Here is a 56115-nt window from a genome sequence, read left to right on the forward strand (position 1 = left end):
CTTCACCCCGTTGGCCTTCGCGAACGCCTTGCGGATCGGGTCGAGCAGCCCCGTGTAGGTCGCCGGGTTGCTGCGCCGCGAACCGCGGATCGCATTCTGGTCGACCAGCACCGCTCCGGCCTCGGCGGGCATCGACCCGTGCACGAGCGAGCTCTTGCCCGAGCCGGCCACCCCTGTGACGGCGACGAGCACCCCCAGCGGGATGTCGACGTCGACGCCGCGCAGATTGTGAGCGTCGGCTCCGCGGATCCGCAGGACGCCGGTGGGCGTGCGCACCTTCTCCTTCAGCGGCGTCCGGTCCTGGAGGTGGCGGCCGGTGAGGGTGCCCGACGAGCGCAGTCCCTCAGGGGTGCCCTCGTAGCAGACCCTGCCCCCCGCCGTTCCGGCTCCGGGCCCCAGGTCCACGACGTGGTCGGCGATGGCGATCGTCTCCGGCTCGTGCTCCACCACCAGTACCGTGTTGCCCTTGTCGCGCAGCCGCAGCAGCAGATCGTTCATCTTCTGCACGTCGTGGGGGTGCAGGCCGACAGTGGGCTCGTCGAAGACGTAGGTGACATCGGTGAGCGCCGAACCCAGGTGGCGCACCATCTTGGTGCGCTGGGCCTCACCTCCCGAGAGGGTGCCCGAGGACCGGTCGAGGCTGAGGTATCCCAGCCCGATCTCCACGAACGAGTCCAGGGTCTCCCCCAGCGCCTCCAGCAGCGGGGCCACCGACGGCTCGTCCAGGGCGCGCACCCACACGGCCAGGTCCCTGACCTCCATCGCGCAGGCGTCGGCGATGGAGATCCCCCCGATCTTGGCGGACCGGGCCCTCTCGCTGAGCCGGGTGCCATCGCACTCCGGGCAGTCGGTGAACGTCACCGCGCGCTCCACGAACGCCCGGATGTGCGGCTGCATCGCCTCCTTGTCCTTGGACAGGAACGACTTGCGGATCTTCGGAAGCAACCCCTCGTAGGTGAGGTTGACGCCTTCAACCTTCACCTTGGTGGGTTCGCGGTGCAGGAAGTCCTCCATCTCCTGCTCCGTGTACTCACGGATCGGCTTGTGCGGGTCCAGAAAACCCGACTCCGCGTAGACCCGCACCGTCCAGAAGTTGTCCGACTTCCAGCCGGGAATCGTGAACGCACCCTCGGCGATCGACAGGGAGTCGTCGTAGAGCTGGGACAGATCGATGTCGGACACCGATCCCCGCCCCTCGCAGTGCACACACATCCCGCCCACGCGCTGGAAGGTCTGCTTCACCGCCTTGCGGGCACCGCGCTCGACCTTGATCGCACCGCTGGCCCGCACCGAGGCGGTGTTGAACGAGAACGCGCTCGGCGGACCCGCGTACGGACGCCCCAGGCGGCTGAAGAGAATGCGCAGCAGCGCGTGGGCGTCGGTGACCGTACCCACGGTGGAACGCGGATCGGCACCCAGCCGCTGCTGGTCGACGATGATCGCGTTCGTCAACCCCTGGAGCACGTCGACGTCGGGGCGCGCCACGTTCGGCATGAAACCCTGCACGAACGCGCTGTAGGTCTCGTTGATCATCCGCTGCGACTCAGCGGCGATCGTGTCGAACACCAGCGAGCTCTTGCCCGAGCCGGACACGCCGGTGAACACCGTCAGCCGCCGCTTGGGAATCTCGACGTCGACGCTCCGGAGATTGTTCTCCCGGGCACCGTGTACGCGGATCATGTCGTGGCCGTCAGCGGGGTGCATGCTCTCTCCCATGGTCCTACCCATCGACTCCTCCTCCGCCGACGGCGCCAACGGCTCCGCCGGACCTCTCCTGGACCGCGACACCCGGCCCTTCAGCGCCGCTCCTGGATCCGGACCAGGTTGCCCGCTGGATCGCGAAAGGCGCAGTCGCGGACACCGTAGGGCTGATCGGTCGGCTCCTGGACGACCTCCGCACCGGCGGCCTGCACCCGGTCGAAGACACCCTCCAGATCGGAGGTGGCCGGCAGGACCGCGGCACAGGTGCCCTTGGCCATCATCTCGGTGATGACCCGGCGCTCCTCCTCGGTGACACCGGGGTCGGCGGCCGGCGGCGACAGGACCAGGGACATGCCGGGCTCGCCGACCGGACCGACCGTGATCCAGCGCATCCCCCCGTATCCCACGTCCTTGCGGACCTCGAAACCGAGGATGTCGCGATAGAAGGCCAGGGCCGCATCCGGGTCGTCGTGCGGCAGGAAACTCGCTTCAACGGTGATGTCCATGGCACTCACGCCAACTGCGGCTCGCGGGCCGCCGCTTCTCGATTCCTGACCGGTCGTGTCACCTGCTTGGCCACGCATGCCGGCATCCCCGCCGCCTCCTGCGCCGCCAGGCGCCGGTAGAGGCTGGGCGCCATGCCGACCAGCTCCGTGAAACGGGTGCTGAAGGTACCCAGGGACGAGCAGCCGACGGCGAAGCAGACCTCGGTGACCCCCAGGTCGCCGCGGCGCAGCAGCGCCATCGCGCGCTCGATGCGCCGCGTCATCAGGAAGGAGTAGGGCGACTCGCCGTAGGCCAGGCGGAACCGGCGGCTCAGGTGCCCGGCCGACATGTTGACACCCCGGGCCAGCTCCTCCACGTCCAGGGGCCGCGCGTACTCCCGGTCGATCCGGTCGCGGACGCGGCGCAGCAGCGCCAGGTCGCGCAGGCGCTGCGCCTCAGCGGTTCTGTTGCTCACCTCCACGATCGTGCCAGGCGCCGCCGACATTTCCCGGCTCCGCACCCGGCACGGAGTGGCCCGGCCCCTCCCCGGCAGGGGAGGGGCCGGGCCACCGACTCGGACGAGCACGCCCGCCGGTCACCGGCCCGAGAGGACACCTCCGTCCGCGGTCCGCTCCCGGGTCCGGTGCGCCGCCACGGCCCGGCGGACCTCCTCGGCCACCAGGTCCGCGTTGATCCCGGCGGCCGCCGCGGCACCCGCAGCAGCGGCCGCCCCCACCTGCATCAGAGGATCGGCGACGTTGCCCGCCACCCACACCCCCGCCGCGCCGCTGCGGCCCGCGGTATCGGAGGGAAGGTGCTCGCCGACCCCCGACGGATGCTCCACCGCACCGAGCCCGAGTCCGGCGAGGAAGCCGGCACGTACCCGCGCCCGCGGAGCCACCGCCACCACCTGGCGCTCCACCACCGACCCGTCGGCCGTCCTCACCCCCGCGAGGCGCTCCCCCTCGGTCTCCAGCGCCACCACCTCTCCGGGAACCACGCCGATGCCTGTGGCGGCCAGCTGCTCGGCCTCCTCCGCCGACAGCTCCGCGGTGTGGGAGAAGAGCACCACATCGCGGCTCCACTGGCGGAACAGCAGTGCCTGGTGCACCGACATCGGCCCCGTGGCGAGCACACCCACGGCCCGGTCGCGCACCTCCCACCCGTGGCAGTAGGGGCAGTGCACCACCTCCCGCCCCCACCGCTCCCGCAGCCCCTCGACCTCGGGGAGCTCGTCGACCAGACCGGTGGCCACCAGCAGGCGGCGCCCGCGTACCCGCCGACCCTCCGACAGTGCCACCGCGAACGCTTCGCCGTCCCGGACCACGGCGTCGACCTCACCGGACACCACCTGCCCGCCGTGGCTGCGCACCTCCGCCCGGCCGCGCTCCACCAGCTCGGCCGGAGAGATCCCCTCCCGGCCCAGCAGCCCGTGCACACCCTCGGCCGGGGCGTTGCGCGGCCGACCCGCGTCGACCACCAGCACCGACCTCCGCGCCCGGGCCAGCGTCAGGGCCCCGCTCAGCCCGGCGGCGCCACCGCCGACCACCACCACGTCGTATTCCTGCATCACGCCGTCTTCCTGTTCCAGCTGCGCGGTCATCACGACCGCCTCCACGAACACCCTCCAACCCCGCCCACCAGACCCGCAAACTTCTTTGCCGACATGGCAAAATCCACGGTATGGAAGACGATCTCGACCGCACACTGGGCACGGTCGGCCCGCGCCTGCGCGCACTGCGCCGACAGAACGAAACCACCCTGGCCGAACTGTCCGCGGCGACCGGCATCTCGGTGAGCACCCTGTCCCGACTGGAGTCCGGAACCCGACGGCCCACCCTCGAACTGCTGCTCCCCCTGGCCCGCGCCCACGGCGTCACCCTCGACGAACTCGTCGACGCCCCGCCCACCGGCGACCCGCGCATCCACCTGCGCCCCGTCACCCGCCACGGCATGACCATGCTGCCCCTGACCCGCCGCCCCGGCGGCATCCAGGCCTACAAACTCGTCATCCCGCCCGAGAACCCCCCGGCAGAACCCGTACTGCAGACCCACGAGGGCTACGAATGGGCCTACGTCCTCAACGGACGCCTGCGCGTCCTCCTGGGGGAACACGACCTGGTCCTGTCCCCCGGCGAAGCAGCCGAGTTCGACACCCGCCTGCCCCACTGGTTCGGCCCCGCCGACGACGAACCCGTCGAGATCCTCAGCCTCTTCGGAAAACAAGGCGAACGGGCCCACCTGCGCGCCCGCCCCCGCCCCGGCGGCGCACCGGCCGGCCCCTGACCTCCCGGGCGGGGCCCGCGGAGGCGGCCCCCGCCCTTGACAGCCTCCGCCCCCTTCCTGGAAGCTGCGCACACCTCCCCCACGCCCACCAGCCAAGGAAGGCGCCGGCCATGCCCTCGCCCCTGAGCCACGCCGCCGACCTGGCGCGCCACCTCGCCCACCGCCGCGCCCGCGACCGCGACAACGCCCAGGCCCTGACCGAACTGCTCCACCGCCCCCTGCCCCTGGCACCCGGCCTGGACCTGCAATGGCTGGGCACCGCCGGCTACCGCCTCACCCACCAGGGCCACACCCTGCTCATCGACCCCTACTGGAGCCGCGCCCCGCTCTCCTCACTGCTCCTGCGCACCCCCGCCCTGCCCGACCCCTCCCTCATCGACCGCTACCTGCCCGACCCCGGCACCGTGGTCGGCGTCCTGGTCGGCCACGGCCACTTCGACCACGCCCTGGACGCCCCCGCCCTGGCCCGCCGCTTCGGCTGCCCCGTCCACGGCTCCACCTCCGTGGCCCGCCTCATGGCCCTGCACGGCCTGGCCCACAGAGCCGTCACCGTCCAACCCCACCACCCCTACGAACTCGGACCCTTCACCGTCACCTTCGTCCCCAGCCGCCACTCACGCATCCCGCTGGGCACCAAGGTCCCCTGGCCCGGCGACACCGACTGCACCCGCCTGGGCCAACTCGCCCCCCAGCGCTACGGCTGCGGCCAGACCTGGGGCATCCACATCGACATCGACGGCTACACCCTCTACCACCAGGGCAGCGCCGACCTCGTCGACGACCAGATCCGCCACCGCGACGTCGACCTCTTCCTCGCCGGCATCGCAGGCCGCTCGGTCACCCCCCGCTACTGGCAGCGCATCCTGCCCCTCCTGCGCCCCAAAGCCCTCGTCCCCTGCCACTACGACGACTTCCTGCGCCCCCTCCACGCCCCCCTGCGCTTCACCGTCGACGTACGCCTGTCCGACCTCCAGGACGAGATCGCCGCCGTCGACCCCGACATCGCCCTGGCCGCCCTGCCCGCCCCGAAAGGCACCCCATGAGCCCCTCCCCCGGCGACTACCAGCTCGAGATCTACCTCAACGGCCTCACCGGCACCGTCCCCGACCTGCCCATGGCCTTCGACGAACTCGCCGAACGCGCCCGCCAGGCCATGCCGCCCTGGTTGTGGTCCTACGTCGCCGGCGGCGCGGGAGACGAACACACCCAGGACGCCAACACCCGCGCCTTCCGGCGCTGGGGCCTGTACCCGCGCATGTTCGTCGGCGCCACCCAGCGCGACCTGTCCGTCGACCTGTGCGGCATCCACCTGCCCACACCCCTGCTCATGGCCCCCGTCGGTGTCATCGGCCTGTGCTCCCAGGACCGGCACGGCGACATCGCCACCGCCCGCGCCGCAGCCGCCACCGGCGTCCCCATGATCGCCTCCACCCTCTCCCAGGACCCCCTCGAAGACGTCATCTCCCACACCGGCGACACCCCCGCCCTCTTCCAGCTCTACACACCCACCGACCGCGACCTGGCCGCCAGCCTCCTCCACCGCGCCGAACAAGCCGGATGCAAGGCCGTCGTCGTCACCCTCGACACCTGGATCACCGGCTGGCGCCCACGCGACCTGTCCACCGCCAACTTCCCCCAGCTGCGCGGACACTGCCTGGCCAACTACACCCACGACCCCGTCTTCCGCAGGATCGTCGGCCCCGACCCCTCCCCCGACCAGATCGTCGCCCACTGGGCAGGCCTCTTCGGCAACCCCCTGACCTGGGACGACCTTCCCTGGCTGCGCTCACTGACCTCGCTGCCGCTCATCGTCAAGGGCATCTGCCACCCCGACGACGCCCGCCGTGCCGCCGACCACGGCGTCGACGCGATCTACGTCTCCAACCACGGCGGACGCCAGGCCAACGGCGGCCTGCCCGCCCTGGACTGCCTGCCCGACATCGCCGCCGCCACCGACCTGCCCACCGTCTTCGACTCGGGCGTGCGCTCGGGCGCCGACATCGTCAAGGCCCTCGCTCTGGGCGCCGACGCCGTCGCCGTGGGCCGCCCCTACGCCTACGGGCTCTCCCTGGGCGGCACCGCCGGCGTCGTCCACGTCCTGCGCTCCCTGCTGGCCGAGGCCGACCTGCTGATGGCCGTCAACGGCTACCCCTCCCTGTCCGACCTGACCCCCCAGGCCCTCAAGGAGTGCGGCCCCTGGCACTGAACATGGCAGGATGCCACCCATGTCGGTACGCGAACTCGTCGCCCTGGGCACCTCCAGTGCCGTCCCCACCGCCAGACGCAACCACAACGGCTACTTCCTGCGCTGGGACGACCACGGCATCCTGTTCGACCCCGGCGAGGGCACCCAGCGCCAGATGCGCCTGGCCGGCCTGTCCGCCACCGACATCACCCGCATCTGCATCACCCACTTCCACGGCGACCACAGCCTGGGCCTGCCCGGGACCCTCCAGCGCATCGCCCGCGACAAGGTCCCCCACACGGTGCGCGCCGCCTACCCCGTCCAGGGCCAGAAGTACTGGCAGCGGCTGCGCCACGCCACCTCCTTCGTCGACACCGACGTCGTCGCACCCCAACCCGTGGGCGGACTGGGCTCGTGCCTGCTGGGCGAGGCGGACCTGCGCATCACCGCCCTGCCGCTGCGCCACTCCATCCCCTGCTACGGCTACCGCATCGCCGAACCCGACGGCTGGCGGATGCTGCCCGACCGGCTCGCCGCCCACGGCATCACCGGCCCCCTCGTCGGCCGCCTGCACAAGGAAGGCGAGGTCACCGCACCCGACGGCACCAGGGTGCACCTGTCCCAGTGCGCCCTGCCCCGCCCCGGCCAGGTGGTGGCACTGGTCATGGACACCGCCCCCTGCCCCGAGGCGGTCGAACTGGCGCGCGGCGCCGACCTGCTCGTGATCGAGTCCACCTACCTCGACGAGCACGCACACCTGGCCGACGCCTACGGCCACCTGACCGCCCGCCAGGCCGGACAGATCGCCGCCCGCGCCGGAGTACGCACCCTGGTGCTGACCCACATCTCCGAACGCTACGACGCCGCCGACGACGCCCGCTTCACCGCCCAGGCCGCCCAGGCCTTCGACGGCACCGTCGTACTGGCCCAGGACCTGGACCGCATCCCCGTGCCCCGCCGCAGGAGATAGGGCCGGCCCCGCACCCTCGCCCGAACGGTGCCGCCTCCGGCGACACCGCGAACACCCGAGCCACCGACCCCGGCACCGCGCAGATGCGCGACGGCGACCGGCTCACCCGGAAGAGCAGTGCCCTGGCTCCTCAGCGGCACCGGACGTGCCCAGACCGCCGGCCTCCTCGCCCGTGTCCTGGCTCCTCCGAACCACACCCGAAAAACCACCACGGCCCGCCATCGCCCGTGGCAGCATGACCCCCATAGACCCCCGCCGCCGCGCCCGAAGCACAGCCGCCGCCCCTCCCAGGATCCGGTCCGCACCGACCAGAGGCTGACCGTCCGCCCTGCCCTCGGTACAACTCCACACCCGCCATCGCCGAGCACCACCTCACCCGCGCCCCGGCCACCACCCGAACCGCAAGGACGCCGTGAAAAACATCCACCACCTGTGGCACATCGACACCACTTACCTCAACACCGCCTCCTACGGCATTCCGCCCATCCCCACCCGCCAAGCCCTGATCCGCACCACCAGCGACTGGAGCAGCGGCACCGCCGACCCCGCCGACTGGGAAGAGATCGTCGAACGCGCCCGCACCCGCATGGCCACCCTCGTCGACGCCCCCACCCACGACACCGCCCTGGGCACCGCCACCTCCCAGATCGTGGGCACCATCGCCGCCTCCCTGCCCGACCGCACCCGCGTCCTGGCACCCGAAGGCGAATACACCTCCCTGACCTTCCCCTGGCACGTCCAGGCCGACCGCGGCATCACCGTCACCACCGCACCCCTGAACCGGCTCGCCGACGCCGTCGGCCCCCGCACCGACGTCGTCGTCTTCAGCCCCGTGCAATCGGCCACCGGCGAACTCGCCCCCACCGCCGACATCGTCACCGCCGCCCGCACCCACGGCGCACTCGTGATCGCCGACGCCACCCAGGCCGCCGGATGGCTCCCCCTCCAGGCCACCGACTTCGACGCCCTCGTCGCCTCCGCCTACAAATGGATCATGGCCCCGCGCGGCCTGGCCTTCGCCTACCTGGCCCCCGCCCTGCGCGAACGCCTGCGCCCCGTACTCGCGGGCCCCGCAGCCACCGCCGACCCCGCCACCGCCTTCTACGCCGACGCCTTCACCCCTGCCTCCGACGCCCGCGCCTTCGACACCTCACCCAACTGGTCGGCCGCCACCGCGGCCTCCATCTCCACCGGAGTGCTCCTGGGAGTGGGCATCCAGACCGTCCACGCCCACAACACCGCCCTGGCCGACCACTTCCGCGCCCTGCTCCACCTGGAACCGGCCCACTCTGCCATCACCACCGTCGACATCCCCGACGCCCACCAGCGCCTGGCCCGCGCCGGCATCACCGCATCCCAGCGCGCAGGCCGCACCCGCCTGGCCTTCCACCTGTACAACACCGCCGCCGACGCCGAACTCGCCGCCAAGGCCCTGCGCTGAGGTCGTGCGCAAACCGTTCCCCCCAGGGCCGGTGCGCACCGGGACACCGGCACGGCCGACCCTCAGGACCGGCCGAGGCCGCCCTGCTCCGAGGTGCGGCCGGGCCGGCCCACGTTGCCCATGACCCGGGTGACGGCGATCTCCACGACCACCCGGTCCGGATTGGGCCGGGGCTCTCGGTAGCGCTGCGCGTAGCGGCGCACCGCCTCGGCCACCCTCTCGGGATCGTCGCTGACGGTCGCCGTACCCTCCACGGTCGACCAGCGCCCGCCCTCGACCTGGGACACCGACACCCGCACACCCGGATGCGCGGCGATGTTGCGGGCCTTGTAGCTGGAGGAGAAGGTGATGACACGCACCAGGCCGTGCTCTGCGTCATAGGTGGCGCCCACCGGAACCTGGTGGATGCTGCCGTCGGGCCGCGGCGAGGCCAGCATGCAGATCCGGTACTCGCTCCAGAAGTCGAGGAAGTCGTCGCTGTCCACCGCTGCCCCTTCCGGCTCGTCGCAACCGCACCAGTATCCCCGATCCCCTCCGCCCCGGACACGCGACCAGGGCGGGCGAGCATCCCGTAGTATGCTGCCGCCAAAAGTTACTGGCCAGTAAACAACGGTCCGCACACCCCGAGGAGACCCATGCCCACCCTCGACCGCCACGACGACGTCTTCGTTCTCGACCTCGGCAACGACGAGAACCGTTTCCACCCCACCTGGCTCACCACCGTCAACACCCTCCTGGACGAGGTCGAGGCGGCCCCCGGCGCCAAGGCCCTCGTCACCACCGCCACCGGCAAGTTCTTCTCCAACGGCCTGGACCTGGAATGGCTCATGGCCAACCCCGACCGGCGCACCGACTACGCCGCCGACGTCCACCGCCTCCTGGCCCGCACCCTGGCCCTGCCCCTGCCCACCGTCGCCGCCGTCCAGGGCCACGCCTTCGCCGCCGGCGCCATGCTCACCCTCGCCCACGACTTCCGCGTCATGCGCGCCGACCGCGGCTTCTGGTGCCTGCCTGAGGTCGACATCAACATCCCCTTCACCCCCGGCATGAGCGCCCTCATCCAGGCCCGCCTCACCCCCCAGACCGCCCACGAGGCCATGACCACCGGCCGCCGCTACGGCGGCACCGACGCCCACAGCGCCGGCATCGTCGACCGCGCCGTCCCCGAGGAGCAGGTGCGCCCCGCCGCCCTGGAGATCGCCCAGGCCCTCACCGCCAAGGCCGGCCCCACCCTGGGCGCCATCAAGACCCGCATGTACACCCCCGCCCTGGACACCCTCGCCGACAAGGACATCCCCTTCCTCTGACGGCCCGCACCGGCGGGGACGCGCACACACCCGCGCATCCCCGCCCCACGGGCACGACAGGCCCGCCACCATCGGAAGACCCAGGACGAAACCGGCCGCCTCCGCGGTCGCCCGCGGTCGGCCCCACCTCCGTGGGAGCGCTCCCGAGCTGCGTAGGATCACCCGCATGGAAACACGCGTACTCGGCCGCACCAACACAGACGTCAGCGCCATCGGCTTCGGCGCCTGGCAGATCGGCGCAGACTGGGGCCAGGTCGACCAGGACGACGCCCTGGCCGCCCTCCACGCCGCAGTCGAGGCCGGCACCACCTTCTTCGACACCGCCGACGTCTACGGCGACGGCCGCAGCGAACAACTCGTGGGCCAACTCCTGAAGGACCACCCCCACATCACCGTGGCCACCAAGATGGGCCGCCGCCTGGACCAGGACCCCGCCAACTACAACCCCGACAACTTCCGCGCCTGGAACGACCGCTCCCGCACCAACCTGGGCGTGGACACCCTCGACCTCGTCCAGCTCCACTGCCCGCCCAGCCAGGTCATCGCCGCCGACACCGTCTTCGACGACCTCGACCGCATGGTCGAGGAAGGCAGGATGCGCGCCTACGGAGTCTCGGTCGAAACCTGCGACCAGGCCCTGGCCGCCATCGCCCGCCCCGGCGTGGCCACCGTCCAGATCATCCTCAACGCCTTCCGCCACAAACCCCTCGAACGCGTCCTGCCCGCCGCCAAGGCCGCCGGAGTCGGCATCATCGCCCGCGTCCCCCTGGCCAGCGGCCTGCTCTCGGGCAAGTTCACCGCCCGCACCGCCTTTGCCGACGACGACCACCGCGCCTTCAACCGCACCGGCCAGGCCTTCGACCGCGGCGAGACCTTCTCCGGCCTGGACTACGACACCGGACTGGCCGCCGTCGAACGCCTGCGCCCCCTCGTCCCCCAAGGCACCACCATGGCCCAGTTCGCCCTGCGCTGGATCCTGGACCAGGACGGCGTCAGCACCGTGATCCCCGGCGCCCGCAACGCCGACCAGGCCCGCGCCAACGCCACCGCGGCCTCCCTGCCGCCGCTCCCCGCAACCGCACACACCGGGATCCGGGACGTCTACGACGAACTCGTCCGCCCCCACGTCCACCACCTCTGGTGAACCCCGCCGACCGGGGACAGGAGAGGGGCGGCGCCGCAGCGCCGCCCCTCTCCCGTCCCCGCACACAGGGGCACCGTCCGCCGCAGGTGCCCTACCTGCCTCCGGCCCAGTGCAGATACTGGCCGTGCGGACCGGCGAAACCCACCACACGCCCGTCCAACGACACCGTGAAGTCACCGTCGTCCCGAGGGCGGGCCCCCTCCTGATCGGGAAAGACCCGCCAACCCTCGTTGGAGATCCAGTGCCCCGGCAGCGCCCGCACCGCCCGGACGAACTCGTCACGCCCGGCCGCACCCACATAGGCCAGAGCGGCACTGTGGAACACCACCAGCGTGGCCCCCTCCGGCGCGCGCGCCGCCACCTGCTCCAGGCACTCCACCAGATCACCCGCCACCATGTGCGCCGGCTCGGCGGCGGCCACCCGCGCGGCCCTTCGCAACCGCTCGCGCCGCTCATCCTCGTGCGGCCCCGGCCAGATCAGCGACTCCAGCCACCGTACGTCCCGCTCGTCGCCCGCATCCAGCGGATGGAGATCCACCCCCGCCCGCCACACCACCTGCGGCACCCGCTCGGGCAGCGGCGCCCCGCCCGAGGTCGCACACTCCAGCACCACCGGCGAATCGGCGGGCCCCACCTCGTGGCGCCCGTCGAACACGTACCGGTAGCGGTCCGGGTACAGGCACAGTCCCGCCGATGCGCCCACCTCCAGCAACGCCAGCGGCCCCTCCACCATCCCCAGAACCGGCAGCAGCGTCGCACACCGGCGCACCTCGTTGGTCTGGGTCCAACGCTCCAGCACCACCGCGCGCACCCGCTTCCAATTCCCCAGCACGAACTCCCGGAAAGCCGGCCACTCCTGCACCGGCCCATCCAGGAACCGCACCGCACCCAACACAAGGTTGGGTTGGCGCTTGTTGCCCGCAGGCAGCTCCATCATCCGCGCCAGCACCTGGCCGTCCTCCGCCAGCGCCCGCGCGATACGCGCATAAGCAGGCGCATCCCCCTGCGCGTACTGGTCGGCGAAACGCCGCCACCACCGCGCCACCTCGTCCACACCGGCGCCGTCCTCGGCCACATGCTCCACCGCACAACCTCGTCTCACCCGAAGGGACGGGGCCGCAGCGACCCCTCCGAGATCTACCCCCTCCCTCTTCCCGACACCGTGAGACAACGGTCACCGCCCACGCGGGAGCGCCCGCCGCAGCCGGCGTTCCCGCGCCCCCGACCGCCATGTCCGCAGGGCCGTACACCCCACCCTTACGGCCATCCACCAGGACACGAGAAGACAATGAGAACTCTCACGCGACTACAGCAATCACAGGCTCCAGACCACCCACCACACGAACGGGACACCCGTGAGGCTCTCCAACCGCCATCAACTGCACACCACCCGCACCACCGGACCCGCCCACACCCCCCTCCTCGAACTCCGCGACATCTGCCTCACGCGCGCCCGCACCCCACTGCTCACCCACCTCGACCTCACCGTCCACGCCGGAGAACACATCACCCTCCTCACCCTCGAACCCGCCGCCGCCACCGCACTGACCGACCTCATCGCCGGGCGCACCACCCCCACCCACGGTCACATCACCACCCACACCACACCCCACATCCACACCCCCCGCACCGGCCCCACCCTCGCCCACGCCGTCACCGGCCGGTCTCACCCCGATCCCCACGACCCCCACCTGCAGGCGGCTCTGGACCACGCCCGCCTGCCGGCCCCCCACACCCCGCTCACCGACCTCATCCCCGCCCACACCCGCCGCCTCCACAGCGCCCGCACCCACCACGCCCACCACACCGACGCCCGCCTGCTCGTCCTGTCCCACCCCTCCGCAGACGAACACCTCACCACCACCCCCACCACCGGTCTGCTCCACCTCGACAGCCGCCCCACCCACACCCGCGACGCCGACCGCATCCTCCTGCTCCACCAAGGACGCATCACCGAGACCGGCACCCACCGCCAACTCCTCGTCCGCGGCGGCGCCTACGCCCGTCTCTACGCCCTCCACGGCGCCCACCGCACCCGCCCCTGACCCGCCCCGGCCGCCCTACAATGAAGCCCGTGCCGTCCACCGCCAAGGAACTCACCGTCGGCCAGGTCGCCCAACGCGCCGGCGTCTCGGTCTCGGCCCTGCACTTCTACGAGCGCCAAGGCCTCATACACAGCCGCCGTACCGCCGGCAACCAGCGCCGCTACCGCCGCGACACCCTGCGCAGGGTCTCCTTCATCCGCATCTCCCAGCGCGTGGGGATCCCCCTGGCCCGCATCCGCCAGGCCCTGGACCAGCTCCCCGACAACCGCACCCCCACCCGCGCGGACTGGAACGCGCTCTCCCGCCGCTGGCGCGACGAACTCGACGCCCGCATCGCCCAGCTCACCCGCCTGCGCGACGACCTCACCGGCTGCATCGGCTGCGGTTGCCTGTCCATGGACACCTGCGTGCTCTCCAACCCCGGGGACGAACTCGCCGCCACCGGCACCGGCCCCCGCCGCCTCATCGTGGAGACCCCGGCCCACGACGCCGCTCTCTGACCGGATCCGCACGCGCGCGAGGGGCGGCCGCCTGTGGCGACCGCCCCTCGCGCGTCCTTCTTCCCTACAGGCCCGCGGCCTCGTCCCGCCCCCGCCGGGCCAGTTCGTCGGCCCGCTCGTTGCCCTCGTCCCCGCTGTGGCCGCGTACCCACCGCCACTCCACGTCCAACCGCGAGGCCGCTTCCTCCAACCGCTGCCACAGGTCCACGTTCTTCACCGGCTTCTTGTCGGCGGTACGCCACCCTCGGCGCTTCCAGCCCGCCACCCACGACGTGATCCCGTTGCGCACATAGGAGGAGTCGGTGTGCACCAGTACCGGTACCGGCCGCGTCAGGCTCTCCAGCGCCCGGATCGCCGCCATCAGTTCCATCCGGTTGTTGGTGGTCTGCGCCTCACTCCCGTACAGCTCCTTCTCGTGCACTCCGTAGCGCAGCCACACACCCCACCCTCCCGGGCCCGGGTTACCGCTGCACGCCCCATCGGTGTAGACAACCACCCTCTGCTCCGGCACCGCGCCGGTCCCATCCCCGCTCATGCGGGGAAATCTACCGCCACCGGGGGTCACGAAAAGACCACACCGGCTCGATCCAGTGCCACAAGTAGAGCCACTGCACCCCACTGGAACCTCAAACCCTGCTAAAACGGACCCTCGGTCCCAGGAAAGGCCCCTTGCTCCCGTACCGGACCAACCACTCTTCCCCTGCTGCTCCCGACCACTCCGCCCCCGGTACAGTGGGGCGCCCCGACAACGGAAAGCAGCGCATGCCCCCCACCCTGGAACTGCACACCATCACCTTCGACTGCCACGACGCCCTGGCCCTGGGCACCTTCTGGTCCCGCGTCCTGGGCCACCCCCTCGCCGAGGACTCCGCAGAGGAAGCAGCCCTGCTCCGCCTTCCCCACCGCCCCTCCCTGCTCTTCCTGCGTGTCCCCGAGGGCAAGACCAGGAAGAACCGCCTCCACCTCGACCTGGCCGCACCTCCCGGATCCAACCGCGAGGCCGAGACCCGGCGAGTCCTGGCCCTGGGCGCACGCCTCCTGCAGGATCTGCGCAACCCCGACGGCACGGGCTGGGCCGTCCTGGCCGACCCCGAGGGCAACGAGTTCTGCGTCGTCCTGGCCGACCACGAACGCTGAGGGCACAAAAAAGGGGGGCCGGCCAACGGCCGGCCCCCTGCACCCGTCCTCAGGGCGCCAACTCCCGCTCCAGCTCCTGCGCCCGCACCTGCCGGCGCGCCAGGACGTTGTCGGCCATCTCGTTCATCTTCTTCAGCACCCGCTTGCGCTCGCGCGCCGAAAGACGGTCCACGTACAGCTTGCCCAACGTGTGGTCGGTCTCGTGCTGCAGGCACCGCGCGAAGTAGCCCGACCCGGTCAGCACCACCTCGTTGCCGTCCCGGTCCAGCCCCCGCACCGTCGCCGTCTCGGCCCGGCCCAGCTCCGCGTGCGGACCGGGCACCGACAGGCACCCCTCGCTCTCCACAGCCAGGGCCGTCTCGGGGTCACGCTCGTCCAGCACCGGGTTGACCACGTGCCCCACGTGCCGCACACCCTCGTCGTCGAGGCAGTCGTAGACGAACAGGCGGAGGTCCACCCCGACCTGGTTGCCCGCCAGCCCCACGCCCTCGGCCGCGTACATCGTCACGAACATGTCGTCGATCAGCCGGTGCAGCTCCTCGCCGCCCAGCATCTGCGCGGGCACGTCCTTGTTGCGCCGGTGCAGGACATCCTCGCCGCGCACGGTGATCCGCCGCACCGACCCCCGCGCCGCCTCCGGGGCGAACTCGGGAAAGTCCGCGACCTCACGGCCCTGGACGAGAACGGCTACCTGGGACTGCTCGGACATGGTCCTACTCTCAACGTGCTCGGGGAGAACAAGCGGCACCAACACCGCAACACCCGAAAAATAGCACGAAAAGGCAGGTCAACCACGCACAGTCAACGAAACCACGCATTGCCCTGAATCAGGCACCTGGCCAGATAGTCGCGCAACGACACCACCACCAGCCGCCGCCGGTCCGTCTCATGGTCCCACACCACGATCCCCGGACCGTAATCCGTGTGCACGTAGGCGAACTGCGGCCCCATGTCCGAATCCCCGAAGAAGATCATCTCGTCGAAAGGCGCATACAACTCCAGGTAATCCGGCTCGGCCCGCATCGCCAGATTGTCCTCGACCAGACGCCGCGCGTCCCACACCACCGCATCGCCGTACTCGTTGGTCACCCCGTCCGTCTCCAACAGCAGTGAAGCCAACTCGAAAGGCAGCGGAAGCATCAGATGCTTCTCCACCTCGGCAAGGACCACCTCGTCCACCGGATCGTTCAGCTCGGCCTCGGGATACATCTCCAGGATCAGTTCACGCCACACACCCCCGATCATCACAGGTCGTGGCAAGACACGGAAAATCGTCAGCGGCGAGTTGCGACAAAAACCCGAACGCCGCCCCGCCCGCAACCAGACACACCCCCATCACCCCACCAATCAACACGCAAAGCAACAAAAAAACTACACAAAGCAACAAAACCGGGGTGGCGCCATAATGGAAGGCCCACATCCACCCGCAGGAGACAGCCATGGCCACCGCACCCCACCACCGCACCGGCCGCCCCACCCCCACCACCCTGGCCTACCTCTTCCTGCTGCTCTCCCAGAACATCGCCGCCCTCCTCCTGCTCCCCCTCGTCATCGCCTCCGCCCTGCTCACCCTCGTCTGGATCGGCCTCCCCTTCGTCATCCTCACCGGCACCCTCCTGCGCACCCTCGCCAACAGCCAGCGCCGCACCCTCCCCCACCTGCCCCCCAGAACCCCCGTCCCCGCCGCCTACCGCCCCCTGCCCCCCACCGGCATCAACCGCCGCGCCCTCACGATCATCACCGACCCCGCCACCTGGAAAGACCTCCTCTGGCTCATCAGCGGAGCCCTCAACCTCCTCGTCGCCGCCATCCCCGCAGCCCTCCTCGCCCACGGCACCTACCAGGCCCTCTACGCCCTCGCCCTCATCCCCGACCCCTCCTTCTACGGCACCTACCAACCCACCGGACCAGCCGAACGCCTCATCCTCCTCGCCCCCGCAGCCCTGCTCATCCTCCTCGCCTACCTCCTCACCATCCCAGCCATCACCCTCTACACCACCTTCAACCGATTCCTCCTCCAGCCCACCGAAAAATCCCGCCTCACCGCACGCGTCGCCCACCTCGCCACCAGCCGCGCCAACACCATCGACACCCAGGCCTCCGAGATCCGCCGCATCGAACGCGACCTCCACGACGGCGCCCAAGCCCGCCTCGTCGCCCTCGGCATGAACCTGGGCATGGCCGAACAACTCATCGACCACGACCCCGACACCGCCCGCACCATGCTCGCCGAGGCCCGCGAGACCACCCGCCGCGCCCTCACCGAACTCCGCGACCTCGTCCGCGGCATCCACCCGCCCGTCCTCGTCGAACGCGGGCTCCACGGCGCGGTCCAGGCCCTCGCACTCACCCACCACCTCCCCATCACCGTCACCAGCACCCTCCCCGGCCGCCCTCCCGACCCTGTGGAATCGGCTGCCTACTTCGCCATCGCCGAACTCCTCACCAACACCGCCAAACACTCCGAGGCCACCCAGGCCTGGATCCGCATCAACCACGGACAGGAACGCCTCGTCATCACCGTCGCCGACAACGGCCGCGGCGGCGCCGACGCCGCTCCCGGCAGCGGCCTCACCGGCATCCGCAAACGCCTCGACACCTTCGATGGGACGATGAACATCACCAGCCCCACGAGCGGACCCACCATCGTCACACTGGAGATCCCATGCGCGTTGTCATCGCCGAAGACCTCGCCCTCCTCCGAGAAGGCCTGATTCGCCTGCTCCAGGCGCACGACTTCACCGTTGTCGCCGCACTCGACAACGGACCCGACCTCCAAACCGCCCTCACCCACCACAAACCCGACGTTGCCGTCGTGGACGTCCGCCTCCCGCCCACCTTCACCGACGAAGGCCTCCAAGCCGCCATCGCCGCCCGCACACAGATCCCCGGCCTGCCCATCCTCGTCCTGTCCCAGCACGTCGAACAGCTCTACGCCCGCGAGCTCCTCTCCGACGACACCGGCGGCGTCGGCTACCTCCTCAAGGACCGCGTCTTCGACATCGGCCAGTTCATCGAAGCCGTCCGCCGCGTCGCCGCCGGCGGAACCGCCATGGACCCCGCCGTCATCTCCCAGCTCCTCGCCCGCCAGGACCGGAGCGGCCCCCTCGCCCAACTCACCCCCCGCGAACGCGAGGTCCTCGCCGAGATGGCCGAGGGCCGCTCCAACTCCGCCATCGCCGGTCGCCTCTACATCACCGAAAAAGCCGTCAGCAAGCACATCAACAACATCTTCACCAAACTCAACCTCCCGCCCTCCTCCGACGACAGCCGCCGCGTTCTCGCCGTCCTGGCCTACCTCAACGGCAGCCAATAACCCCCGCAACAGAAAACCCGGGCCCGGCGCCTGCGCCGAACCCGGGAAAGCCCGCCCCAGGGCGGGTGTCCGCACGCCCCCTAGAAGGAGCTGCGCGACTCGTCGTCGTGCGGCGCATCCCGCCGCACCCGGTACAACCCGTCGATCTCCTCCGAGAAAGCCCTCAACACCGCCTCACGCCGCAACTCACCCGAAGGCATCACCAAGCCCGACTGCACCGTGAACTCCTCCGCCAGCACATGGAACGACCGCACCGCCAGATGACGCGGAACACCACGGTTGGCCTCGTACACCAACCCCTGCACCTCACGCAGAAGATCCCGGTCCCCCGCGATCTCTTCCGGCGCCATCGACAGCGGACGACCGTTCACCAAACGCCAGTACTCCAACTGGTCACGCACCAACGTGATCAACGCACTCGCGAACGGCCGGCCCTCCATGATCACCAGAACCTGGCTGATCAGCGGATGCGCACGCAGCCGCGACTCGAAACCTGCCACCAGCTCCATGTCCGAGAGCTCGACAGGTTCCTCCACGGCCTCCACGGTCTCCTCGACCTCCACCGGAGCCACCACCGCCAACTCCCCCGTGGACACTCCGGACCCGTCGGCAACCGGAGCAGGCCCCGCCGCCACAGGCACCGATTCCACCGCAGCGGGAACGAACCGCCCCGGCACCTCCACCACCGACGCCTGAGGACGCAACCGCCTCCTCAACCGCACCACACCGCCGCCGTCGACATCCAACGCGAAACCCGTCGCCAGCCAGCCCTCGCGAAACGCCCCCTGCGACGCCTCCCCATCACCCCAGTAACCCGAGAAGACACCACCACCGCGCACATGTGCCTCGCCCTCACGCGAGACCCACACCTCACGGCCCTCCAGCACCCGGCCCACCGAACCGGCCACCCGGTCCCCCACCGCGTTGGCGGTGAACACACCCGCGGCCTCCGCCGTGCCGAACACCTGCATCACCGGAACACCCACCCCCGAGAAGAAGGCGTCCAACCGCTCCGGCAACCCACCGCCCCAGCACACCGCCAGATGCACCCGGCCGCCCAGCAGCTCACGCACCTTCGCGAACTGCCGGTCGTACATCGACCGCGACAACCGCCGCCACGCACCCTTCCGCGGCGCCTGGTCGAACTCCACCGCGACGTCCACCGCCGAGTTGAACGTCCCCGTCGACTGGGCACTGCCCCGCTCACCCTCGAACACCCGCTCCAGCAGACCGGACGAGCACACCAGCACCGTCGGTTTGAAGCCCTCCACCAGGCGCAGCAGCCGACCCGGCTCGGCGACACCCACCCGAACCCGGCCCACCACGCACGCCACCAGCGCGGCCAACCCCTGGATCTGCGACAGCGGCAGGTCCAGCAGGCAACTCGCCGTCCCCGGAGCCAGCTCCGACAACCGCGGCCACATCCGGTCCACCACATCCGCAGCCGACGCCAGCAGAGCCCCGTGCGAGAGCACCACACCCCGCATCCGCCGCGACACCGTACTCATCGGATACAGCACCACCGCCGCATCCTCCGGCCGCGTCGCATCACGCCGGAAGCGCACGGACGACGCATCCATGTACTCGCCCAGCCGCGTGATCTCCGCCAGTCCATCGTCCAGGCGCCACACACGACCCAGATCCGGCAACTCGCGCTGCATCCCGGCCACGGCCCGCCACAGGCGCTCACCTTGGACCACAGCCGCGGCAGGGCGCGTCTCCCTCACCGCATGCACCACCCGATCGACCGACGCGGCAGCAGGCAGCGGTACCAGAACACCCCGCACCGACCACACGGCGAACGCGATCCGCACCCACTCCTGATGGTTGGACGCCACCACCAGGACGCGGTCGCCCTCGCCCACACCGGCAGCCACCAGACCCTTGGCCGCAGCCGTCACCTCGGTGGCAAAGGCCCCCGCAGCCACCCGGGTCCACGACGCCCGCTCCATCACCGAGAACACCTCGGCATGGGCGTCATCGCTCGCCATCCCGTAGACCAGGTCACCCAACCCCGACAACCGCCGCGCCCACCCACCGGGGCTGACACTCGCCTCGCCCATGACCACTCATCCTCAAACCGCATCGAAGACGGACCCGACGGACCCGCATGGAACAATCCCACACCAAAGAGGTAACAGTGCCCCTACAATGCCGAAGTTAGCCACATGCGGCAACATAGGCCAAACAGTAGTCATCCTCTAAAACCGCAGGAAACCCCGCGTAACCCACATCTCCGGGAGACACCCCGGCTCCGGACCGGGAAGAAGCCCGGCCTTCCGCACAGCGGGGCCGAAGACAGCCCACCCCATGGCGGCGACACCCGCCCTCACCAGAACCGCCGGGCAGCGATCAGCGATGCCGGCCACCGGCGGCGAAGAAGCCACCCACACCGGCACGAGCAACCGGACGACAGGAACCGAGCGCACCCGCCAAAACAGCGCACACCGGGACCTCCACCACAAAGCGGACACCCCCGTGCGCCTGAGGCCCCCGGCCCTGCCGTCACAACCACCCCTGACGCCCGAGCAACGCACATCAGGCCCCGCCGACAAGGCCGAAGGCCCAACACCCCTCAAAAATCAACCACGAGCACGCACGGACCACACGAACGACGCCAACGACAGCACAGCCGCCCCCGACATCACCACGGCCATACTCACCAGCGACGCCTCGCCCGACACCGTCAACCCCGCCAGAGCAGCCACACCACCCCCCAGGGCGAACTGCACCGCACCCATCAGCGCCGACGCGGTACCGGCCACCGACACCGGCTGCCGATCCAATGCCACCACCGTCGCGTTCGGCATGATCAGGCCCGTGCTGAACATCATCACCGCCAGCAGCGCCACCACCAGCCACAAGACAGCTCCACCGCTGAGTGCCAGCGCCAACAGCACCGACACCGTGCCCAGAGCCAGGCCCAGTCCCAGCCCCAGCCGCCGCTGCGCCTCCACCCGGCCCACCAGAAGACCGTTGACCTGCGTACCCGCCATCATCCCCAGCGAGTTCACCGCGAACAGCCACGCATACGTCTGCGCGGACACCCCCAGCTCCTCCTGGGCCACGAACGAGAACGCCGACACGTACGTGAACAGCATGCCGAAGCTCAGGCCCAGCGTCAGCACCGGACCGACGAAGTGGCGCTGACGCACCAGCGACCACACCACCGATCCCAGCGCACGCGGCCCCTGCCTCCGCCTCTTGTCCACCGGCAGGCTCTCCGGCAGCCACAGCAGAACCAGCACGAAACTCAGTGCCGACATCCCCGCCAGCACCCAGAAACTCAGCTGCCAAGGCCCCACCAGCAGCAGCTGCGCACCCGCCAGCGGAGCCAGCATCGGCGCCAGCATCATCACCAGGGCCAGACGCGAGAAGAACCGCACCGCGTCATCGCCCCCGAACAGGTCCCGCACCACCGCACGCGAGATCACCGCGCCCGCCGCGCCGGCCATTCCCTGCAGAAACCGCAGGGCCACGAACACCGTCACGTTCGGCACGAACACGCACAGCACCGACGTCACCGTGAACACGGCGACACCCACCAGCAGCGGACCGCGCCGCCCCCAGGCATCGCTCATCGGGCCGATCACCAGCTGGCCCACCGCCAGCCCCAGCATGATCGCCGTCAACGTCAGCTGGATCTGCGATTCCGACGCCTCCAGATCGGACGTGATCTGGGGAAACGCCGGAAGGTACATGTCCGTCGCCAGCGGGCCGGTCGCAGCCAGCACACCGAGTACCAGCACCAGCAGCGCCACGGGCCTGCGCGGAGGGGACTGGGCCGTCGCGGGGTCGGAGGCCGCAGCGGCGGCAGAGGGCTTCGGGGATTGCACAAGCAACTCCACTTCACAAAAGACTCAGGGGCAGGGGAAAAGGGGGATGGGGGAAGGCACCGTCCCCGGTGCCCGGGGCGGCCCTGGACCGTGCCGCCGAAGACGGCGGTGTCTTCGGCGGCATCCGCGCACCACGGTCCGAAAGCCGCCACTCCATACCAACGCCGGAGCGGTCCTGGTACTCCTGCTCCGATCCCGGAATGCCTGTGATGTCCCTTACGGAGCGGGCAGTTATCTTACGAGCCGGTCCAGCAACCGCTCCGCCTCGGCGTCCGGGTCCTCCGTCAGCCCTCCGTGGACCGGTCCCGGCTGCACGATCGTGCTGCGCGGAGCGGTCAGCCACCGGAACCGCTGCCCCGGCTTCTCACGCCCTGCGGCACCGGCCCGCGCTCCCCCGTCGCACATCGCCTCCACCGCCTCCAGGGCACGCCGCACCCCGGACGCGTCCGCCTGCGGGTCCAGGGCCAGCAACCGCTCCTCGTCCAGGAAGGTCCGGGCCTTGAGGAACGCCCGCTCCTGGCAGTAGACGATCACCCCGGCGTTCACGCACTCCCCGCGCTCCAGCCGCGGCACCACCCGCAGCAGCGCGTACTCGAACACCGCACGGTCCCGTTCCTCGCCCACCCGGCCGAGGGTCACCGCCTCGCTGTACCTGCGCACCCTGCTCACCGATCCACCTCCGGCAGCCAGGAGCGGTCGGCGGCGCGGGCCACCAGATGTTCCACGTACGCCTCCCGGACGTCCTCGGGCGAGCCGAAACCGGGCTCGTCCTCGAGCCATACATCGGGTACCAGGGAGACCACCCCGCGCACCAGTTCCTCGTCCACCAGGGGCGCCAGCTCGGCGTCGGCCGCAGCCAGGTCCGGGGAACTGCCCGCGAGCACGTGGTCGCGGGCGTTGTAGGCCCGGCTGACGAAGCGGTCGGCGTTGGCCCAGCTGTGGTGGAAGATCAGCGTCGCCCCGTGGTCGATCAGATAGGGCCTGCCGTGCCACACCACCATGTTCGGGTTGCGCCAGGACCTGTCCACGTTGCCGGTGAGAGCGTCGAACCACAGCACCCGGCCAGCGAAGCGGCTGTCGACCTCGAAGGCCAGCGGGTCGAAGCCCAGCGAACCCGGCAGGAAGTCCATGCCCAGGTTGAGGCCCCCGCTGGCACGGAGCAGCTCCTGCACCTCCTCGTCGGGCTCACCGCGGGCGATGACGGCATCGAACTCCACCAGCGCCAACTCGGGAACCGGCAGACCCAGGGCCCGGCCCAGTTCACCGGCGATGACCTCGGCCACGAGCGTCTTGCGCCCCTGCCCGGCCCCGATGAACTTGACCACGTACATCCCCAGGTCATCGGCCTCGACCAGACCTGGGAGCGAACCTCCTTCGCGCAGCGGTAGTACGTACCGCGTCGCGATCACCTTTTTCAGCACGCCAAGCAGCCTAGGGTGTCTCGGGAGGGATCTGTCCGGGTTCTTTCCACGGTGATCTTGTACGTGGGAGCAAGATCACCGGGTAGATCTTCTCCTGTCCTGAAATGATCTTGCTCCCACGTACAAGATCACGGGACAGAAGGCTCTCTTTTGAGAGAGGTGCGGCGTAGCCGCTCCTTCTCTTTTTTGTTTTGATAGTAAAGAACGCCCACCTTTACGGTGTAGATTTACCAGAGGGAAGCAGAGCACCCTGCGGCCGGCCGCGCGCCTTCTCAGAGGTTGTCCTCGGGTTCGTCCTGCCATTCCCCGTCGCCCTCCCCCGGCGAGGGCAGCACCGGCGTGGACGGAGTGTCCCCCTCGCCGTCACCCTCGGCCGGTTCGGACTCCTCCCCCGTCCCCTCGCTCTGCTCCCCCTGCGGAGGGGGCTCCCCCGGCGAGGGCATCTGCTCCGGGGGCGGAAACTGGAGCATCAGCCAGTACAGGGCCGACACCAGCAGCAGGAGCAGCGCCAGCACCAGGCCCAGACCGCCGATCAGCCACCAGTTGCCCCTCCCCTCGGCCACCGCGCTGTCGCGGCGCCCGGCCCACGGGGCCCACCGCACCATGGGGCCGGTGCGCTCACCCGCCCAGTAGGGCGCCACGACCGGCGCTCCGGCCGCCGCCCGGCCCGAGCGCCCCGCCCGTTCCAGGAACTCCTGCGCGGCCGCCCCCGAGTCGTCACCGCCCACCGCCACCCACAGGACGGAGCGCCCGTGGGTGCGCGCCGCCAGCACACCGGGACCGGAGCGCACCGCCTCCGCGAAGCACCGGCGGGCCTGCTCGTCCGCGGTCGCGCCCGCGTTGAGCACCGCGATCCCGACCGGTTTCCCCGAGCGGTCCCGTCCCAGGTAGACCACACCGAGCGCCGACTCGCGCAGCCGTCCCTCCAGCCGGAAACCACCCAGCCGGCGCGGGTCCGCCTCGCTCAGCTCCACGGCGGGAACCGCCATGTCACGCTCCTTCCCGGGTCCGCTCCGTCCGCTTCAGCGCGTTGTGCACCGACCTGGCAGCCGAGGAGCAGGTAGTGTCGCCCACAAGGCGAGTGGTCCACAAGCTACCCGGCGCCCGTCGGGTGTCCGGCCAGGAAGGCGGAACATGGCAGAGACCTCACCCGGGAACGGCGCCACCCCCTCTCGGGCCCCCGAGAGCGCCCCGGGCGAGCCCACCCGGCTGCTGCGTGCCGCCCTGCACGAGGTGTCCACGGTCATCGTCGGCCAGGAACGCATGGTGGAACGCTCCCTGATCGCCCTGGTGGCCCGCGGCCACTGCCTCATCGAGGGCGTGCCGGGCATCGCCAAGACTCTCGCCGTCTCCACCCTGGCCAAGGTCGCCGGCGGCTCGTTCTCCCGCATCCAGTTCACCCCCGACCTGGTTCCCTCCGACATCATCGGTACCCGTATCTACCGCCCCTCCACCGAGGGGTTCGACGTGGAGCTCGGGCCGGTCTTCGCCAACTTCGTCCTCGCCGACGAGATCAACCGCGCCCCCGCGAAGGTGCAGTCGGCACTACTGGAGGTGATGGCCGAGCGCCAGGTCTCCCTCGGCGGCACCACCCACCCCCTCCCCTCCCCGTTCATCGTCCTGGCCACACAGAACCCCGTCGAGTCCGAGGGGGTCTACCCCCTGCCCGAGGCCCAGCGCGACCGGTTCCTGATGAAGGTCGACGTGCGTCACCCCCGCGCGCACGAGGAGATGGAGATCCTGCGCAGGATGTCCACCGACCCGCCCGTCGCCCATCAGATCCTGGACCCGGTCACCCTGAGCGAGCTCCAGGCCGACGCCGAACGCGTGCACGTCCACCAGCTCATCGCCGACTACGTCGTGCGGCTGGTCATGGCCACCCGGGAGCCCGAGAACTACCAGATGCCGGATCTGGGCAACGTGCTGGAGGTGGGCGCCAGCCCGCGCGCCTCCCTCGGCCTGGTCGCCGCGGCGCGGGCGCTGGCGCTCCTGCGCGGGCGCGACTACGTCCTGCCCGACGACGTGCGCGTCCTGGCCCACGACGTCATCGCCCACCGCCTGGTACTGACCTTCGACGCGCTGGCCGACGGTGTCACCGCGCACCAGGTGGTCGACCGCATCCTGTCGACGGTGCTGGCCCCCCGGGTGATCTGGGACGAGCCGCCCAGTGGCGAGACCGCCTCCTTCGCGTCCCGGAGGTGAGGGCTTGACCACGCCTCCCGTCGGTACCGATCCCCGGCTGCGGGCCGCGCTGCGCCGCCTGGACCTGCGTATCGTGCACAGGCTGGAGGGGCTGCTGCACGGTGAGCACCTGGGGCTGCGGCTGGGGCCGGGATCGGAGATCTCCGAGGCCCGCCTGTACCAGCCCGGTGAGGACGACGTGCGCCACATGGACTGGGCCGTCACGGCCCGCACCACCGTCCCCCACGTGCGCGACCTGGTCTCCGACCGGGAACTGGAGAGCTGGACCCTGCTCGACCTGTCCCCCAGCATGGACTTCGGCACGGGTCTGCACTCCAAGCGCGAGATCGCGGTGGGAGCCATGGTGGCCGCCAATCTGCTCACCCAGCGCATCGGCGACAGGTTCGGAGCTCACTTCCTGCACCGGGGCACGGTCCGGCGCTGGCCGGCCCGGTCGGGCAAGGAGGCGTTGCTGGCGCTGCTGGCGACGGTGGCGGCCGCGCCCCGGGTCGACGAGTACGAGCCCTCCCCGCACCGTGCCACCCTGGCCGACGCCGTCGAGGACCTGGTGCGCACGCGCAGGCGCCGCGGCCTGCGGGTGGTGATCTCCGACTTCCTGGACACCCCGGCCTTCGGCGGGGAGGTCGCCTGGGAGAGGCCGATGCGCCTGCTGGCCTCCCGCCATCAGGTGCTCGTGGTGGAGGTGATCGACCCGCGCGAGCTGGACGTGCCGGAGGTCGGCGACGTGGCACTGCGTGATCCGCGCAGCGGTCTGGTGCGCGACGTGCGTCTGACCCGCACGGTGCGCGAACGCTACCGCAGGGCCGCACTCGCCCAGCGTGAGGCGGTCCGCGGGGCCCTGCGCCGGTCGGGGGTGCACCACCTGGTGCTCAGGACCGACCGAGACTGGGTACTGGACACGGCACGGTTCGTCCTCGAACAGAGGCGTACCGCGCACCGGCTGGCCCGCCACACCCCGGGGGCGCCCCGGTGAGACCGGACAGACAGGGCGGGGACGTACCCGTCGCCGAAGCACGGGAGACCGAGCGATGACCTTCCTGGAACCCGGGCGGCTGTGGTGGCTGCTCCTCCTCGTGCCGCTCGTGGTCGCGTACGTGCTCGCGCAGCGCCAGCGGCGCGCGTTCACGCTGCGCTTCACCAACCTGGCGCTGCTGGACCAGGTGGCGCCGCGCCGGCCCGACGTGCGCAGGCACGTGCCCGCCGTGCTGTTCGCTCTGACCGCAGGGGTGCTGATCGCCTCGATGGCGCTGCCTGCGATGCCGGTGGAGCAGCCGCGGGAGCGGGCCACGATCATGGTGGCGGTGGACGTGTCTCTGTCGATGGCGGCCACCGACATCGAGCCGGACCGGCTGCGCGCGGCCAAGGAGTCGGCGCAGGGGTTCGTCTCGATGCTGCCGGACCGGTTCAACGTGGGGCTGGTGGCCTTCTCCTCGACGGCGACGGTGGTGTCCTCGCCCACACACGACCACCAAGCGGTGATCGGGTCGATCGAGAACCTGCGGCTGGGGCCGGGAACGGCGATCGGCGAGGGTGTGTTCGCGTCACTGGAGGCGGTCCGCAGTTTCGACGAGGACTCCGAGGAGGACCCGCCGCCGGCGGCCATCGTGCTGCTCTCGGACGGGGAGAACACCAGCGGCCGGGAGATCGACCAGGCCTCGGCGGTGGCCGACGAGCACGGTGTTCCGGTGTCGACGATCGCCTTCGGCACGGGGGCGGCGATGATCGAGATCGACGGCTACCAGGTCCCGGCCGATATCGACAAGGAGGCACTGCTCGCGCTGGCGCAGGACACGGGAGGCCTCTTCTACGAGGCCGAGAGCGAGAACGAGCTGGACGAGGTCTACGAGGACATCGGTTCGTCGCTGGGCACGGAGCTGGTGCACGAGGAGGTCGTCACGCGGTTCGTGGCGGTGGCGATCGTGCTGATGCTGGCCACGGCGCTGACGTCCCTGCTGTGGTTCCAGAGGCTCCCTTGAACCGTCCGAGTCAGCGCAAACCTTCGAAACTCTTCGAAAGTTGTGGCTTTGGTCACAATCATTTCGGTAGGTTTTACACCTTTTACTATGTCTTTACAGGCTAGCGTTGACATGCTCAGACATGTCCACCCGCTTGAGGAACGATGCCGAACACACCCGCTACCCCCATCGCCCTGTGCTTCGACCTGGACGACACCCTCATCGACGACGAGGCCGCGTCGAACGCGGGTCTGCGCGCAGTCATGGACCGGCTCGGCCACCCCGACTTCGGTGCCGCCCGCGCCCTGTGGGACGTGCAGACCGAGATCTCGTTCGGCGCCTACCTCCGCGGCACACTGAGCATGGAGCAGCAGCGCCGCGAGCGCATTCGCGCCCTGGCCGTGCAGGCAGGCCACTCCGGTATCGCCGACCAGCACTGCGACGACCTCTACCGCCTCTACCTGGACGCCCACCGCTCCGCCTGGCAGCTCTTCCCCGACACCCTCCCCGCCCTCGGCGCCCTGGCCTCGGCGGGCTACCGCCTCGCCGTGGTCACCAACGGAACGGAGTCCCTGCAGCACGCCAAGATACAGGCGCTGGAGCTGTCCCCCTATTTCCACACCGTCGTGTGCTCCGACACGGCCGGGGCGGGCAAGCCCGACCCCCGCATCTACCAGGCAGCGGCCCAGCGCCTGGGCGTGGACCCCGCCTCCTGCTGGCACGTGGGCGACCAGATCCACTCCGACGCGGTGGGCGCCGTCGCCGCGCACATGCACCCGGTGGTCCTCGATCGCACGCGCCACCAGCGCTACGAGGGCGTCACCGTGATCCACGGGCTCGAGGAGCTGCTGCGGTTGGTGGGCCTGCCCTCGGCCGCCCCCGTCGCGGGGGCTCTGTGACCTCTCCGGGTCCCCTGGCACGCCGCGTCACCGCGCACCTGGTCACGACCGGGCCCTCCGGCATGTCCGTACCCGGTGCGCGGGTGCTCTACGGCCAGGACCCCGCGGACGTGGCCCGCGCTCTGGCGGACCTGCCGCCGGACGCGCCCCTGGTCTGCCTGGACGTGCTCACCGAGGTGGTACGCACCCCCGGCGGAACGCCCGTGCACCTGGACCGGGTGGTCTTCGCCCTTCCCGAGGCGGCTGCGGCCTGGCCCCGCGCCGCGGGGGCGGCGCTGCTGTCCCCCTCCCCCGCCGACCTGGTGGACGAAGAGCCGCCGCAGCCCGTGGACCGGCCCCGGTTGCGCCGCTTCGCCTCCTACGGGATCGTCACCGACCCGTCCGGACGCGTCCTGCTCAGCCGCATCGCCGAGGGCTATCCCGGAGCAGGGACCTGGCATCTGCCCGGCGGCGGGGTGGACGACGGCGAGGACGTGCGTTCGGCACTGCGCCGCGAGGTGGCCGAGGAGACCGCCCAGGAGGGCGACGTGGGACGCCTGATCACCGTCTCCAGCCACCACCGGGTCCCGCCGGTCGGCCACGAGGTCTACGCGGTGTGGGCCTTCTTCCACGTGCACGTGCCGCGCCCCTCCCCGGCCAGGGTGCTGGAGAGGAACGGGTCCACCGCGGACTGCGGCTGGTTCCCCGCCGGCGAACTGGCCTCGCTGCGCCTCTCCACCACCGCGCGGCGGGGACTGGAGTTCCTCGTCCGCCTCTGACACCCCACCGGCCTCAGTCCCGGGAGGGCAGCCGCCCCGCCAGCCACCACAGGCCGCTGCCCAGGGCCAGGACCACCGTGCCCGCGCCGACCACGGGCAGGGGCAGACTGCACGCCAGGACGACACAGCCCACCAGCCCGCCCAGCGGTACCAGGAGCGGGGGCCGGGTCTCGTCCGGCCCCAGCCGCAGCGCCGAGGCGTTGGTGACGGTGTAGTGGACCAGGATCCCGAAGGACGCGAACGACACGGCCGCGGCGAGGTCCAGGGTCAGCACCAGGGCGATCACCACGGCGGCCACCAGGACCTGGGCCCGCAGGGCGACGGCATGGCGGCCTCTGCGCAGCGCCAGCGGACGCGGCAGGTGTCCTCGGGAGGCCATCACCGCGGTGGCTCGGGAGACGTCCGAGAGCAGGGTCAGCAGAGCGCCCAGGCAGGCCACGGCGGCACCGGCCGCCACCACCGGAACCAGCCAGGGGAACCCCGCCACGAGCACGGCGTCGGTCATGGGGGCGCCGCTGGTGATGAGCCTCTCGCGGCCCAGGACGATGAGCAGCCCGGTGCCCACGACCAGGTAGAGCAGCAGGACACCGCCGATCGACAGCGTGACGGCGCGCTGGACCGTCGTGCGGGGATCGCGCACCGATCCGCCCAGCGAGGCCACCCGGGCGTATCCGCTGAAGGCGAAGAAGACCATTCCCGCCGCGCCCAGCACGCCGAAGGAACCCGGCCAGGGCCCCATCCCGTCGACCTCGGCGACGGCCGCCAGGCGGCCGCTGAGGAGCATGGCGGCCACCACGGCCGCCAACGTCGCCAGGACCACCGCGAGCAGGCTCCACACCGCGACCGGGGGCCTGCGCACCCCGCGATGTCCGACCACGGTGAGCACGATCACCGCGGCGGCAGCCAGCGGCCTCTCCCACCCCGGGAGCAGGTAGGCGGCGAAGGTGAGCGCCATCACCGCACATGAGGCGGTCTTGCCCACGACGAAGGCCCAGCCGGCCAGGTGGCCCCACAGGTCGCCCAGCCGCTCGCGCCCGTACACGTAGGCGCCTCCCGACTCGGGGTGGCGGGCGGCCAGCCGAGCGGAGGAGACCGCGTTGCAGTAGGCGAGGACGCCCGCGATGAGGATGGCCACCGGCAGCCAGGCGCCGGCACCCTCGGCAGCGGGAGCGAAGACGGAGAACACCCCGGCACCCAGCATCGCGGCCGCCCCGACGGCGACCGCGTCGGCGGTGCCGAGGGACCGCACGGGCCCGGACCGCGGTGATGAGGTGTTCATCGGGTCTCCTCGCGTGTGTGCTCCCGGCCCGCACCGGCCGGCCGGGCGCTCCTTCCCGGGCTCCCCGGCGGGGCGCTGCCGTGTCCGTCTCGAGTGTGCCCGATGCCGGTGACCGACGGGTGCCTTTCCCCCTGCCGAAGGTCCCGCGAGGGGCCCGGACGGCGGCGCCCGGGCATGCGCGAGGCCCCCGCGCCGCCTGGCGTGCGGGGGCCTCGGCCCTCTCCTGGGTGGGACGCTCCTGTCAGGTGGGACGCCACGGGATCCCGGTGTTGTCACCGATGTCCTCGGCGGCGACCTGGCGCAGCTGCCGGGAGAGGTCGGACAGCGCCCGCGAGACCGCGAGTTCCTCCCCGATCTCGGGCGCGTCGCTGTCCATCGGGTGCTTGCGCGCCATCCCGTGGCCGTGCAGCTCGGTGCCGTCGTCGGCAACCAGGCCCACCTCGGCCCGGGTGCATGCGCTGTCGCCGTCGCTCTCCCCGTCGACCAGGACGTCGACGTTCCAGCGCTTGGTGGTGTGCATGGGCGCCTCCTGCCGGACGGTTCGCCTGTGCCGCGGGAGCGGCCCCGCAGGCGTCGGACACCTCCATCTTGGACGCGACCGGACCCGGAGTGGCGGGGTTTGGCGCGTCGTTTCCCCCGGTATGCGCGATCTTTGCCACCGGCAGGTGTCCGCGTGCGTGCTGGTAGCGTCACGGCGTGGCCCAGCACTACTTCGACTCCGCCCCGGACGCCGCGAGCCGTCCCTCCACCGCCGACCTGGTCCTGCCCGACCTGCACCTGAGGCTGCACACCGACCGTGGTGTGTTCTCTCCCGACAAGGTCGACCTGGGCACCCGGGTCCTGCTCGAGTCCGTTCCCGAACCGCCTCGGGACGGACGCCTGCTCGACCTGGGCTGCGGATACGGGCCGATCGCGCTGACGATGGCGCACCGCGCCCCCGGCGCCCGGGTCCTGGGGGTGGACGTCAACGCGCGGGCGGTGGGCCTGGCCCGGCGCAATGCCGAGGAGCACGGGTTCGGCAACGCCGGGTTCGCACTGGTCACGGCCGAGGGCGAGCCCGCGCACGAGCCCGGCGGGCCCGTTCAGGGGGCGCCGACGGCACAGGACCTGTCGGGGCCCTTCGACGCCGTGTGGTCCAATCCGCCGATCCGGGTGGGCAAGGGCGTGCTGCACACGATGCTGCGGACCTGGCTGGGCAGGCTGACGCCCGAGGGCACCGCCCACCTGGTGGTGCAGAAGCACCTGGGCGCCGACTCGCTGCACAGGTGGCTCGACGCCCAGGGCCTGCCCGCCGAGCGGGTGGCCTCCCGGGCGGGGTTCCGGGTGCTGGCGGTGCGCCGGGCCCCGGAGGGGTGAGGGCCGTCCCGGGCAGGCGTGCGCGAGAGCATCCCGCCCGGTAACCTGGTGCGAAAAGCGGGGCCTCCGGCCCCCTCCCAGAACCGCCGAGGAACACACCGCAGTTGAGCACGCAGTTGCGCCCCACCGACGTCAAACGCCTGAACCGCCAGTGGCGCAGGCGCACCGAGGGGCGCCTGTCCCTGATCGTCGAGTCCGTCACCCAGCCCTTCAACCTGGGGTCGATCCTGCGCACCTGCGCGACCTTCGGTGTGGAGACGCTGTGGCTGGCGGGCAACAGCGCCGATCCCGGCGACCCCAAGGTGGGCAAGACCGCTCTGGGGACGGCCGCGAAGGTCGACCACGTGAGGGTGCCCTCGGCCGCCGAGGCCCTGGCCGCAGCGCGCGCGGCCGGCTTCACGGTGGTCGCGCTCGAACTGGCCGACGGTGCCCTTCCGCTGCACGCCGCCCCGCTGGACACCGACGTGTGCCTGGCCGTGGGCGCTGAGGACCACGGCTGCTCCCCCGCCCTGCTGGCGGGCGCGGACGCCGTCACCTACATTCCCCAGATCGGGCGGGTGGGATCGCTGAACGTCGCCGTGGCCACCGCGATCGCGCTCGCCGAGGCCCGCCGCCGGGAGTGGGCCTCCTTCGGCGGTGAGGCCGACGCTCCCGTCGGCGGCTGAGCGGGCCGGGAACTTTTTCCCACCTCTCAGCGTACTCACAGAGGCAGGTTTCACATCTGCCACACATCACCCAACGCGCCACCGGCGCAGAGAGAGGAACAGTGGACCCGTCCCGAAGTACCAGCAGCGTCCTCGACGGATGCTGCGACACTGATCTCGACGAGCCCCATTCTCCGAGGGGCACGCGCCTCGGCAACAGCCTCGCTCCCTGCGGGAACAGCCCCCAGGCGGTGCGTGCCCGATGACGAGCACTCTTCTGAGCATCGCTCTGGGGGCTCTGGTGGTCTTCCTGATCACCGTCCTGACGGGCTACTTCGTCGCCCAGGAATTCGGTTACATGGCCGTCGACCGCTCGCGTCTGCGCGCGCGGGCCGCGGCCGGTGACGTCGGCGCCAAACGCGCGCTGGCCATCACCAACCGCACCTCGTTCATGCTCTCCGGCGCCCAGCTGGGCATCACCGTCACCGCTCTGCTCGTCGGCTATGTCGCCGAGCCGATGATCGGTGAGGGGATCGGCGAGCTGCTCGGCGTGGCGGGGGTGCCCGCGGGCACCGGTGTCGCCGTCGGAACCGTGCTCGCCCTGCTGTTCTCGACCGTCGTGCAGATGGTCTTCGGCGAGCTGTTCCCCAAGAACCTGGCCATCGCCCGGCCCGAGCCCGTGGCCCGCCGCCTGGCGCTGTCCACGGGGATCTACATGAAGGTCTTCGGCCCGGTGATCTGGCTGTTCGACCAGGCCGCGATCCTGTTGCTCAAGGCCGTGCGGATCGAGCCGGTGGAGGACGTCCAGCACGCGGCGACCCCGCGCGACCTGGAGAGCATCATCGCCGAGTCCAAGGAGAGCGGCGACCTTCCCGCGGAGCTGTCCACCCTGTTGGACCGGACCCTGGACTTCCACGAGCGCACCGCCGGGCACGCGATGATCCCGCGCCCCGAGGTGACCACCGTGGAGGAGGGGGACCCGGTCAGCCGGGTCGTGGAGCTGATGGCCTCCGGCCACTCCCGCTTCCCCGTCCTGGGCGGGGGCGTGGACGACATCGTGGGCGTCATCTGCCTGCGCGACGTGCTCGCGCTGGGCGACCGCGACCTGTCGGACACCAGGGTCAGCGAGGTGGCGCGTGAGACCGTGATGGTTCCCGTATCGCTGCCGTTGCCGGTGGTGCTGGACCACTTGCGCGAGGCGAACGAGGAGTTCGCGTGCGTGGTGGACGAGTACGGCGGCCTGGCCGGCGTCATCACCACCGAGGACCTGGCCGAGGAGCTGGTCGGCGAGATCGCCGACGAGCACACCCCGGAGGAGGAGAGCCCCGTGCAGATGGGCGGTGAGGCCTCCTACTACCTGGTGCCGGGTGCCCTGCACATCGACGAGGTCGAGCGCCTGATCGACCACGACCTGCCCCAGGGTGACTACGAGACCCTGGGCGGGCTGGTGATCCACGAGCTGCACCGCCTGCCCGAGGTGGGTGACCGCGTGGACGTGGCCCTGCCGCGTCCGGCCAGTGCCCACGACAGCGACCCCGACATGGCCCTGACGCTGGTCGTCGGCTCCGTCCAGCGGCACGTGCCGCACACCGTGGAGCTGCGGCTGCGTGAACTGGCCGGGGAAGAGGCACGGGAGGTGCGCGCATGAGTGACATGAACATCTGGTTGGCGCTGGTGCTGACCGCGGTCATCATCGCGCTGAGCGCGTTCTTCGTGGCCGTCGAGTTCGCGCTGGTGGCGGCCCGCCGCTACCGGCTGGAGGAGGCTGCCGAGAGCAGCGCCTCCGCACGGGCCGCGGTGCGCAGCGCCCGTGACCTGTCGCTGCTGCTGGCCGGCTCGCAGCTGGGCATCACGCTGTGCGCCCTGGCGCTGGGCGCGATCTCCAAACCGGCCGTGCACCATCTGCTGGAGCCCCTCTTCGGGGGGCTGCCGGGCGCCGTGGCGTCGGTGCTCTCGTTCGTGCTGTCGCTGGTGGTCGTGACCTTCCTGCACCTGGTCGTCGGTGAGATGGCGCCCAAGTCGTGGGCCATCTCGCACCCGGAGAAGTCGGCGATCATGCTGGCGATCCCGATGCGGGTGTTCATGTGGTTCACCCGTCCTCTGCTGGTGGCCCTCAACGGGATGGCCAACTGGTGCCTGCACCGCATGGGCGTCGAGGCGGTGGACGAGATGTCCTCCGGGCACAATCCGGAGGACGTCCGCGAGCTGGTCGAGCACTCGGCCAAGGCCGGCGCCCTGGACGCCGAGCGCCGCGACCAGCTGGCCACGGCGCTGGAGGTCAACTCCCGTCCGCTGAGCGAGACCGTCACCGCACGCGAGGACATCGCCTGGGTGGCGCCCGACGCGGGTGTGGAGGAGATCAAGCGGGTGTCGCGCGAGTCCACGCACCTGCGCCTGGTCGTGCTGGAGAAGGTGGCCGGCAAGAGCGAACCGGTGGGTGTGCTGCACGTGCGCGAGGCTCTGACCAGCCCGGCGGGCACCACTGCCGCGGACCTCATGCGTCCGGTGCTGACCCTGCAGTCGGACACACCGATGTACGCGGCGATGAGCATCATGCGCGAGAGCCGCAGCCACCTGTCCCTGGTGGAGGAGGACGGCGAGGTGATCGGCCTGGTCACCCTCCAGGACATCCTGGACCGCCTGCTGCTGCTGGACACCGCCGCCTGATCGGACGGGAACAGGGAAAGGGGGAGGGCGCCCGGGCGCCCTCCCCCTTTCTGCGTCTCCCCCTGCGGGGCGGGTCAGCCCGCCTTGGCGGTCAGGGTGACGTCGATGTTGCCGCGGGTGGCGCGGGAGTAGGGGCACACCTGGTGGGCGGCGTTCACGAGTTCCTCGGCCTTGGCCTGCTCCACACCCGGGATCGTGACGGCGAGTTCGACGGCGAGCCTGAGGCCGTCCTCGTCCTTGCCGAGGCTGACCTGGGAGTCGATGCTGGAGCCCTCGACCGAGGTGCCGTCCTGGCGGGCGACCATCTTCAGGGCGCCGTGGAAGCAGGCGGCGTAGCCGACGGCGAAGAGCTGCTCGGGGTTGGTGCCCGGGCCGTCGTCGCCGCCCATGCCCTTGGGGACCGACAGCTCGACCTCGAGGCGGCCGTCGTCGGTCTTGCCGGTGCCCTTGCGGCCCTCGCCGGTGACTGCGGCGTTGGCGGTGTACATGACGTCGTATGCCATCTCTCTCCTCGTGTTCACGGCTCCGGAGAGGAGCCTTGTGGGTTCGGGGTGGTCGGGTGGGCGCCGGTGCAGGGCCGCCGGTCGGCCGCGGCCTCCACCGAGGCGGTGAGTTCACCGAGGGCCTGCCTGAGGTCGGCCAGCCGCTCGGGGTCCAGTCCTGCTGCCCGCACGACCCTGCCGGGCAGGTCCAGGGCGCGCTCGCGCAGGTCGGCGCCGCGCCGGGTGGGGGCGATCTCGACCACTCGTTCGTCGGTGGCGCTGCGCGTGCGCGTGAGCAGGCCCGAGGCCTCCAGGCGTCGCAGCAGGGGGGAGAGGGTGCCCGAGTCCAGGCGCAGGATGCGGCTGAGGCCCTTGACGGTGAGGGTGCCGTGCTCCCACAGGGCGAGCATGACCAGGTACTGGGGGTAGGTCAGCCCCAGATCCCCCAAGAACTCGCGGTAGAGCCCGGTCAGGGCGCGGGAGGCGGCGTAGAGCGCGAAGCACAGCTGCCGCTCCAGCGCCAGGGGGTCGTCCTCGCGAAGCTCCACGGGCGTCTCCTCCCCTCCTCCCGGTACCGGTGTTCACCGTAGCAGAGAAGAGTTGTACACCAAAGGATTGCGCACAATCTTTTTATCGGGCTCTGCGTGCGGGACCGCCCGGACGGCGGCCCCGCCACATCCCTACAGGAAGCGCACGCCCTGGGCCAAGGGCAACTCGCCGCCGTAGTTCACCGTGTTGGTGGCGCGGCGCATGTAGGCCTTCCACGAGTCCGATCCGGACTCGCGGCCGCCACCGGTGTCCTTCTCACCGCCGAAGGCCCCGCCGATCTCCGCGCCCGAGGTGCCGATGTTGACGTTGACGATCCCGCAGTCGGATCCGGCCGAGGACAGGAACCGCTCGGCCTCGGCCTGGTCACGGGTGAAGATCGACGAGGACAGTCCCTGGGGGACCCCGTTGTGCAGTTCCACCGCCTCGTCCAGGTCCCGGTAGGTGAGCAGGTACAGGATCGGGGCGAAGGTCTCCTCGCGTACCACCTCCGTCTGGGCCGGCATGCGCACCACGGCGGGCTCGACGTAGTAGGCCTCCTTCGCCTCCTCCGCCAGGCGCCGGGCGCCGCCGGCCAGGACCTCGCCGCCGTCGGCGCGGGCCCGGTCCAGGGCCGAGGCCATGGCGGCAAAGGCGCGCTCGCCGATCAGCGGTCCCACGAGGTTGTCCTCGTCGAAGGGGTCGCCCACGCGCTCGCGCAGCTGCCCGTAGGCCGCGGTGACGCGCTCGGCGACCCGCTCGGCCACGTCCTCGTGGACGATCAGGCGGCGCAGCGTGGTGCAGCGCTGTCCCGCGGTACCCGCCGCGGCGAACACGCAGGCGCGTACCACCAGGTCCAGGTCGGCGGAGGGGGTGACCACGGCCGCGTTGTTGCCTCCCAGTTCCAGCAGGCAGCGGCCCATGCGCTCGGCCACCCGAGGCGCGACCGCGCGGCCCATGGCGGTGGAGCCGGTCGCCGACAGCAGGGCCACCCGCGGATCCTCCACCAGCACCCCGCCGACCTCGCTTCCGCCCAGGACCAGCCGGTGGACGTCGGCGGGCGCGCCGGTGTCGGCAGCTGCCCGCATGAGCAGGCCGTGGCAGGCCAGTGCGGTGAGGGAGGTCAGCTCGGAGGGTTTCCACACCACGGTGTCACCGCACACCAGGGCGATACAGGTGTTCCAGGACCACACGGCCACCGGGAAGTTGAAGGCGGTGATGACGCCGACCACGCCCAGCGGGTGCCAGGTCTCCATGAGCCGGTGGCCGGGCCGCTCGGAGGGCATGGTGCGCCCGTACAGCTGCCGGGACAGGCCCACCGCGAACTCGCAGACGTCGATCATCTCCTGGACCTCACCCAGGGCCTCGGAGCGGATCTTGCCCGCCTCGACGGTGACCAGCTCGGCCAGGTCCTCCTTGTGTTCGCGCAGGAGCTCCCCCAGACGCCGTACCAGCGTGCCGCGCACGGGAGCGGGGGTGTCGCGCCAGACCGCGGTGAAGGCGTCGTGCGCCGAAGCGACGGCCCGCTCCGCGGAGGCGGGTGTGTCGAAGCCGATCGGAAAGAGATCCTGGCCGGTCAGCGGGGTCCTCGCGGCCCCGGCCCCATCCGAGGGCTCGGGGATCCGGTCGACACCGCACCGGTCCAGGGCGGCCCTCGCGCGTGCGGCGAGGTCCCCGGTGGCGGGGAGGGCGGAAGTGTGCATGTGATTCTCTCTTCGTCGAGAGGAGGCAGCGAACACCCATCACCCTGCCAAGGCCGGACCCTCCGGTCCAGCCCGCCGCAGGCGCCCCGGAGAGGCCGGGGCGCCGCGACGTCAGTACATACCGCCGCTGTAGGTGGCGAAGAGGGCGGCGCCGTAGAAGATCCAGTAGGCGATGCCGGTGATGACGCCCACACCGAAGAGGACCCACGCGATGAGCGTGCACATCCTGGCGGCCTTGGGGTTGCCGGCGGCCGTCGCCAGGCCGATGATCGCCAGAATCAGGCCGGGGATCGCCAGGACCCAGCACAGGCACAGGGCGATGACGTTGCAGATCAGGGCCGCGATCGCCGATCCCTGGCTCGCCGGGGGCTCCTGGTTGCCGTAGCCGCCCGTGGGGGGCGGGAAACCGCCGCCGGGCGGAGGCGGATATCCTCCTCCGCCGCCGGGCGGGGGCGGATATCCGCCGCTGCCTCCGTGGGGCGGAGGGAAATATCCGCCGGTGTTGCCCCCGGGCGGGGTACCGGGTCCTGGTCCGTATGTCATGGTGCCTTCCCAGAAGTCGCGGCGAGGGTACCGCGTTGAGGTGGGACGCGCCCGGCACCACAGAGGTTCTGCGACTTCCCGGAAACAGGCAATCAATCACATGGAGTAGTCAATTGGTTGCCGTCTGATTTCCCCCGGGGGTCCGGCTCCGCTATCGTCCCCCTCGTGGCTGACACCTCTCTTTGCCGAAACCTCTCCGCCGCCGCTGCCGCAGGACTCCTGCTGGTCCCCGGATGCCATGCCGTGGAGGAGGCCCTGCCCTACGCCGAGGCCGTACGCATCCCGCTGGAGGAGCTGCCCGGGCTGGCGGTGGGGACCCGCTCGGTGTCCACGGAGCACAGCGCCGTCGGCTACCGCTATCCGCTGCTCGGGCCCGACCATCCGCTGACGACGGAGGTCCGCACCGCGATGGCCGAGCGCCAGACCCGGTTCCTGGAGGAGCTGCCCGCGGGGGGCACACCGGAACTGCGGCAGGACGCCACCATCCTGGCGGCCTCGGAGGGGGTCGTGGGGGTGCGCCTCACCGAGACGGTCTCGGCGGGGGTCAGCGACACCTTCACCGCCCGGACCCTGTGGTACGACGCGGAGAGCGGGCAGGTACTGCCCTGGACGTCGCTGTTTCGCGACGAGGCCGCCATCGAGGCGGCGCACATGTCCGTCGCGGGAGTGCTGGAGTCGGGCTACGGCATGCCGCTCGAGCAGCTTCCCGGGGTGGTCGGCGAGGTCGCCGCGCGTGCCCGGGCCCAGGAGGAGCCGGAGGAGGCGGTGGCGGAGTCCTCCCCGCCGGAGGAGGGCGCGGACCTGTCCGACCCCGAGCAGGCCCGCCGGGTCGCGCAGGAGTGGGAGGACTCCCCTCTGGCGGATCTGGCCTTCAGCACCGCGGGCGGCCTGGCCGTGCGGATGGAGCCCTCCGACGTCCCCAGCGCGGGCCGGGTGAGCGAGGTGGTGCTGCCGGTGGAGCCCGAGGATGCCGAGGCCCTGCTGTCGGAGATGGGCTACCGGGCGCGCGAGGCCGCGCTGGCCGGCGGCGGGGAGGACTTCCCCCCGGACGGCGTGCTCACCGACGAGGCGGGCACGCTGGACTGCTCACGCGTCAAATGCGTGGCGCTGACCTTCGACGACGGCCCCGGCGAGCACACCGAGGAGCTGCTGGACATCCTGGCCGAGTACGACGCCCGCGCCACCTTCTACGTACTCGGCACCCTGGTCGAGGAGTTCCCCGAGATCGTGGAGCGCACCCATGCCGCAGGCCACGAGATGGGCAACCACAGCTGGGACCACGACGACCTGGCGAACAAGTCGGGCAGAGCCGTGCGGGAGGACGTCGACGCCACGAACGCGGCCGTGCGCGAGGTGACCGGACAGGATCCGCTGACCCTCCGCCCGCCCTACGGCTCGTTGAACGGAACAGTGCGCGAGGCCGTGGACCAGCCCCTGATCCTGTGGGACGTGGACACCCTGGACTGGCAGAGCCGCGACGCCGGGAAGGTCGCCGACCACGCCCTGACGCACACCGTGCCCGGGAGCGTGGTGCTGTTCCACGACATCCACAAGTCGTCGGTCGACGCGATCCCCGACGTGCTGGAGGGCCTGCACGAGGAGGGGTACCACTTCGTGACGGTCACCGACATCTTCGGCATGGAGAACCTGGAGCCGGGCCAGGTCTACACCGACGCCGCCGACTCCTGAACCGCCGGGTGCGGAGGAAGGGGGCGGGGCCGGTGCGGTTCGCACCGGCCCCGCCCCCTTCTCTCCGTGCCGGTCGGCCCGGGCCGGTCAGCCCAGGGGGGCCGGGCGCGCGGTCTCCGGGTCGGTTCCGCCCGCGGCGTGCGGATGGTGCAGGTCGAAGGCCGGCCTCTCGGAGCGGATCCTCGGCAGCGACGTGAAGTTGTGCCGCGGCGGCGGGCAGGAGGTCGCCCACTCCAGCGAGCAGCCGTAGCCCCACGGGTCGTCGACCTCGACCTTGGGTGCCTTCCTCGCGGTGATGTAGATGTTCCAGAAGAAGATGAGGGTCGAGGCGGCCAGGACGAACGAGGACACCGAGGAGATCTGGTTGAGCTCGGTGAAGCCGTCGCTGGGCAGGTAGTCGGCGTAGCGGCGCGGGAAGCCCGCCGCGCCCAGCCAGTGCTGCACGAGGAAGGTGCCGTGGAAGCCGAAGAAGAGCAGGACGAACTGGATCTTGCCCAGCCTCTCGTTGAGCATCGTCCCGGTGAACTTGGGCCACCAGAAGTAGAAGCCCGCAAACATCGCGAACACCACGGTGCCGAACACGACGTAGTGGAAGTGGGCCACCACGAAGTAGGAGTCGGTGACGTGGAAGTCGATGGGCGGGGAGGCCAGGAGCACACCGGTCAGTCCGCCGAAAAGGAAGGTGGCGAGAAAGCCCAGTGAGTACAGCATCGGGGTCTCGAAGGTGATCTGGCCCCGCCAGATCGTGCCGGTCCAGTTGAAGAACTTCACCCCGGTCGGGACCGCGATGAGGAAGGACATGAACGAGAAGAACGGCAGCAGGACCGCGCCGGTCGGGTACATGTGGTGGGCCCACACGGTGACCGACAGCCCGGTGATGGCGATCGTCGCGCCCACGAGGCCCTTGTAGCCGAAGATCGGCTTGCGGCTGAAGACCGGCAGGATCTCGGTGACCACCCCGAAGAAGGGCAGCGCCAGGATGTAGACCTCGGGGTGGCCGAAGAACCAGAACAGGTGCTGCCACAGGATGGCGCCGCCGTGTTCGGCGTCGTAGACGTGGGTGCCGACGATGCGGTCCGAGGCCAGGGCGATCAGGGCCGCGGTCAGGACCGGGAACGCCACGAGGATGAGGATGCTGGTGAGCACCGTGTTCCAGGTGAAGAGCGGCATGCGGAACATCGTCATGCCGGGCGCGCGCATGCACAGGATCGTGGTGATGAAGTTGACCCCGCCCAGGATCGTGCTCAGACCCGACACCAGCAGGCCCATGATCCACAGAGTGCCGCCCAGACCCGGAGAGTAGACCTCCTGCGACAGCGGGGTGTAGGCGAACCAACCGAAGGCCGCGGCACCGCCCGGGGTGAGGAACCCGCCGAGCACGGTGAGCCCTCCGAAGAGGAACAGGTAGTAGCCGAACTGGTTCATCCTCGGGAACGCCACGTCGGGCGCGCCGATCTGCAGCGGTACCACGACGTTGGCGAACCCGACGAAGAGCGGGGTCGCGAACAGCAGCAGCATGATGGTGCCGTGCATGGTGAACATCTGGTTGAACTGGTGGTTGCTCAAGATCTGCGTGCCGGGCTGGAAGAGCTCGGCCCTGATCAGGAGCGCGAAGATCCCGCCGATGATGAAGAACAGGAAGGAGGTGATCAGGTACATGTACCCGATGACCTTGTGGTCGGTCGACGTCAGCCAGTTGACGACGATCGACCCCTTTCTGCCCAGGTGGTGCGCCTCCAGGTGCCCTTCGGCCCTGGTCTCCACTGTCGACACCGGCCAGCCCTCCTATTGAAAGGAATTGTTATAGATTGACTCGAAAGGACGCCGTATCCGATTTGCCGTTTCTTTGCACAACCGGTTTCCGGAGCCCCGAATTCAACCTAGACCAGTGTCGGCCGCATGCGCTGAATTTACGCCCAAGTACCGTGCGATCAAAGGTCCGTTCTGCCTCTTGTGCCGTGTGAGCATGTGTTTTGCACCTGCTCCGCGACACGCGAAGCGCCCGGCCCCGAAGGGTCCGGGCGCTCGGCACGCGGTTCTCAGAGGAATCTGCGCAGCATCTTCTCCTTGAACCCGGTGACGGGTGCATAGGCGAGCCGCATCGTGTCCGGGCGCAGCGGCTTGTCGAGCACGGACTTGGTGTGGGAGAAGGTGTCGATCGAGGCCACCGAGTGGTAGGCGCCCATACCGCTCTCGCCCACACCGCCGAAGGGCAGACCCGGCACGGCCAGGTGCGCCACCGGCAGGCCGAAGCCCACACCGCCCGAGGAGGTCTCCGTGAGCAGGCGGCGCTTGGTGTGCTCGGAGCCGGTGAAGGCGTAGAGGGCCAGCGGCTTGTCGCGCTCGTTGACGAAGGCGATGGCGGCGTCGAGGTCGGGCACGCGGACGACGGGCAGGATCGGCCCGAAGACCTCCTCGGCCATCACCGCCGAGTCCGCGGAGACGTCGCCCAGGACCGTCGGGGCGATGTAGAGGTCCTCCCTGCTGTGGCCTCCCCCCGTCACGACGGTGCCGCTGTCCAGCAGGGCGGTGAGGCGGTCGAAGTGGCGCTCGTTGACGATGCGCCCGTAGTCGCCGCTGGCGGCGGGGTCCTCGCCGAACATCTCGGTGACGGCCGCGGCGAGTTCGCGCTGGAGGGTGTCGGCGGTGTCCCCGATCGCCAGGACGTAGTCGGGGGCCACGCAGGTCTGGCCGGCGTTGGTGAACTTGCCCCAGGCCAGGCGGCGGGCGGTGGCAGCCAGGTCGACGCCCGGTTCGACGACGGCAGGGCTCTTGCCGCCCAGCTCCAGGGTGAGGGGTGTCAAATGCTTGACCGCGGCCGCCATGACCACGCGCGCCACCTGGGCGTTACCGGTGTAGAAGATGTGGTCGAAGTGCTGCTCCAGCAGAGCGGTGCTCTCGGGGACGCCGCCCTCCACCACGGCGACCGCCTCGGGGTCGAGGTGGCGCGGGAGCAGTTCGGCCAGGACCGCCGCGGTCGCCGGTGCCAGTTCGCTGGGCTTGAGCACCGCCGCGTTGCCGGCCGCCAGGGCGCCGACGAGAGGGGCCAGGGACAGGTTGACCGGGTAGTTCCAGGGGGAGATGATCAGCACGGTGCCCAGCGGTTCGCGCACGGTGCGCGCCCTGGCAGGCGCCAGGGACAGCGGCACCGGCACCCTCCGGGGGCGCAGCCAGGAGGACAGGTGCCTCAGGGTGTGCTCGATCTCGTTGGCCACGAAACCGATCTCGGTGGTGTGCGCCTCCACGGGGCTCTTGCCCAGGTCGGCCAGCAGGGCCTTCTCCAGCGCGGGGCGCTCGTCGACGAGCATGCGCTGCAGTTGGCGCAGCTGGGCGCGGCGCCAGCCGATCGGCTTGGTGCGCCCGGCGGCGAAGGCACCGCGCAGGCGGGTGACGGTGGCGGCGATCTCGGCGGCGGCGGTGCCTTCGAGCGGCTGGGGGACCGCGCTCTGGACCGTGGCCTGCTGGACGGGTCGGGCGGGGGCACCGTCGGTGGCGGCGGAGGGGTGCGGGTTCGTCATGCACGAATGCTAAACGAAACAGTTTCGTTTAGAAAAGGGGTGCTGCCCTAGGATTGGGCCCATGACCACCGACCATCTGCCGGAGGCGACCCGCACCCCGCAGCGGGGCAGGCCCCGGGACGCCTCCCGGGACCGCGCGCTGATGGACGCCACCCTCGCCGAGCTCCAGCTCCACGGCTACAGCGGCCTGAGGACCGCGGCCGTCGCCAAGCGGGCAGGGGTGTCGACAGCCACCCTCTACCGCCGCTGGCGCTCCAAGGAGCAGCTCGTCGTCGACGCGGCCCGCCTCTGGGCCGAGGACCTGGGACCGGACCGGGACACAGGGAACCTGCGCTCGGACCTGGCACTGCTGCTGCACGACAAGGCGACCGCCCTGGACGGCCCCTCGGGCCGCACGCTGCGCGCCGTCCTGGGCGAGGCCGCGCACAACCAGGCCCTCGCCGACCTGCTGCTGCGCGAGTACGTGACACCGCTGCACGAGCGTGTTCAGGCCCTGCTCGCACGGGCCGCCGAACGCGGCGAGATCCCGCCGGTGGCCGACCCGGTCGTGGTCGGCGAGATGGTCATCGGACCGATGGTCACCCACACCTTCCTGATCCCCCACACTCCCGGCTCCCGGCCCGGCGCCGACATCGCCGAACGCCTGCTGCCCTACCTCCTGCGCGCACTGGGCGCCCGGGAGTAGGGCCTTCCCCGCGGGGCCGGAGCCAGGAGGCACCGGAGGCGGCGCCGGCGGCGCCGCCTCCCCCGCTCAGCGGGCCGGCAGGATGCGCCCGCTCACCTCGCCGAGGTGGACGGTCGCTCCGTCCGGGCCCGGGGCGGTGGCGCGGATGACCACCTCGTCGCCGTCCTCCAGGAAGGTGCGCTCGGTGCCGTCGGCCAGGACCAGTGGCTCCCTGCCGCCCCAGGTCAGCTCCAGGAAGCAGCCGCGCTGCTCCTTGTCGGGGCCGCTCACGGTACCCGAGGCGTACACGTCGCCGGTGCGCAGCGACGCGCCGTTGACCGTCATGTGGGCCAGCTGCTGGGCCGCCGTCCAGTACATCCCCGCGAAGGGCGGACGCGAGACCCGGTTCCCGTTGAGGTACACCTCCAGGCGCAGGTCCAGCCCCCACGGCTCGCTGCCGCGCAGGTAGGGCAGCGGTTCGGGGTCCTGGGCGGGCTGCTCCACCCGGGCCGCCTCCAGGGCGGCCAGCGGCACGACCCACGGGGAGACCGACGTGGCGAACGACTTGCCCAGGAACGGCCCCAGCGGCACGTACTCCCAGGCCTGCAGGTCGCGCGAGGACCAGTCGTTGAGCAGGAACACGCCGAACACGTGGTCGGCGAAGGAGTCCACGGGCACCCGCTCCCCCATCGGGCTGGGGGTCCCCACGACGAAACCGACCTCGGCCTCGATGTCCAGGCGGGTGGAGGGGCCGAACACCGGTGCCTGCTCCCCCGGCGGTCGGCGCTGCCCGGTGGGTCGGACGACGTCGGTGCCCGAGACCACGACGGTCCCCGCGCGGCCGTGGTAGCCGATCGGCAGGTGTTTCCAGTTGGGGGTGAGCGGCTCCTGCTCGGGCCGGAAGATGCGGCCCACGTTGTGCGCGTGGTGCTCGGAGGAGTAGAAGTCCACGTAGTCGGCGACGGTGAACGGCAGGTGCAGGCGCACCGAGGCGCGGTCGGCCAGGTGGGGCCGGATCCGGTCCTCGAAGGCGGGGTCGGTGAACCAGGCGGTGAGCGCGGCGCGCACTCCGTCCCACACCGGCCGCCCCGCGGCCAGCAGGGTGTCCAGGTTCGGCGCGGCGACGGCATCGGCGAAGGGCGCGCCCACCGCGCGGGCCGCGGCGCCCAGGTCCAGGACGTGGGCACCGACGGCCACGCCGATGCGGGTGGCGGGGTCGGCGTCGGTGCTGAACACACCGTAGGGCAGGGTGGCCAGGCCGAACTCGGTGTCGGGTGCCAGGTCGAGCCAGCTGTCGGGCATGGATCGTGCTTTCTGTCAGTGGTGGGCGGGCAGCAGGCCGAGCGCGGCCAGGTCCTCGAGCGGCTCGGTGACGCTGCAGGTGCCGAAGGAGCGGAAGACGGCGCGGACCCGGGCGGCTTCACCGTGGGCGAGGGCGGCGGCCCGGGCGGCCAGGCCGGCCGCACCGCGGTCGGCGAGCACCTGCGCGGCGGCCTCGGTGCCCCGACCGTCGAGCAGGGTGTGGACGGCCAGCAGCACGTTGAGGAAGCCGTGCTGCTCGAAGCCCTCCTCGGTGGTGTGGCGGACGGCGCGGTGCAGTCCGGCCGTGCACTTGAAGGGCACGTCGAGTTCCACCGCCGCGCCCATGAGGCCGGCGAGCTCCGCCTCGCCGGGGTGTGCCTCGGCGTTCAGGCCCCCGGTGCGGAACTTGGCGCTGTGGCCGGAGCCGGCCACGGCCTTCAGGTCGACGCGGGCGCCTGCGCCGCGTGCGACCTCCACGAACCCGTCGGCGCCCTCGGGCAGGTGCTCGGTCAGTCGAGCGGCGGCCTCCGCCGCGCCGCCGGGGGTCGCGGTGACCTCCACCGCGGCCAACCGCATCGACGGGAAGGAGAGCACGGAGGAGACGGCCCCGGCGACGGCCGCGGCGCCGTCGGGGACGGTGACCGCGACCTCGAGGGGCTCGCCTCCCTCGCGGGCCAGGAACGCGCCCAGCTCGGCCACGCGCGCAGCCGAGACCACGAACGGCCCGACGTAGGGGGCACGGGGTCCGGCCCGGTGCTCCCGATGGGCCGGCAGGGCCCCGCCCATGGGTGCGCTGCCGGGTGGGAAGAGCGCGGCGTCGTCGAACATCCCGAGGAAGAGGGCGCCGCTCACCGGCGGCCTCCCGACCAGGTCCAGGCGTAGCCGTCGTCCTCGCAGGCCAGACCGCCCTCACCCAGGTCCAGGGGGCGGAAGGTGTCGACCATGACCGCGAGCTCGTCGAAGGCCTCGGCGCCGATGCTCCGCTCGTAGGCACCGGGCTGGGGGCCGTGCGAGTGCCCGCCGGGGTGCAGGGAGACCGACCCCTGGCCGATCCCCGAGCCCTTGCGGGCCTCGTAGTCGCCGCCGCAGTAGAACATGACCTCGTCGGAGTCCACGTTGGAGTGGTAGTAGGGCACGGGGATGGCCTGGGGGTGGTAGTCCACCTTGCGTGGCACGAAGTTGCAGATGACGAAGTTGTGGCCCTCGAACACCTGGTGGACGGGCGGCGGCTGGTGCACCCGGCCGGTGATGGGCTGGAAGTCGTCGATGTTGAACGCGTACGGGTACAGGCAGCCGTCCCAGCCCACGACGTCGAAGGGGTGGGTGGGGTAGGTGTAGCGGGTGCCGGCGATACCGCCGGGACCGGGGCCGCGGTGCTTGATGAGGACGTCGACGTTCTCGCCCTCGGCGAGCAGGGGCTCCGAGGGCCCGCGCAGGTCGCGCTCGCAGAAGGGGGCGTGCTCGAGCAGCTGGCCGTAGCGCGACAGGTACCGCTTGGGCGGGGCGATGTGGCTGTTGGCCTCCACGGCGTAGGCGCGCAGCGGCTCGTCCCCGGTGGGCACCCAGCGGTGGGTGGTGGCACGCGGCAGGACGACGTAGTCGCCCCGTCCGACCTCCAGCAGGCCGAAGACGGTCTCGACGCGGGCGCTGCCGGACTCGACGTAGACGCACTCGTCGCCGATGGCGTTGCGGTACAGCGGGGAGGGCGCGCCGGCCACCACGTAGGAGATGCGCACGTCGTCGTTGGCCAGGACCAGGCGGCGCGACTCGACGGCGTCGGCGGCCTTCCAGTCCTGCCCCTCGAAGAGGGAGTGCAGCTTCAGGTGGCGCGGCACGAGCGGGGCGTTGGGTGTGCGGGTCTGGTCGGGCAGGTCCCAGGGGGCGGCGTCGGCGATGGCCGAGGGGATGGCCCGGTGGTAGAGCAGGGAGGAGTCGGAGGAGAAGCCCTCCTCCCCCATGAGCTCCTCGTAGTAGAGCCCGCCCTCGGGGTTGGGGTGCTGGGTGTGGCGGGTGCGCGGTACCTCTCCGACCCTGCGGTAGTAGGCCATGGCGGTGTCCTCCTTCAGATGCTCTGTGCGGTGTCGGGCACGGTCGGCGCGGTGCCGGGCGCGGTGGTCGGCCGGCCCAGGCAGGTGTGGACCGCGGCGGTGACCGCGACCAGGTCGGTCCCGTCGACGACCGCGGCCACGTGTGCGTCGGGGCGCACCAGCCACACCTGACCCGGAAGCGGTTCCAGCGCCTGGGTGAGGGCGCCGGTGGCGTCGGTGTCGGCGAGGTGGAACGCAGCCAGGGGTGCCTCGGTGGCCTCGCGGGCACGGCCGAGCACCTGCTGCAGGAACCGCTCCGGTTCCTGTCCTGCGGGGGCCGGGCCGAGCAGCAGGGTCAGGCCTTCACGCAGCAGGGGCCGGATCCGGGCGGGGCTCCCGCCGGGGAGGGCGGCGGGGGCGTCGGGCAGGACCACGCCGGGGCAGGGCGCGGGTGCCAGGCCGCGCGGGGGCCGGCCGCCGAAGGGCCGCTCCGCGCAGGGCGTGGTCAGGGGCGAGGCGGTGTACCAGAACGGTTCGGCCAGGCGCCCGGAGTCGACCTCGGCGCAGGCGGCCTCCTCGGTACGGGCCCGCTCCAGGACACTGAGGCGGGTGCGGTGCTCCTCCTCGCCGTGGGGGACGAGGAAGCGCATGGTGGCGCTGGTGACCTCGGCGTTCTCCAGTGCGGCGGCGTGGCGCTCGGTGTGGTAGGTCTCCAGGAACTCCTCGTCGGCCCAGCCGCTGCGCACGTAGGCGATCTTCCAGGCGGCGTTCTCCGCGTCCTGGACACCGGAGTTGAGCCCCCGGGCGCCGAAGGGGGCCACCAGGTGGGCGTTGTCGCCCGCGAGCAGGACGCGGCCCACGCGCATGCGGTCCACGACGCGGGTGTGGAACCGGTAGACCGAGTTCCAGACGATCTCGTAGGGCCGGTCGCCGATGATCTGGCGGATGCGGGTGTCCAGGCGCCCGCAGGCCGCTTCCCGTTCCAGGTCGAAGTCGGCGGGCACCTGCCAGTCGATGCGGTAGACCGAGTCGGGGCAGGGGTGGATGAGGACCTGGCGGCCGGGGTTCCACTCGGGGTCGAAGTAGAAGCGGCGCTCGCGGGCCCACCCGCCCAGGTCGGCGCGGATGTCGCAGATGAGGAAGCGGTCGTCGAAGCTGGTCCCCTCGAAGGACAGGCCGAGTGCCTGGCGCACGACGCCGCCGTGGGCGCCCAGGCACGACAGGGCGTGGGTGCCCTGCAGGGAGACCGGTCCGTCGGGGGTGTCGCACTCGACGGTGACGCCGTCCGCGTCCTGGGTGAGACCGGTGACGCGGTGGCCCCAGCGGATCCGTACGCCGGCCCTTTCCAGGCACTCGTCGAGGATCTCCTCGGTGCGCGACTGGGAGATGTTGACGAACGGCGGCAGGGGCGAGGCTCCGGGGTCGGGAAGGCGGACGCTGAACAGCTCGTCGCCGCGGTGGAAGGTGCGCGCGGTGTCCCAGGTCAGGCCTTCCTCGGCAACGGCCCCGGCGCCGACCCAGTCCCACACGTCCAGGACGTCGCGCTGCTGGCAGATGGCCTTGGAGCCGACGGCGTCGCGTTCGGGCCGGCTGTCCAGGACCAGGACGGGGACGCCGCGCCGGGCCAGCAGCAGGGCGGCGGTCTGGCCGACCGGTCCCGCGCCGAGCACCAGGACGGGGGCGGCGGGGGCGGCGGGCGGCCGTGGAGCGGGAGGTCTCATGTTCGGGCTCCGTGGTGGTCGTGGCTGCGGGGGAAGGGAGGGGTCAGCCCTGGAGCTGGTCCCAGACCTGGCGGTCGCGCTCGGCGGTCCAGATGACGGGGCGTTCGATGCCGGAGAGCTCGTCCCACAGGCGGGAGACGTCGAAGGGCAGGCAGTGCTCGAAGATGGGCCAGTGGCCGTAGTCGCCGACCAGGGCGGCGTGGGTGGCCTCGAAGGCCTCCTTGAGGGTGCCGCCGCGACCGTGCACGGCACCGACCTCGCGGATCATGACCCGCAGGAAGTTCCGGGTCTGCTCGATGGCGGCGTCGACCTCCTCGCGGCCCCGGCTGACGGCGCCGCGGCCGCCGACGAGCATCTCGGCGCCCAGGGCCTTGATGCGGTCGAGGGTCTCCCCCGCCCAGTCCATGTGGAAGGCGTCGCCGGTGTAGAGGGCCGCCTGGGCCTCGACGAGGTCGCCGGCGAAGAGGATCTTGTGCCGGGGCAGCCAGGCGACGATGTCGCCCTCGGTGTGGCCGCGGCCGAAGTACTCCAGGACCAGCTCGCCGCGGTCGCCGCCCAGGTCGATGGTGGTGCGGTCGGCGAAGGTCTGGGTGGGCCAGGTCAGGCCGGGAACGGAGTCGGCGTCCTTGGCCAGGCGCGGCATGCGCGCGAACTCGCTGGCCCAGTCCTCCTTGCCGCGCTCGCGGATGAGCTCGTGGGTCTTCTCGTGGGTGAGGACGATCTGGGCGTCGAAGGCACTGGCGCCCAGGACGCGCACGGCGTGGTAGTGGGAGAGGACGAGGTAGCGCACGGGCTTGTCCGTGTGCTTGCGCAGCTCGGTCAGCCACTCGCGGGCGGCCGTGGGGGTGGCGAGGGCCTCGAAGGCGACGAGGAAGTCCTCGCCCTCGATGGCTCCCACGTTGGGGTCGCCCTCGGCGGTGAGCGCGTAGACGCCGTCGGCCAGGACCTCCAGGGTCTGCTGCTTGGCCTCGGTGTCGGCGGACGAGGCGAACGGCTTGGCTGCCATGGCGGAGTGTCCTCCCTCGGGCGGCTCCCGCCGCCCAATTGATCAAACCTTTGATGACCAGACCATAACGTGTCCCACGCCACAGGGCCAAGGGGCCCGGGTCCAAGTGCCCTGTGATGCAGATCACATAAAATGCCTGACCGTACGCGGTCCGGGCATCGCCCGGGCCGGACGCGGATGCCACTGCTGGGGGAGACCTGATGGACTGGACCGAGATCCTGGTGCCGAGTTCGCCGCTGCTGGAACTCATCGTGCGCGGAAGCGTCACCTTCCTGTCACTGATGTTCCTGCTGCGACTGGCGGGCCAGCGGGAGACCGGAGGTCTGGGACTCACGGACCTGCTCGTGGTCGTACTGGTCGCCGACGCGGCCGGCGCGGGGATGACCGGCGACACCCACACGATCGCCGACGGCCTGGTGCTGACGGTCACGATGATCCTCTGGAGCGTCGTGCTCGACGCGGCCGCCTACCGGTGGCCCCGCTTCGCGCGCATCGTCAAGGCCCGTCCGCGACCGCTCATCAGCGAGGGCCGCCTCAACCACCGGGTCATGCGGCGCGAGTTCATGTCGGAGCAGGAGGTGCTCTCCCAGCTGCGCCTGCACGGCATCTCCGACCCCTCCCAGGTCCACCGCGCCTACCTGGAGCCCAACGGGATGGTCAGCATCATCGCGGAGGAGGGCACGAACACCTGATCCGAACACGGCCAAAGCACGGCAAACGGCCCCCGCCTCCAGGTACTAGGCTGGCCCGCGTGACCCACAACACCGCCCCCTCGCACGAACTCAGCTTCTGGTCCTTCGTGGACTACGCGGTGCAGAAGGCAGAGGAGGAGCTGCCGTCGGTCGACACCGACGCCATGCGCCTGATCCTCACCCTCAGCCGGGCCGCGAACATGATCATCTACGACCTGGAGTCGAGCGTTCACCGCCCGCGGGGACTCACCTGGCCGGGGTTCCGGGTGGTCTTCGCGCTGTGGCTGGCCGGCCCCATGGAGGCCAAGACCACCGCCGAGATCTCCGGCATGAGCCGGGCCGCCCTGTCCGCCCTGCTCAACACCCTGGAGAGGGACGGCCTGGTCCTGCGCGAGCGGGCCACCCACGACCGGCGCGCCCTCCAGCTCAGCCTCACCGAGGCCGGCTACGGCGCGATCCTGGGCAGCTTCCGGGCGCACAACCGCCGCGAATCGGCCTGGGCCGAGGCACTCGAACCCGAGGAGCAGAAGGAGATGGTGCGGCTGCTCAACAAGCTCATGGCCGGCTCCACCGACGCCAAGGCCAAGTTCCGGAGCTGAGCGGCCCCTTGAGACAGGCCCCGGCCTCGGGCAGGATCGGGACATGGACGACACCGCCCGTACCCGTGTCCGAGCTGCCCGGAAGCACTTCTCCCCCGCCGCCTCCTACCTCGACACGGCCACCTGCGGCCTGCTGCCCGACACCGCGGTCAAGGCCCTGCGGCGGCACGTCCGCGATCTCGCCGAGGGCCGCTTCTCCCCCGCGGAGGCCGACCGCGGCGTCGAGCGCACGCGCGCGGCCTACGCACGCCTGGTCGGCGTCCCCACCTCCTTCGTGGCCATGGGCACCCACACCGCCCAGTTCACCGGCACCGTCGCGGCGAGCCTGCCACCGGGATCCCAGGTCCTCACCGCCGAACGCGAGTTCAGCTCCGTGGTCCATCCCCTCCTCGCCCGCGAGCGCCACGGTGTGAAGGTCCGCGAGGTGCCCCTGGAGCACCTCGCCGACGAGGTCACCGCGCAGACACGGCTGGTCGCGGTCTCGGCCGTGCAGTCCTCCGACGGGCGCCTCGCCCCGATCGCGGATCTCAGGGCGGCCTGCACCGACCACGGCGCCCGCCTGCTCCTGGACATCACACAGGCGGCCGGATGGCTGCCCCTGGACGCCGGCCTGGCCGACTACACCGTGTGCAGCACCTACAAATGGCTGCTGGGCCCGCGCGGCACCGCATTCCTCACCGCGACCGGCGAGGCACTGGCCGACCTGGAGCCCCTCGCCGCGTCCTGGTACGCCTCGGACGACCCCTGGTCGTCCCTCTACGGAGGCCCTCTCCCCCGCGCGTCGGGCGCCCGCCGCCTGGACCTGCCGCCGGTGTGGCCGGCCCTGGCCGCCCTGGAGCACTCCCTGGCCCTGCTGGAGGAGACCGGGACGGCGGCCGTGCACGAGCACGGCACCGCCCTGGCCGACCGCTTCCGCGCCGCGCTGGACCTGGAACCGGCGGGAACGGCGATCGTGTCCGTCCCCGCCCCGCCGGAGGCCGTGGAGCGTGCGGCCGCCGCGGGCGTGGCCACGTCCTACCGCGGCGGCCGCCTGCGCGCCTCGTTCCACCTGTACAACACCGAGGAGGAGGCCGACCGCCTCGCCGACCTGCTCCGGGGCGCATGAGCCGGTTTCCCCCCACGCCCGGAGGCGGGGCTCCCCCTCAGAAGATCAGTCCGCAGAAGGGGGCGTCGGGACGGTGCAGGGCGGCGTCCAGCCGCGCGACCGCACCGGGGGTGTACTCGGTGAGCAGGCCCGCCCTCAGGTATCCCGACAGCGGCGTCTGCCCCAGGTGGGCGGCGCCCAGGTGGGAGACGTCCAGAGCGATGTCGGGCGCAGCCCCGGTGCCCTCCACCCGCGCACCCGAGGCATCGGCCTCCAGCCGCCAGCGCCCCGCGTTCCACGGCGCGAAGCGGTCGCCCACCTCCAGCACCGCCTCGACCGGGGCGGCCCAGGAGCGCTCGGACAGGGCACCGGGCACGTCCACCAGGCGTATCCACAGCGAGGTGGAGTGCTGCCGCAGCACCCGGTCCCGGTCGGCGGCCAGGTACAGCAGCGGGTTGTCCTCCGCCAGGAAGGGGAAGAGGACCCGGTCGGTCAGGTCGCGGGAGAACAGGTGCTCGTACAGCGCGGTCCACGCCGCCGGCGCGATCGCGTGCACCTCGGTCACGTGCACCTCCCCGTAGGCGCCGTCCTGCTCGTACCTGGCCAGGGTGCGGTAGAGGGCGTACCCCTGCGGGCCGCCGGGGCCGCCGACGACGAAGGCGCGCAGCGGGCCCTTGTCGCCCCGCTGCTCGGGCCGGTCGGACAGCATGCGCCTCCACCACTGGGGAGCGCGCCGGAACTGCCCGTTCTGCGACGCGGCCACCTGGCGGTGCACCTCCTCCATGTCGGGGAGGGCCTCCTGCGGATCGGTGAGGCGGCCGACCAGCGACCCGTCGCGGGGCGCGTCGGCGCGCAGCGCCGTGTAGGGGCGGCGGACGGCCGCGTTGATCTCGGTGGCGGCCGGCCCGTAGCCGAAGCGGCCGTAGATGGCCCCCTCGGACGCCCACAGCGCCGCGTATCTGCCGCCCGCCTCGCGGATGTCGGCGAGTTGGCGGCGCATGAGCGCGCTGAGGACGCCGCGGCGGCGATGGGTCGGCCACACCCCCACACCGGTGACGCCCGCCACCGGGCGCACACCGCCGGGCAGGGCCATCTCGAAGCGGAAGTAGTTGGTGGTGCCGACGACCTGCCCTTCGTCCTCGGCGACCAGGAAGCGCTCGTAACCCTCGGCGTCGTGCAGGGGGAGCGCACGTTCGAGGACGGTGTCGAGGTCGTGCTGTGCCAGGAGCGCCTCGCTGGTGACCCTGGCGATCCGGGGGAACTCGTCGCGGTCGCTGCCGCGCACGGTCCAGGTCTCCTGCTGCTGTTCTCGTGTCATGTGCCTGTCGGTGCTTCCGTTTCCGGGTTCGGTGGCGAAGGTGGGCGAGGCCGCTCGGGGGCCGCGCCGGCAAAGGCCTCCGGCGGTTCGTGCAGGGTCGTGCCCGGCCGCGCGGCCGTGGCGGGGACGGGCCCGGTGTCCTGGATCGCCGCGGTGAGCAGCGACAGGTCCCGGCGGCCGAGGTCGGCGGCGCCCGGGCGGGGGCGTCCGAACCGATGCCGGGCGCGGCCTCGGCGGTCCCCGCCCCCCGGGGCAGCGGCCCGGGGACGCCGGCGACCCGCGTTCCACCGCGCGGAGCGGTCGCCCACCTCCGGACGCTCCTCGCGACCGCCGGCGCGGACGTCCCAGGGCGCGCTGCTGTGGTGGTCGCCGCTCATGGGGCGACCCTCTCAGCCCCGCCCCGCGGGCGCCACCGATTTTTCGGCCCCGGCGGCCGCAGGAGTAATCCACCGCCCGACCGGGCAGTTCTCCATGGTGACACGTACGACCTTCTCCCCCGGCCGACCCGACGAACGCCTCGTGGTGGGCGTGGACGCGGGCGGCACCGTGACCCGCGCCGTGGTGGCCACCCTGTCGGGACAGCCCGTGGGCCGGGCGTGCGCCGCAGGCTCCAACCCCAATGTGCACGGCCCCGAGAGGGCGGCCGAGGAGCTGGCGTCGGCGGTCGCCGGTGCCCTGGGGCAGGCCGGTGCCCGGGAACGCGGCGCGGTGGCGGCGTGCACGGTGGGGCTGGCGGGAGCCTCGGCCCTGGCCGACCCGCGGGTACGCGCCCGGTTGGAGGAGGCCCTGGCCCGGGTCGGCCTGCCTCCCGAACGGTGTGTGTTCACCGGGGACGACGAGGCGGCCTTCGCAGCGGGCACCCCGGCGGCGGACGGAACGGTGCTCGTGGCCGGAACCGGGGCGATCGCCTCCCGGATCGAGGGCCGCAGGCGGGTCCGCTCGGCCGACGGGATGGGGTGGCTGATCGGCGACGAGGGATCGGCGTTCTGGATCGGCCACCAGGCCGCTCGGGAGACGGCCCGCCAACTCTCGCGCGGCACCGCGCTCAGCCCGCTGGCACGCCTGGTCGCCAAGCAGGTCATCCCCGGGCAGCGGCCGGCGGAGGGCTCCGACCGCCGGCCTGAGGAGCACGCGCGCGCCTTCGCCAGGACACTGGCCGCCGGTCCTCCGATCGAGCTGGCCCGGCTCGCACCGCTGGTCACACAGGCCTTCCACCAGGGTGATCCGGCCTGCACGGTGATCGTCGACGCCGCCGCCGGACATCTGGCCCACTCGGTGCACCAGGTGCGCTCCCGCGGTGACCGCCTCCCCGTGGTGATGGCCGGAGGGGTGCTGCTCGGTTCCGAGCCGGTGCGGGCCGCACTCACCCGCAAGCTGGCGCTGGGGGCCGCCGGGGCCCCGGTGCTGACGGCGGGGAGCACGGCGGGCGGCGCCGCCTGGCTGGCCGCCCTGCGGACCGGGGCCTGTCCGGACGACACCGAGCTGCACTCGGCGCTCACCGAGCCGGAGCCCGGCGGGCGCACCGACGCGGCCTGACCCTCACACACCCAGCTGTTCCAGGGCCACGGTGTAGGCCTCGTTGAACGTGGGGAACTGCGGGATCGCGTCGAGCAGCACCCGGATCGGGATCCCCGCCCGGACCGCCAGTGCCGCGGTGTGGATCCACTCGGCGGCCTGCGGCGCGAACGCCCAGGCACCCACCAGCAC

Annotated in this window: 56 protein-coding genes (2 of these 56 cut by a window edge); 27 read left to right on the top strand and 29 right to left on the bottom strand. The window is 71.6% G+C overall.

All coding sequences use genetic code 11. The features are described 5' to 3' along the window. The 4 genes from FHS13_RS09730 to FHS13_RS09745 form a co-directional block, all read right to left on the bottom strand. Positions 1-1728, bottom strand: partial view of an ATP-binding cassette domain-containing protein gene (locus FHS13_RS09730; RefSeq protein WP_184290641.1) — the 5' portion only. 648 nt of this gene lie to the left of the window's left edge; only the first 1728 of its 2376 coding nucleotides appear in the window; its start codon is at positions 1726-1728; the stop codon falls past the left edge of the window. Positions 1729-1796: 68 nt separating this feature from the next. Then, the gene (locus FHS13_RS09735; RefSeq protein ID WP_184290643.1) at positions 1797-2207 is read right to left on the bottom strand and encodes a VOC family protein; all 411 of its coding nucleotides are present in this window, start codon (positions 2205-2207) and stop codon (positions 1797-1799) included. A 5-nt stretch (positions 2208-2212) separates the two neighbouring features. Then, positions 2213-2662, bottom strand: a complete 450-nt coding sequence (locus FHS13_RS09740; protein WP_184290645.1) for a helix-turn-helix domain-containing protein — start codon at positions 2660-2662, stop codon at positions 2213-2215. 120 nt (positions 2663-2782) lie between these two features. Beyond that, a complete protein-coding gene (locus FHS13_RS09745; protein ID WP_246405022.1) occupies positions 2783-3790 on the bottom strand; it encodes an NAD(P)/FAD-dependent oxidoreductase in 1008 nt (335 codons plus the stop codon). An 80-nt stretch (positions 3791-3870) separates the two neighbouring features. On the opposite strand from FHS13_RS09745, the gene FHS13_RS09750 reads away from it, so the two are divergent. From FHS13_RS09750 to FHS13_RS09770, 5 genes are all read left to right on the top strand, one after another. Next, the gene (locus FHS13_RS09750) at positions 3871-4473 is read left to right on the top strand and encodes a helix-turn-helix domain-containing protein (protein ID WP_184290647.1); all 603 of its coding nucleotides are present in this window, start codon (positions 3871-3873) and stop codon (positions 4471-4473) included. Positions 4474-4583: 110 nt separating this feature from the next. Then, complete coding sequence (locus FHS13_RS09755; protein WP_184290649.1) at positions 4584-5516, top strand: MBL fold metallo-hydrolase; 933 nt, start codon at positions 4584-4586, stop codon at positions 5514-5516. Then, a complete protein-coding gene (locus tag FHS13_RS09760; RefSeq protein ID WP_184290651.1) occupies positions 5513-6679 on the top strand; it encodes an alpha-hydroxy-acid oxidizing protein in 1167 nt (388 codons plus the stop codon). Before FHS13_RS09755 ends, FHS13_RS09760 begins: the two co-directional genes overlap by 4 nt. A gap of 19 nt (positions 6680-6698) precedes the next feature. Then, entirely contained in the window at positions 6699-7628 is a 930-nt protein-coding gene (locus FHS13_RS09765) for a ribonuclease Z (protein ID WP_184290984.1), read from the top strand. 412 nt (positions 7629-8040) lie between these two features. Then, positions 8041-9069: an aminotransferase class V-fold PLP-dependent enzyme gene (locus FHS13_RS09770; protein ID WP_343064969.1), complete on the top strand. Its 1029-nt coding sequence runs from the start codon at positions 8041-8043 to the stop codon at positions 9067-9069. Positions 9070-9131: 62 nt separating this feature from the next. Here FHS13_RS09770 and FHS13_RS09775 read toward each other — a convergent pair whose 3' ends face one another. Then, on the bottom strand, positions 9132-9554 hold the full coding sequence (locus tag FHS13_RS09775; RefSeq protein ID WP_184290653.1) for a TIGR03618 family F420-dependent PPOX class oxidoreductase: 423 nt from the start codon (positions 9552-9554) through the stop codon (positions 9132-9134). 150 nt (positions 9555-9704) lie between these two features. Between FHS13_RS09775 and FHS13_RS09780 the strand changes: the two genes are divergently transcribed. Both FHS13_RS09780 and FHS13_RS09785 read left to right on the top strand, forming a co-directional pair. Then, positions 9705-10376, top strand: a complete 672-nt coding sequence (locus tag FHS13_RS09780) for an enoyl-CoA hydratase-related protein (protein WP_184290655.1) — start codon at positions 9705-9707, stop codon at positions 10374-10376. A gap of 166 nt (positions 10377-10542) precedes the next feature. Beyond that, positions 10543-11520 (top strand): aldo/keto reductase, encoded by a 978-nt coding sequence (locus tag FHS13_RS09785; RefSeq protein WP_184290658.1) that lies wholly within the window; start codon positions 10543-10545, stop codon positions 11518-11520. Between the two features lie 91 nt (positions 11521-11611). Here FHS13_RS09785 and FHS13_RS09790 read toward each other — a convergent pair whose 3' ends face one another. Then, on the bottom strand, positions 11612-12604 hold the full coding sequence (locus tag FHS13_RS09790; protein ID WP_184290660.1) for a DUF2332 family protein: 993 nt from the start codon (positions 12602-12604) through the stop codon (positions 11612-11614). Positions 12605-12875: 271 nt separating this feature from the next. Here FHS13_RS09790 and FHS13_RS09795 point away from each other — a divergent pair, with 271 nt between their 5' ends. Both FHS13_RS09795 and soxR read left to right on the top strand, forming a co-directional pair. Continuing rightward, positions 12876-13565: an ABC transporter ATP-binding protein gene (locus tag FHS13_RS09795; RefSeq protein ID WP_184290663.1), complete on the top strand. Its 690-nt coding sequence runs from the start codon at positions 12876-12878 to the stop codon at positions 13563-13565. Positions 13566-13594: 29 nt separating this feature from the next. Continuing rightward, the gene (gene soxR / locus FHS13_RS09800) at positions 13595-14065 is read left to right on the top strand and encodes a redox-sensitive transcriptional activator SoxR (protein ID WP_343064970.1); all 471 of its coding nucleotides are present in this window, start codon (positions 13595-13597) and stop codon (positions 14063-14065) included. Positions 14066-14129: 64 nt separating this feature from the next. On the opposite strand, the gene rnhA is transcribed toward soxR, so the two are convergent. Next, positions 14130-14600 (bottom strand): ribonuclease HI, encoded by a 471-nt coding sequence (rnhA, locus tag FHS13_RS09805; RefSeq protein ID WP_184290667.1) that lies wholly within the window; start codon positions 14598-14600, stop codon positions 14130-14132. Positions 14601-14827: 227 nt separating this feature from the next. Between rnhA and FHS13_RS09810 the strand changes: the two genes are divergently transcribed. Then, positions 14828-15202: a VOC family protein gene (locus FHS13_RS09810; protein ID WP_184290668.1), complete on the top strand. Its 375-nt coding sequence runs from the start codon at positions 14828-14830 to the stop codon at positions 15200-15202. A 49-nt stretch (positions 15203-15251) separates the two neighbouring features. On the opposite strand, the gene def is transcribed toward FHS13_RS09810, so the two are convergent. Both def and FHS13_RS09820 read right to left on the bottom strand, forming a co-directional pair. Next, the gene (gene def, locus FHS13_RS09815; RefSeq protein ID WP_184290669.1) at positions 15252-15911 is read right to left on the bottom strand and encodes a peptide deformylase; all 660 of its coding nucleotides are present in this window, start codon (positions 15909-15911) and stop codon (positions 15252-15254) included. A 92-nt stretch (positions 15912-16003) separates the two neighbouring features. Further along, positions 16004-16447 carry an SMI1/KNR4 family protein gene (locus tag FHS13_RS09820; RefSeq protein ID WP_184290988.1) on the bottom strand — a complete coding sequence of 148 codons (444 nt, stop codon included), beginning with the start codon at positions 16445-16447 and terminating at the stop codon, positions 16004-16006. Positions 16448-16641: 194 nt separating this feature from the next. Here FHS13_RS09820 and FHS13_RS09825 point away from each other — a divergent pair, with 194 nt between their 5' ends. Next, entirely contained in the window at positions 16642-17916 is a 1275-nt protein-coding gene (locus FHS13_RS09825) for a sensor histidine kinase (RefSeq protein WP_184290671.1), read from the top strand. Next, positions 17868-18518 carry a LuxR C-terminal-related transcriptional regulator gene (locus FHS13_RS09830; protein WP_184290672.1) on the top strand — a complete coding sequence of 217 codons (651 nt, stop codon included), beginning with the start codon at positions 17868-17870 and terminating at the stop codon, positions 18516-18518. Before FHS13_RS09825 ends, FHS13_RS09830 begins: the two co-directional genes overlap by 49 nt. Before the next feature lie 80 nt (positions 18519-18598). Here the strand turns inward: FHS13_RS09830 and FHS13_RS09835 are convergent, their stop codons facing one another. The 5 genes from FHS13_RS09835 to FHS13_RS09855 form a co-directional block, all read right to left on the bottom strand. After that, on the bottom strand, positions 18599-20581 hold the full coding sequence (locus tag FHS13_RS09835; protein ID WP_184290673.1) for an AMP-binding protein: 1983 nt from the start codon (positions 20579-20581) through the stop codon (positions 18599-18601). 519 nt (positions 20582-21100) lie between these two features. Further along, the gene (locus tag FHS13_RS09840; RefSeq protein ID WP_184290674.1) at positions 21101-22279 is read right to left on the bottom strand and encodes a Bcr/CflA family efflux MFS transporter; all 1179 of its coding nucleotides are present in this window, start codon (positions 22277-22279) and stop codon (positions 21101-21103) included. A gap of 306 nt (positions 22280-22585) precedes the next feature. Continuing rightward, on the bottom strand, positions 22586-23023 hold the full coding sequence (locus FHS13_RS21415) for a DUF3037 domain-containing protein (protein WP_184290675.1): 438 nt from the start codon (positions 23021-23023) through the stop codon (positions 22586-22588). Further along, on the bottom strand, positions 23020-23775 hold the full coding sequence (locus FHS13_RS09850) for a HipA family kinase (protein WP_184290677.1): 756 nt from the start codon (positions 23773-23775) through the stop codon (positions 23020-23022). The genes FHS13_RS21415 and FHS13_RS09850 overlap by 4 nt, the downstream gene beginning before the upstream one ends. 272 nt (positions 23776-24047) lie before the next feature. Beyond that, on the bottom strand, positions 24048-24764 hold the full coding sequence (locus FHS13_RS09855; RefSeq protein ID WP_184290679.1) for a hypothetical protein: 717 nt from the start codon (positions 24762-24764) through the stop codon (positions 24048-24050). A gap of 145 nt (positions 24765-24909) precedes the next feature. Between FHS13_RS09855 and FHS13_RS09860 the strand changes: the two genes are divergently transcribed. The 5 genes from FHS13_RS09860 to FHS13_RS09880 all read left to right on the top strand — a co-directional run bounded on the left by FHS13_RS09860 (position 24910) and on the right by FHS13_RS09880 (position 29589). Beyond that, entirely contained in the window at positions 24910-25977 is a 1068-nt protein-coding gene (locus FHS13_RS09860) for an AAA family ATPase (protein WP_184290681.1), read from the top strand. 4 nt (positions 25978-25981) lie between these two features. After that, a complete protein-coding gene (locus FHS13_RS09865) occupies positions 25982-26950 on the top strand; it encodes a DUF58 domain-containing protein (RefSeq protein ID WP_184290683.1) in 969 nt (322 codons plus the stop codon). Between the two features lie 55 nt (positions 26951-27005). After that, on the top strand, positions 27006-27953 hold the full coding sequence (locus FHS13_RS09870) for a VWA domain-containing protein (RefSeq protein WP_184290685.1): 948 nt from the start codon (positions 27006-27008) through the stop codon (positions 27951-27953). 143 nt (positions 27954-28096) lie between these two features. Beyond that, complete coding sequence (locus FHS13_RS09875) at positions 28097-28831, top strand: HAD family hydrolase (RefSeq protein WP_184290687.1); 735 nt, start codon at positions 28097-28099, stop codon at positions 28829-28831. A gap of 62 nt (positions 28832-28893) precedes the next feature. Next, positions 28894-29589: an NUDIX hydrolase gene (locus tag FHS13_RS09880; RefSeq protein WP_184290990.1), complete on the top strand. Its 696-nt coding sequence runs from the start codon at positions 28894-28896 to the stop codon at positions 29587-29589. Positions 29590-29602: 13 nt separating this feature from the next. Here the strand turns inward: FHS13_RS09880 and FHS13_RS09885 are convergent, their stop codons facing one another. After that, positions 29603-30868 (bottom strand): APC family permease, encoded by a 1266-nt coding sequence (locus tag FHS13_RS09885; protein ID WP_184290689.1) that lies wholly within the window; start codon positions 30866-30868, stop codon positions 29603-29605. A 241-nt stretch (positions 30869-31109) separates the two neighbouring features. Then, positions 31110-31388, bottom strand: coding sequence for a DUF1876 domain-containing protein (locus tag FHS13_RS09890; RefSeq protein WP_184290692.1), 279 nt, complete (start codon positions 31386-31388; stop codon positions 31110-31112). A 176-nt stretch (positions 31389-31564) separates the two neighbouring features. On the opposite strand from FHS13_RS09890, the gene FHS13_RS09895 reads away from it, so the two are divergent. The 4 genes from FHS13_RS09895 to FHS13_RS09910 all read left to right on the top strand — a co-directional run bounded on the left by FHS13_RS09895 (position 31565) and on the right by FHS13_RS09910 (position 35535). Further along, positions 31565-32224 (top strand): methyltransferase, encoded by a 660-nt coding sequence (locus tag FHS13_RS09895; RefSeq protein WP_184290694.1) that lies wholly within the window; start codon positions 31565-31567, stop codon positions 32222-32224. Positions 32225-32328: 104 nt separating this feature from the next. Continuing rightward, complete coding sequence (locus tag FHS13_RS09900; protein WP_184290696.1) at positions 32329-32889, top strand: TrmH family RNA methyltransferase; 561 nt, start codon at positions 32329-32331, stop codon at positions 32887-32889. Between the two features lie 241 nt (positions 32890-33130). Then, positions 33131-34516: a CNNM domain-containing protein gene (locus FHS13_RS09905; RefSeq protein ID WP_184290706.1), complete on the top strand. Its 1386-nt coding sequence runs from the start codon at positions 33131-33133 to the stop codon at positions 34514-34516. Next, positions 34513-35535, top strand: coding sequence for a hemolysin family protein (locus tag FHS13_RS09910; RefSeq protein WP_184290708.1), 1023 nt, complete (start codon positions 34513-34515; stop codon positions 35533-35535). The genes FHS13_RS09905 and FHS13_RS09910 overlap by 4 nt, the downstream gene beginning before the upstream one ends. A 74-nt stretch (positions 35536-35609) precedes the next feature. Here FHS13_RS09910 and FHS13_RS09915 read toward each other — a convergent pair whose 3' ends face one another. The 4 genes from FHS13_RS09915 to FHS13_RS09930 all read right to left on the bottom strand — a co-directional run bounded on the left by FHS13_RS09915 (position 35610) and on the right by FHS13_RS09930 (position 38788). Further along, positions 35610-36038 carry an organic hydroperoxide resistance protein gene (locus FHS13_RS09915; RefSeq protein WP_184290710.1) on the bottom strand — a complete coding sequence of 143 codons (429 nt, stop codon included), beginning with the start codon at positions 36036-36038 and terminating at the stop codon, positions 35610-35612. 14 nt (positions 36039-36052) lie between these two features. Next, complete coding sequence (locus FHS13_RS09920; protein WP_184290712.1) at positions 36053-36565, bottom strand: MarR family transcriptional regulator; 513 nt, start codon at positions 36563-36565, stop codon at positions 36053-36055. A gap of 132 nt (positions 36566-36697) precedes the next feature. Next, positions 36698-38245, bottom strand: coding sequence for an L-piperidine-6-carboxylate dehydrogenase (amaB, locus tag FHS13_RS09925; protein WP_184290714.1), 1548 nt, complete (start codon positions 38243-38245; stop codon positions 36698-36700). Between the two features lie 111 nt (positions 38246-38356). Further along, on the bottom strand, positions 38357-38788 hold the full coding sequence (locus FHS13_RS09930; protein ID WP_184290716.1) for a hypothetical protein: 432 nt from the start codon (positions 38786-38788) through the stop codon (positions 38357-38359). 165 nt (positions 38789-38953) lie between these two features. Between FHS13_RS09930 and FHS13_RS09935 the strand changes: the two genes are divergently transcribed. Continuing rightward, a complete protein-coding gene (locus FHS13_RS09935; protein ID WP_343064971.1) occupies positions 38954-40477 on the top strand; it encodes a polysaccharide deacetylase family protein in 1524 nt (507 codons plus the stop codon). An 87-nt stretch (positions 40478-40564) separates the two neighbouring features. Here the strand turns inward: FHS13_RS09935 and ctaD are convergent, their stop codons facing one another. After that, complete coding sequence (gene ctaD / locus FHS13_RS09940) at positions 40565-42241, bottom strand: aa3-type cytochrome oxidase subunit I (RefSeq protein WP_343064978.1); 1677 nt, start codon at positions 42239-42241, stop codon at positions 40565-40567. 275 nt (positions 42242-42516) lie between these two features. Next, positions 42517-43995 (bottom strand): aldehyde dehydrogenase family protein, encoded by a 1479-nt coding sequence (locus FHS13_RS09945; protein ID WP_184290718.1) that lies wholly within the window; start codon positions 43993-43995, stop codon positions 42517-42519. 61 nt (positions 43996-44056) lie between these two features. On the opposite strand from FHS13_RS09945, the gene FHS13_RS09950 reads away from it, so the two are divergent. After that, complete coding sequence (locus FHS13_RS09950) at positions 44057-44680, top strand: TetR/AcrR family transcriptional regulator (RefSeq protein ID WP_184290720.1); 624 nt, start codon at positions 44057-44059, stop codon at positions 44678-44680. A gap of 66 nt (positions 44681-44746) precedes the next feature. On the opposite strand, the gene fahA is transcribed toward FHS13_RS09950, so the two are convergent. From fahA to FHS13_RS09975, 5 genes are read right to left on the bottom strand one after another with little or no spacing between them, the layout of a single operon-like run. Then, positions 44747-45961: a fumarylacetoacetase gene (gene fahA, locus FHS13_RS09955; RefSeq protein WP_184290722.1), complete on the bottom strand. Its 1215-nt coding sequence runs from the start codon at positions 45959-45961 to the stop codon at positions 44747-44749. Between the two features lie 15 nt (positions 45962-45976). Continuing rightward, positions 45977-46813, bottom strand: coding sequence for a hypothetical protein (locus tag FHS13_RS09960; RefSeq protein WP_184290724.1), 837 nt, complete (start codon positions 46811-46813; stop codon positions 45977-45979). Then, positions 46810-48009 carry a homogentisate 1,2-dioxygenase gene (locus FHS13_RS09965; protein WP_184290726.1) on the bottom strand — a complete coding sequence of 400 codons (1200 nt, stop codon included), beginning with the start codon at positions 48007-48009 and terminating at the stop codon, positions 46810-46812. Before FHS13_RS09965 ends, FHS13_RS09960 begins: the two co-directional genes overlap by 4 nt. 14 nt (positions 48010-48023) lie before the next feature. After that, the gene (locus FHS13_RS09970) at positions 48024-49709 is read right to left on the bottom strand and encodes an FAD-dependent monooxygenase (protein ID WP_184290728.1); all 1686 of its coding nucleotides are present in this window, start codon (positions 49707-49709) and stop codon (positions 48024-48026) included. Between the two features lie 43 nt (positions 49710-49752). Next, positions 49753-50715, bottom strand: a complete 963-nt coding sequence (locus tag FHS13_RS09975) for an MBL fold metallo-hydrolase (protein ID WP_184290730.1) — start codon at positions 50713-50715, stop codon at positions 49753-49755. Positions 50716-50915: 200 nt separating this feature from the next. Here FHS13_RS09975 and FHS13_RS09980 point away from each other — a divergent pair, with 200 nt between their 5' ends. Genes FHS13_RS09980 through FHS13_RS09990 form a run of 3 tightly spaced genes read left to right on the top strand, consistent with a single transcriptional unit; the run spans position 50916 to position 53111 of the window. Then, complete coding sequence (locus FHS13_RS09980) at positions 50916-51407, top strand: DUF421 domain-containing protein (RefSeq protein WP_184290732.1); 492 nt, start codon at positions 50916-50918, stop codon at positions 51405-51407. A gap of 59 nt (positions 51408-51466) precedes the next feature. Continuing rightward, the gene (locus FHS13_RS09985; protein ID WP_184290734.1) at positions 51467-52006 is read left to right on the top strand and encodes a MarR family transcriptional regulator; all 540 of its coding nucleotides are present in this window, start codon (positions 51467-51469) and stop codon (positions 52004-52006) included. Between the two features lie 43 nt (positions 52007-52049). After that, entirely contained in the window at positions 52050-53111 is a 1062-nt protein-coding gene (locus FHS13_RS09990) for an aminotransferase class V-fold PLP-dependent enzyme (protein ID WP_184290736.1), read from the top strand. Between the two features lie 37 nt (positions 53112-53148). Here FHS13_RS09990 and FHS13_RS09995 read toward each other — a convergent pair whose 3' ends face one another. Further along, positions 53149-54408 (bottom strand): GNAT family N-acetyltransferase, encoded by a 1260-nt coding sequence (locus FHS13_RS09995; RefSeq protein ID WP_184290738.1) that lies wholly within the window; start codon positions 54406-54408, stop codon positions 53149-53151. Between the two features lie 528 nt (positions 54409-54936). Here FHS13_RS09995 and FHS13_RS10000 point away from each other — a divergent pair. Further along, the gene (locus tag FHS13_RS10000; RefSeq protein ID WP_184290995.1) at positions 54937-55944 is read left to right on the top strand and encodes a BadF/BadG/BcrA/BcrD ATPase family protein; all 1008 of its coding nucleotides are present in this window, start codon (positions 54937-54939) and stop codon (positions 55942-55944) included. 3 nt (positions 55945-55947) lie between these two features. Here the strand turns inward: FHS13_RS10000 and FHS13_RS10005 are convergent, their stop codons facing one another. Next, positions 55948-56115, bottom strand: the 3' end of a protein-coding gene (locus tag FHS13_RS10005) for a dihydrolipoyl dehydrogenase family protein (RefSeq protein ID WP_184290740.1). Its footprint extends 1191 nt past the window's final position; only the last 168 of its 1359 coding nucleotides appear in the window; its start codon lies off the right edge, out of view — the gene reads right to left on this strand; the stop codon is at positions 55948-55950.

Source organism: Nocardiopsis algeriensis (assembly GCF_014203695.1).
GTDB lineage: Bacteria > Actinomycetota > Actinomycetes > Streptosporangiales > Streptosporangiaceae > Nocardiopsis > Nocardiopsis algeriensis.

What these genes read in the sequence shown, in the direction of transcription:
- fahA (WP_184290722.1), bottom strand. Translation starts at nt 45,961, where the DNA reads ATGCCCGACAGCTGGCTCGACCTGGCACCCGACACCGAGTTCGGCCTG.
- FHS13_RS09810 (WP_184290668.1), top strand. Translation starts at nt 14,828, where the DNA reads ATGCCCCCCACCCTGGAACTGCACACCATCACCTTCGACTGCCACGAC.
- FHS13_RS09950 (WP_184290720.1), top strand. Translation starts at nt 44,057, where the DNA reads ATGACCACCGACCATCTGCCGGAGGCGACCCGCACCCCGCAGCGGGGC.
- FHS13_RS09735 (WP_184290643.1), bottom strand. Translation starts at nt 2,207, where the DNA reads ATGGACATCACCGTTGAAGCGAGTTTCCTGCCGCACGACGACCCGGAT.
- FHS13_RS09760 (WP_184290651.1), top strand. Translation starts at nt 5,513, where the DNA reads ATGAGCCCCTCCCCCGGCGACTACCAGCTCGAGATCTACCTCAACGGC.
- FHS13_RS09910 (WP_184290708.1), top strand. Translation starts at nt 34,513, where the DNA reads ATGAGTGACATGAACATCTGGTTGGCGCTGGTGCTGACCGCGGTCATC.
- FHS13_RS09890 (WP_184290692.1), bottom strand. Translation starts at nt 31,388, where the DNA reads ATGCACACCACCAAGCGCTGGAACGTCGACGTCCTGGTCGACGGGGAG.
- FHS13_RS09965 (WP_184290726.1), bottom strand. Translation starts at nt 48,009, where the DNA reads ATGGCCTACTACCGCAGGGTCGGAGAGGTACCGCGCACCCGCCACACC.
- FHS13_RS09855 (WP_184290679.1), bottom strand. Translation starts at nt 24,764, where the DNA reads ATGGCGGTTCCCGCCGTGGAGCTGAGCGAGGCGGACCCGCGCCGGCTG.
- FHS13_RS09745 (WP_246405022.1), bottom strand. Translation starts at nt 3,790, where the DNA reads ATGACCGCGCAGCTGGAACAGGAAGACGGCGTGATGCAGGAATACGAC.
- FHS13_RS09905 (WP_184290706.1), top strand. Translation starts at nt 33,131, where the DNA reads ATGACGAGCACTCTTCTGAGCATCGCTCTGGGGGCTCTGGTGGTCTTC.
- FHS13_RS09835 (WP_184290673.1), bottom strand. Translation starts at nt 20,581, where the DNA reads ATGGGCGAGGCGAGTGTCAGCCCCGGTGGGTGGGCGCGGCGGTTGTCG.
- FHS13_RS09875 (WP_184290687.1), top strand. Translation starts at nt 28,097, where the DNA reads ATGCCGAACACACCCGCTACCCCCATCGCCCTGTGCTTCGACCTGGAC.
- FHS13_RS09765 (WP_184290984.1), top strand. Translation starts at nt 6,699, where the DNA reads ATGTCGGTACGCGAACTCGTCGCCCTGGGCACCTCCAGTGCCGTCCCC.
- FHS13_RS09870 (WP_184290685.1), top strand. Translation starts at nt 27,006, where the DNA reads ATGACCTTCCTGGAACCCGGGCGGCTGTGGTGGCTGCTCCTCCTCGTG.
- FHS13_RS09990 (WP_184290736.1), top strand. Translation starts at nt 52,050, where the DNA reads ATGGACGACACCGCCCGTACCCGTGTCCGAGCTGCCCGGAAGCACTTC.
- FHS13_RS09880 (WP_184290990.1), top strand. Translation starts at nt 28,894, where the DNA reads ATGTCCGTACCCGGTGCGCGGGTGCTCTACGGCCAGGACCCCGCGGAC.
- FHS13_RS09970 (WP_184290728.1), bottom strand. Translation starts at nt 49,709, where the DNA reads ATGAGACCTCCCGCTCCACGGCCGCCCGCCGCCCCCGCCGCCCCCGTC.
- FHS13_RS09825 (WP_184290671.1), top strand. Translation starts at nt 16,642, where the DNA reads ATGGCCACCGCACCCCACCACCGCACCGGCCGCCCCACCCCCACCACC.
- FHS13_RS09780 (WP_184290655.1), top strand. Translation starts at nt 9,705, where the DNA reads ATGCCCACCCTCGACCGCCACGACGACGTCTTCGTTCTCGACCTCGGC.
- FHS13_RS09885 (WP_184290689.1), bottom strand. Translation starts at nt 30,868, where the DNA reads ATGAACACCTCATCACCGCGGTCCGGGCCCGTGCGGTCCCTCGGCACC.
- FHS13_RS09830 (WP_184290672.1), top strand. Translation starts at nt 17,868, where the DNA reads ATGCGCGTTGTCATCGCCGAAGACCTCGCCCTCCTCCGAGAAGGCCTG.
- FHS13_RS09995 (WP_184290738.1), bottom strand. Translation starts at nt 54,408, where the DNA reads ATGACACGAGAACAGCAGCAGGAGACCTGGACCGTGCGCGGCAGCGAC.
- FHS13_RS09785 (WP_184290658.1), top strand. Translation starts at nt 10,543, where the DNA reads ATGGAAACACGCGTACTCGGCCGCACCAACACAGACGTCAGCGCCATC.
- FHS13_RS09975 (WP_184290730.1), bottom strand. Translation starts at nt 50,715, where the DNA reads ATGGCAGCCAAGCCGTTCGCCTCGTCCGCCGACACCGAGGCCAAGCAG.
- FHS13_RS09915 (WP_184290710.1), bottom strand. Translation starts at nt 36,038, where the DNA reads ATGGCATACGACGTCATGTACACCGCCAACGCCGCAGTCACCGGCGAG.
- FHS13_RS09945 (WP_184290718.1), bottom strand. Translation starts at nt 43,995, where the DNA reads ATGACGAACCCGCACCCCTCCGCCGCCACCGACGGTGCCCCCGCCCGA.
- FHS13_RS09860 (WP_184290681.1), top strand. Translation starts at nt 24,910, where the DNA reads ATGGCAGAGACCTCACCCGGGAACGGCGCCACCCCCTCTCGGGCCCCC.
- rnhA (WP_184290667.1), bottom strand. Translation starts at nt 14,600, where the DNA reads ATGAGCGGGGATGGGACCGGCGCGGTGCCGGAGCAGAGGGTGGTTGTC.
- FHS13_RS09930 (WP_184290716.1), bottom strand. Translation starts at nt 38,788, where the DNA reads ATGACATACGGACCAGGACCCGGTACCCCGCCCGGGGGCAACACCGGC.
- FHS13_RS09980 (WP_184290732.1), top strand. Translation starts at nt 50,916, where the DNA reads ATGGACTGGACCGAGATCCTGGTGCCGAGTTCGCCGCTGCTGGAACTC.
- FHS13_RS09820 (WP_184290988.1), bottom strand. Translation starts at nt 16,447, where the DNA reads ATGATCGGGGGTGTGTGGCGTGAACTGATCCTGGAGATGTATCCCGAG.
- FHS13_RS09750 (WP_184290647.1), top strand. Translation starts at nt 3,871, where the DNA reads ATGGAAGACGATCTCGACCGCACACTGGGCACGGTCGGCCCGCGCCTG.
- def (WP_184290669.1), bottom strand. Translation starts at nt 15,911, where the DNA reads ATGTCCGAGCAGTCCCAGGTAGCCGTTCTCGTCCAGGGCCGTGAGGTC.
- amaB (WP_184290714.1), bottom strand. Translation starts at nt 38,245, where the DNA reads ATGCACACTTCCGCCCTCCCCGCCACCGGGGACCTCGCCGCACGCGCG.
- FHS13_RS09755 (WP_184290649.1), top strand. Translation starts at nt 4,584, where the DNA reads ATGCCCTCGCCCCTGAGCCACGCCGCCGACCTGGCGCGCCACCTCGCC.